Annotated in this window: 48 protein-coding genes and 1 tRNA gene (2 of these 49 cut by a window edge); 17 read left to right on the forward strand and 32 right to left on the reverse strand. The window is 54.9% G+C overall.

The annotated features are described in order from the left end of the window. Together rnpA and rpmH are read right to left on the reverse strand one after the other, a co-directional pair. Positions 1 to 234, reverse strand: the 5' portion of a protein-coding gene (rnpA, locus tag P1U45_RS00445) for a ribonuclease P protein component (RefSeq protein ID WP_301056974.1). The gene continues 114 nt to the left of window position 1, outside the view; only the first 234 of its 348 coding nucleotides appear in the window; the start codon lies at positions 232 to 234; its stop codon lies beyond the left edge, outside the window. 8 nt (positions 235 to 242) lie between these two features. Further along, positions 243 to 380 (reverse strand): 50S ribosomal protein L34, encoded by a 138-nt coding sequence (rpmH, locus tag P1U45_RS00450; protein ID WP_081648850.1) that lies wholly within the window; start codon positions 378 to 380, stop codon positions 243 to 245. Between the two features lie 210 nt (positions 381 to 590). Between rpmH and P1U45_RS00455 the strand changes: the two genes are divergently transcribed. The 4 genes from P1U45_RS00455 to P1U45_RS00470 are packed head-to-tail and all read left to right on the forward strand — an operon-like array spanning position 591 to position 5107. Continuing rightward, entirely contained in the window at positions 591 to 1406 is an 816-nt protein-coding gene (locus P1U45_RS00455; RefSeq protein ID WP_301056975.1) for a DUF547 domain-containing protein, read from the forward strand. A gap of 23 nt (positions 1407 to 1429) precedes the next feature. Continuing rightward, entirely contained in the window at positions 1430 to 2176 is a 747-nt protein-coding gene (locus P1U45_RS00460) for a VTT domain-containing protein (RefSeq protein ID WP_301056976.1), read from the forward strand. Positions 2177 to 2194: 18 nt separating this feature from the next. Further along, positions 2195 to 3628, forward strand: coding sequence for an FAD-dependent oxidoreductase (locus P1U45_RS00465; RefSeq protein WP_301056977.1), 1434 nt, complete (start codon positions 2195 to 2197; stop codon positions 3626 to 3628). Between the two features lie 30 nt (positions 3629 to 3658). Next, positions 3659 to 5107, forward strand: coding sequence for a HAMP domain-containing sensor histidine kinase (locus P1U45_RS00470; RefSeq protein ID WP_301056978.1), 1449 nt, complete (start codon positions 3659 to 3661; stop codon positions 5105 to 5107). A gap of 3 nt (positions 5108 to 5110) precedes the next feature. On the opposite strand, the gene ggt is transcribed toward P1U45_RS00470, so the two are convergent. Beyond that, a complete protein-coding gene (gene ggt / locus P1U45_RS00475; RefSeq protein ID WP_301056979.1) occupies positions 5111 to 6889 on the reverse strand; it encodes a gamma-glutamyltransferase in 1779 nt (592 codons plus the stop codon). A 65-nt stretch (positions 6890 to 6954) separates the two neighbouring features. Between ggt and P1U45_RS00480 the strand changes: the two genes are divergently transcribed. Next, positions 6955 to 7953 carry a P1 family peptidase gene (locus P1U45_RS00480; RefSeq protein WP_301056980.1) on the forward strand — a complete coding sequence of 333 codons (999 nt, stop codon included), beginning with the start codon at positions 6955 to 6957 and terminating at the stop codon, positions 7951 to 7953. Positions 7954 to 8051: 98 nt separating this feature from the next. Continuing rightward, positions 8052 to 8128 (forward strand) — tRNA-Arg (locus P1U45_RS00485). Between the two features lie 100 nt (positions 8129 to 8228). On the opposite strand, the gene P1U45_RS00490 is transcribed toward P1U45_RS00485, so the two are convergent. From P1U45_RS00490 to P1U45_RS00555, 15 genes are all read right to left on the reverse strand, one after another. Beyond that, entirely contained in the window at positions 8229 to 9260 is a 1032-nt protein-coding gene (locus tag P1U45_RS00490) for a tyrosine-type recombinase/integrase (RefSeq protein WP_301056981.1), read from the reverse strand. A gap of 120 nt (positions 9261 to 9380) precedes the next feature. Beyond that, positions 9381 to 9806, reverse strand: a complete 426-nt coding sequence (locus P1U45_RS16625; RefSeq protein WP_366144958.1) for a helix-turn-helix domain-containing protein — start codon at positions 9804 to 9806, stop codon at positions 9381 to 9383. Positions 9807 to 9812: 6 nt separating this feature from the next. Next, positions 9813 to 10022 (reverse strand): excisionase family DNA-binding protein, encoded by a 210-nt coding sequence (locus tag P1U45_RS00495; RefSeq protein WP_301056982.1) that lies wholly within the window; start codon positions 10020 to 10022, stop codon positions 9813 to 9815. An 81-nt stretch (positions 10023 to 10103) separates the two neighbouring features. Next, the gene (locus P1U45_RS00500) at positions 10104 to 10925 is read right to left on the reverse strand and encodes a hypothetical protein (protein WP_301056983.1); all 822 of its coding nucleotides are present in this window, start codon (positions 10923 to 10925) and stop codon (positions 10104 to 10106) included. Further along, positions 10926 to 12146, reverse strand: a complete 1221-nt coding sequence (locus tag P1U45_RS00505; protein WP_301056984.1) for a hypothetical protein — start codon at positions 12144 to 12146, stop codon at positions 10926 to 10928. Positions 12147 to 12216: 70 nt separating this feature from the next. Beyond that, on the reverse strand, positions 12217 to 14862 hold the full coding sequence (locus tag P1U45_RS00510; RefSeq protein WP_301056985.1) for a DEAD/DEAH box helicase family protein: 2646 nt from the start codon (positions 14860 to 14862) through the stop codon (positions 12217 to 12219). Positions 14863 to 14865: 3 nt separating this feature from the next. Then, a complete protein-coding gene (locus tag P1U45_RS00515) occupies positions 14866 to 16524 on the reverse strand; it encodes a site-specific DNA-methyltransferase (protein ID WP_301056986.1) in 1659 nt (552 codons plus the stop codon). 47 nt (positions 16525 to 16571) lie between these two features. Next, a complete protein-coding gene (locus tag P1U45_RS00520) occupies positions 16572 to 17747 on the reverse strand; it encodes an integrase arm-type DNA-binding domain-containing protein (protein ID WP_301056987.1) in 1176 nt (391 codons plus the stop codon). Positions 17748 to 18163: 416 nt separating this feature from the next. Then, positions 18164 to 19327, reverse strand: a complete 1164-nt coding sequence (locus P1U45_RS00525; protein ID WP_301056988.1) for a class I SAM-dependent methyltransferase — start codon at positions 19325 to 19327, stop codon at positions 18164 to 18166. Between the two features lie 196 nt (positions 19328 to 19523). Then, a complete protein-coding gene (locus tag P1U45_RS00530) occupies positions 19524 to 20003 on the reverse strand; it encodes a DUF4440 domain-containing protein (RefSeq protein ID WP_301056989.1) in 480 nt (159 codons plus the stop codon). Continuing rightward, positions 20003 to 20521, reverse strand: coding sequence for a nuclear transport factor 2 family protein (locus tag P1U45_RS00535; protein WP_301056990.1), 519 nt, complete (start codon positions 20519 to 20521; stop codon positions 20003 to 20005). The genes P1U45_RS00530 and P1U45_RS00535 overlap by 1 nt, the downstream gene beginning before the upstream one ends. Before the next feature lie 75 nt (positions 20522 to 20596). Beyond that, positions 20597 to 22930 carry a TonB-dependent receptor gene (locus P1U45_RS00540; protein ID WP_301056991.1) on the reverse strand — a complete coding sequence of 778 codons (2334 nt, stop codon included), beginning with the start codon at positions 22928 to 22930 and terminating at the stop codon, positions 20597 to 20599. Between the two features lie 304 nt (positions 22931 to 23234). Further along, complete coding sequence (locus P1U45_RS00545; RefSeq protein WP_301056992.1) at positions 23235 to 24938, reverse strand: carboxylesterase family protein; 1704 nt, start codon at positions 24936 to 24938, stop codon at positions 23235 to 23237. Beyond that, on the reverse strand, positions 24938 to 26566 hold the full coding sequence (locus P1U45_RS00550; RefSeq protein WP_301056993.1) for a carboxylesterase family protein: 1629 nt from the start codon (positions 26564 to 26566) through the stop codon (positions 24938 to 24940). Before P1U45_RS00550 ends, P1U45_RS00545 begins: the two co-directional genes overlap by 1 nt. A 90-nt stretch (positions 26567 to 26656) precedes the next feature. Beyond that, complete coding sequence (locus P1U45_RS00555; RefSeq protein WP_301056994.1) at positions 26657 to 27892, reverse strand: MFS transporter; 1236 nt, start codon at positions 27890 to 27892, stop codon at positions 26657 to 26659. A 276-nt stretch (positions 27893 to 28168) separates the two neighbouring features. Here P1U45_RS00555 and P1U45_RS00560 point away from each other — a divergent pair, with 276 nt between their 5' ends. The 3 genes from P1U45_RS00560 to P1U45_RS00570 all read left to right on the forward strand — a co-directional run bounded on the left by P1U45_RS00560 (position 28169) and on the right by P1U45_RS00570 (position 31137). Beyond that, positions 28169 to 29347, forward strand: coding sequence for a class I SAM-dependent methyltransferase (locus tag P1U45_RS00560; protein ID WP_301056996.1), 1179 nt, complete (start codon positions 28169 to 28171; stop codon positions 29345 to 29347). After that, positions 29347 to 29658, forward strand: coding sequence for a hypothetical protein (locus tag P1U45_RS00565; RefSeq protein ID WP_301056997.1), 312 nt, complete (start codon positions 29347 to 29349; stop codon positions 29656 to 29658). Before P1U45_RS00560 ends, P1U45_RS00565 begins: the two co-directional genes overlap by 1 nt. A gap of 102 nt (positions 29659 to 29760) precedes the next feature. Continuing rightward, positions 29761 to 31137, forward strand: coding sequence for an MFS transporter (locus tag P1U45_RS00570; protein ID WP_301056998.1), 1377 nt, complete (start codon positions 29761 to 29763; stop codon positions 31135 to 31137). A gap of 289 nt (positions 31138 to 31426) precedes the next feature. Here P1U45_RS00570 and P1U45_RS00575 read toward each other — a convergent pair whose 3' ends face one another. The 12 genes from P1U45_RS00575 to P1U45_RS00630 all read right to left on the reverse strand — a co-directional run bounded on the left by P1U45_RS00575 (position 31427) and on the right by P1U45_RS00630 (position 45262). Beyond that, positions 31427 to 32866, reverse strand: coding sequence for an MFS transporter (locus P1U45_RS00575; protein WP_301056999.1), 1440 nt, complete (start codon positions 32864 to 32866; stop codon positions 31427 to 31429). Between the two features lie 3 nt (positions 32867 to 32869). Further along, positions 32870 to 33952: a hypothetical protein gene (locus P1U45_RS00580; RefSeq protein WP_301057000.1), complete on the reverse strand. Its 1083-nt coding sequence runs from the start codon at positions 33950 to 33952 to the stop codon at positions 32870 to 32872. A 3-nt stretch (positions 33953 to 33955) separates the two neighbouring features. Continuing rightward, positions 33956 to 35317, reverse strand: coding sequence for a RidA family protein (locus tag P1U45_RS00585; protein ID WP_301057001.1), 1362 nt, complete (start codon positions 35315 to 35317; stop codon positions 33956 to 33958). A gap of 39 nt (positions 35318 to 35356) precedes the next feature. After that, positions 35357 to 36109, reverse strand: coding sequence for a 3-oxoacyl-ACP reductase family protein (locus P1U45_RS00590; protein ID WP_301057002.1), 753 nt, complete (start codon positions 36107 to 36109; stop codon positions 35357 to 35359). Between the two features lie 97 nt (positions 36110 to 36206). Next, positions 36207 to 37031, reverse strand: coding sequence for an SDR family oxidoreductase (locus P1U45_RS00595; protein WP_301057003.1), 825 nt, complete (start codon positions 37029 to 37031; stop codon positions 36207 to 36209). A 15-nt stretch (positions 37032 to 37046) separates the two neighbouring features. Then, positions 37047 to 38519, reverse strand: coding sequence for an amidohydrolase family protein (locus P1U45_RS00600; protein WP_301057004.1), 1473 nt, complete (start codon positions 38517 to 38519; stop codon positions 37047 to 37049). Continuing rightward, positions 38516 to 39721, reverse strand: coding sequence for a serine hydrolase (locus P1U45_RS00605; RefSeq protein WP_301057005.1), 1206 nt, complete (start codon positions 39719 to 39721; stop codon positions 38516 to 38518). The genes P1U45_RS00600 and P1U45_RS00605 overlap by 4 nt, the downstream gene beginning before the upstream one ends. A 16-nt stretch (positions 39722 to 39737) precedes the next feature. Continuing rightward, positions 39738 to 40952: an MFS transporter gene (locus P1U45_RS00610; RefSeq protein WP_301057006.1), complete on the reverse strand. Its 1215-nt coding sequence runs from the start codon at positions 40950 to 40952 to the stop codon at positions 39738 to 39740. Between the two features lie 103 nt (positions 40953 to 41055). Beyond that, complete coding sequence (locus tag P1U45_RS00615) at positions 41056 to 41982, reverse strand: NAD-dependent epimerase/dehydratase family protein (RefSeq protein ID WP_301057007.1); 927 nt, start codon at positions 41980 to 41982, stop codon at positions 41056 to 41058. A gap of 26 nt (positions 41983 to 42008) precedes the next feature. Then, positions 42009 to 43010: an MBL fold metallo-hydrolase gene (locus P1U45_RS00620; protein WP_301057008.1), complete on the reverse strand. Its 1002-nt coding sequence runs from the start codon at positions 43008 to 43010 to the stop codon at positions 42009 to 42011. 36 nt (positions 43011 to 43046) lie between these two features. Continuing rightward, positions 43047 to 44225, reverse strand: a complete 1179-nt coding sequence (locus P1U45_RS00625; protein WP_301057009.1) for an MFS transporter — start codon at positions 44223 to 44225, stop codon at positions 43047 to 43049. Positions 44226 to 44353: 128 nt separating this feature from the next. Further along, the gene (locus tag P1U45_RS00630) at positions 44354 to 45262 is read right to left on the reverse strand and encodes a LysR family transcriptional regulator (RefSeq protein ID WP_301057010.1); all 909 of its coding nucleotides are present in this window, start codon (positions 45260 to 45262) and stop codon (positions 44354 to 44356) included. Between the two features lie 362 nt (positions 45263 to 45624). Here P1U45_RS00630 and P1U45_RS00635 point away from each other — a divergent pair, with 362 nt between their 5' ends. The 6 genes from P1U45_RS00635 to P1U45_RS00660 all read left to right on the forward strand — a co-directional run bounded on the left by P1U45_RS00635 (position 45625) and on the right by P1U45_RS00660 (position 51768). Then, positions 45625 to 46527, forward strand: a complete 903-nt coding sequence (locus P1U45_RS00635) for a VOC family protein (RefSeq protein ID WP_301057011.1) — start codon at positions 45625 to 45627, stop codon at positions 46525 to 46527. 3 nt (positions 46528 to 46530) lie between these two features. Then, positions 46531 to 47691: an alpha/beta hydrolase gene (locus P1U45_RS00640; protein ID WP_301057012.1), complete on the forward strand. Its 1161-nt coding sequence runs from the start codon at positions 46531 to 46533 to the stop codon at positions 47689 to 47691. 20 nt (positions 47692 to 47711) lie between these two features. Beyond that, on the forward strand, positions 47712 to 48293 hold the full coding sequence (locus tag P1U45_RS00645) for a cupin domain-containing protein (protein ID WP_301057013.1): 582 nt from the start codon (positions 47712 to 47714) through the stop codon (positions 48291 to 48293). Next, complete coding sequence (locus P1U45_RS00650; protein ID WP_301057014.1) at positions 48290 to 49264, forward strand: fumarylacetoacetate hydrolase family protein; 975 nt, start codon at positions 48290 to 48292, stop codon at positions 49262 to 49264. The genes P1U45_RS00645 and P1U45_RS00650 overlap by 4 nt, the downstream gene beginning before the upstream one ends. A 62-nt stretch (positions 49265 to 49326) precedes the next feature. Further along, positions 49327 to 50460 (forward strand): FAD-dependent oxidoreductase, encoded by a 1134-nt coding sequence (locus P1U45_RS00655; RefSeq protein WP_301057015.1) that lies wholly within the window; start codon positions 49327 to 49329, stop codon positions 50458 to 50460. Between the two features lie 78 nt (positions 50461 to 50538). Next, the gene (locus P1U45_RS00660) at positions 50539 to 51768 is read left to right on the forward strand and encodes an FAD-dependent monooxygenase (protein WP_301057016.1); all 1230 of its coding nucleotides are present in this window, start codon (positions 50539 to 50541) and stop codon (positions 51766 to 51768) included. Positions 51769 to 51978: 210 nt separating this feature from the next. On the opposite strand, the gene P1U45_RS00665 is transcribed toward P1U45_RS00660, so the two are convergent. Then, positions 51979 to 54504: a TonB-dependent receptor gene (locus P1U45_RS00665; RefSeq protein WP_301057017.1), complete on the reverse strand. Its 2526-nt coding sequence runs from the start codon at positions 54502 to 54504 to the stop codon at positions 51979 to 51981. Positions 54505 to 54633: 129 nt separating this feature from the next. After that, on the reverse strand, positions 54634 to 55512 hold the full coding sequence (locus P1U45_RS00670; protein WP_301057018.1) for a LysR family transcriptional regulator: 879 nt from the start codon (positions 55510 to 55512) through the stop codon (positions 54634 to 54636). Between the two features lie 98 nt (positions 55513 to 55610). Between P1U45_RS00670 and P1U45_RS00675 the strand changes: the two genes are divergently transcribed. Both P1U45_RS00675 and P1U45_RS00680 read left to right on the forward strand, forming a co-directional pair. Next, complete coding sequence (locus tag P1U45_RS00675; protein ID WP_301057019.1) at positions 55611 to 57107, forward strand: CoA-acylating methylmalonate-semialdehyde dehydrogenase; 1497 nt, start codon at positions 55611 to 55613, stop codon at positions 57105 to 57107. Between the two features lie 9 nt (positions 57108 to 57116). After that, a protein-coding gene (locus P1U45_RS00680; RefSeq protein WP_301057020.1) for an enoyl-CoA hydratase crosses the window boundary here: on the forward strand, positions 57117 to 57671 show its 5' portion. The gene runs 219 nt beyond the window's last position; only the first 555 of its 774 coding nucleotides appear in the window; it begins with the start codon at positions 57117 to 57119; the stop codon falls past the right edge of the window.

The raw sequence follows: 57671 nt of genomic DNA on the forward strand, positions 1-57671 counted from the left end.
TCCGGGCTTTGCGTATTTTGGCAGCAGTTCGCGTGCCGCAACACGCAAACGGCGCCGAGCCCGGTTTCGGACAACAGCGCCGCCAATCTTTTTCGTCGTGGTAAAGCCTTCACCGACATGCTGATGACCGTCGCGACGATCAATACCCTGCACCACTACGAGATGGCGCCGGGCTGCGTGCCCTTTCGCCGCCTTCAGAAACTCCTTGCGGATTTTCAGACGGCGAATCTGCATCGTATCAATTAAGATACGCCCAGACGCTTACGGCCCTTGGCACGGCGGTTTGCAAGAACTTTACGACCGTTCTTGGTTGACATGCGGCTGCGGAACCCGTGGGTACGGGCACGCTTCAGTCGGCTTGGCTGGAATGTGCGTTTCACGGCTCACGCCCCTTTGTGTTAGAAAGCCCGCGCTGATACGGGCTTTAGCTGGCATCGTCAAGCACAATCGACAGAAAAATATCCCCTGAAACAGAGATAACATCTTCCGTGACTGGACCTCACGTGCGTTTGAAGCGCTGATACTCAACGTGAGGCGACATGGCTAGACCTCACACATATATAAATGTCTCAATTTTATGGAGAACCGGCGTGACATCCTCACCCGTTATAAGAAATGCCTTTATTGCGCTGATGCTTGCAGGAACAACTGCGACGCTGCCTGCACAAGCGCAATCTGCGCAGACAGAGACAATGAGTGCGCAGGACCATTCCGCATGGACCGCGATCCTCTCTGATTTCGTTGTGGAGTCAGATGATGGCGTGAACCGCGTTGACTATGCACGCCTTAAAGACGACGCCTCAGCGCGCGCCAGCTTGAACGCTTATATTGAAACCCTCGCCGCACAACCGATCTCGGCCCTGCCTGACGACGTTCAATTCGCAGCCTGGGCCAATCTTTATAACGCGCTCACGGTGCAGGTTGTGATCGAGAATTATCCGGTCGATTCGATTCGTGATATTTCCTCCGGCCTGTTCAGCCGAGGCCCCTGGAAACAGGACATGATCGCAGTAGAGGGCGAAACGCTGTCGCTCGATAATATAGAGCATGACATTATGCGTGTTCGCTTTGATGATCCGCGCGTCCACTATGCAGTGAACTGCGCCTCAATCGGCTGCCCGAACCTGCAAACACAAGCCTGGACGGCGGGAACACTGGACGAAGACCTGGACGCAGCGGCGCGTGACTACATCAATCATCCGCGCGGCGTGAGCTTTCGCCGGGACGGTCGCCTCGAAGTTTCCAGCATTTATCGCTGGTTCCGCGAAGACTTTGGCGGCTCTGAAGACGGCGTGATTGCGCATCTCCTGCAATTCGCAGACGATGACCTGGCTGAACGCATCAATGCCCGCCCCGATATTGCCGGTCACGAGTATGACTGGTCCCTCAATGACATTGCCTCATAACGGCCGAAACGAGACGTAAAATAATGACGCACACAGAGACGCCGACACAGGCAAAGAAAACCAATTGGGCGTTACGCCTTCTGCCAGTCGCCATCGTGATTGTCGGGCTCGTCGCGGCTTACATGGCCGGCCTGCACAAATACCTCTCGCTTGAAACGCTGGAGACCCAACGCGCCGCGCTCAACGAGTTCGTGACCGAGAATTTCGTGCTCGCTTTTGCAGCCTATATCGCTGTCTACGCGCTTGCGACGCTCTTCATGCTACCGGGCGCGCTCTGGATTACGATTGCAGGCGGCTTCCTGTTTGGGCTGATTGGCGGTTCCGCAGCCACGGTACTAGGCGCAACGCTTGGTGCGACAGCACTTTTCAGCGTTGCCCGCACATCGATTGGCGAACCGCTTCGCCAGCGCGCTGGCCCCTTCCTGAAAAAGCTGGAGGCAGGCTTCCGCGAAGATGCGCTCAGCTACATGTTCTTCCTACGCTTTATGCCGATGGTACCTTTCCCGGTGGCGAATATCGCCCCTGCCTTGCTCGGCGCTAAAGCGCGCGACTTTATCCTCTCAACCTTCTTCGGGATCATGCCTGGCGTGATCGCTTACACATGGGTCGGTGCCGGACTTGGCGGCGTATTCGACCGCGGTGAAGACCTGAACCTTGGCGGGTTTTTCTGGCAGGTTGCCCCACCAATGGCGGCACTCGCCGTGGTGAGTCTCATCCCTGTCATCCTGAAACGCTTCCGCAAAGTTCCGGCAGCACCTGCAGAAAACTAAGACGACCGAGAAAAACAAATGTCCAAAACGAAAATCAAAGCAGACCTCGTCGTCATTGGCGCCGGATCAGGCGGCCTCTCGGTTGCCTCCGGTGCAGCCCAGCTTGGCCTGAAAGTCGTTCTTTTTGAAAAAGGCGAAATGGGTGGCGACTGCCTCAATACGGGCTGTGTTCCGTCCAAAGCGCTTCTGGCGGCGGCCAAAACAGCCAAGACGATGCGTAATGCCGCCAAATTCGGTATTGCGCCCGCAGAACCGCAAATCGACTGGGACGCTGTCAAAGCTCATGTGAATGGCGTGATTGAGCAAATTGCTCCGGTCGACAGTCAGGAACGGTTTGAAGGTCTCGGCGTCAATGTCATCCGCGAATACGCGAGCTTCAAAGACGAAAACACCATCGTGTCCGAAACAACCGAAGTCAAAGCGCGCCGTATCGTTATCGCTGCCGGCTCACATGCCTTCGTGCCGCCGATCACGGGCATGAACACGCTGCCTTACGTGACAAATGAAACCCTGTTCAGCCTGCCCGAATTCCCGAGCCATCTGGTGATCTTGGGCGGCGGCCCGATCGGTGTTGAAATGGCGCAGGCCTTCCGTCGTCTTGGCGCGGAAGTGACCGTGATCGAGATGGCCAAAGCGCTCGGCAATGCAGATCCCGTTCATGCGGCTAAAGCCATCGAAGCGCTTCAGGCTGAAGGCGTCTCAATTCTGGAAGGTCACAAGGCCGTCGAAGTCTTTGGTCAGCCAGGCGATATTTCGGTCAAAGTCGAACATGACGGCGAGAAGAAAACCATTAGCGGCTCACACCTGCTGGTCGCCGTTGGACGCGTTTCTGCGCTGGATGGTCTGAACCTTGAGGCGGGCGGCGTAGAGCACACACGCGCGGGCATTACGACCAAGCCGAACCTGCGTTCTGTATCCAATTCTAAGGTTTGGGCCGTTGGCGATATCGCCGGACGTGGCCAGTTCACCCACCTTGCCGGCTGGCATGCGAGCATTTTCGTTCAGGCCGCGCTGATGAAACTGCCCGCCAAAGCCGTGAGCGAGCAGATCCCGGCTGTCACTTATATCGAGCCGGAGCTCGCACAGATCGGACTGTCAGAGGCAGAAGCCCGCGAACGTGATGGCGATAATGTTCAGGTAATCGAATTCCCATTCCACGAAAACGACCGGGCGATTGCCGAACGTGACACCGAAGGCGGCATCCGTCTCTTCGTTGGCAAGGGTGATAAGATTCTCGGCGCATCCATTCTGGGCTCGGGCGCAGGTGACATTCTCCAAATCCTGTCACTCGCCATGGCGAACAAGTTGAAGATGCGCGATCTGACAAAATATATCTCGCCTTATCCGACACGCGCAGAAGTCGTGAAACGGTCAGCAAGCGTTTATTTCCAGCCAAAAGTCTTCGGATCTATGGCGAAAACACTGGTCGGGATCACGCAACGAATTCCGTGATGACTTGTGTACTGCCGGGGGGCAACTTACATGCCATTCGATATGGGCACGCAAAGTGGGAATGCGGAGGGGCAGACCCTTAATAAGCCAGTCCGGCGTTGGGGCCTCGGACTGTCATCCCAGCTTTTTGCCTTAACCATCATTTTCATCCTCGTCGCCGAAATGCTTATCTTTTTGCCTTCGGCGGCAAAATTCCGCGATGACTGGATCAACGAACGCGTTGGCATGGCCCAGACGGCGGTGATGGCTCTGGAAGCCGCGCCGGAACGACGCGTGTCAGACCAGCTCTCGCGTGATCTTCTGGAACGCGCCCGTATTGTGGCCGTGGCAACTGGGTCTCCCACAGCACGCGAAGCCATTCTCACGCCAGCCATGGAAATGCGCGGCGAGTTCAAGATTATAGACGTGCGCACCGAAAGCTTCCTACAGCGCTTTGCAGAAACAATGGGCACGCTGATTACCCCCGAAGCGAGCTATTATCGCATCGTCGCCGAACCTGAATTCGAAGGCGACTTTGTCGAAGTGGTCGTGGAAGCCGCACCACTGCAGACAGAGCTTCGCGAATACAGCCGCAGTATCATTCTGCTGTCATTCTTCATCTCTGCCTTTGTCGGCTTCTTTATCTACCTGACACTGGTGTTTTTGGTCGTGCGCCCGATGCGCAATATTACACGCGCTATCGAACATATCCGCGACGCGCCACGCGACATGCAGCATTCTATTGAAGCGACAGACCGGACAGATGAAATCGGACGTACGCAAAGTGCGCTCGCCGATATGGAAACCACGGTAAAGAATGCCCTGCGCGAACGTGAACGCCTTGCCCAGCTGGGCGAAGCCATGGCCAAGATCAATCATGACCTGCGCAACTCTCTCGCAGCCGCACAAATCGTCTCTGACGGCCTCTCAATGAGCGACGACCCACGTGTCCAGCGAGCCGCGCCGCGCCTTGAACGCGCCATTGAGCGCGCCAGCAAGCTTGCAGAGGACACGCTCGCCTTTGGTCGCGCCGAAACACCTGCCCCGCACCTCGGCATTCACGCGCTGGCGGAAATCGTCCGTGAGGCAGCAAGTGAAGGGCTAGCGGTTTGCCCGGGCACCGGCTTCGAACAGGATGTCGATGGCAGGCTGACAGCCTCAATTGATCCGGACCATCTGCACCGCATCATCGTAAATCTGGTGCGTAACGCCGCACAGGCGCTTTCAACCCATTATGAAACAGCCGGTGAAGGCCGCGTGAGTGTGCGCGCAACCGTCACCGATAACTCGATCAATCTGAATATTGTCGATAACGGGCCCGGCATTCCCGAGCGCATGCGCGAAAGCCTGTTCAAGCCATTCTCGGGCACGCGCCGCGAAGGCCGTTCAGGGCTTGGCCTGGCGATTGCGCGCGAACTGGCAGATGGCATGAACGCCCGACTGGACCTGATCAGCACAGGCCCGGACGGCACAACATTTGAACTGGTGCTTAAGCGGTAGAGATTACTCTACCGCGACAGCCACACCTTCACGACGCGGGTCAGCCGCGCCTTCCAGACCATCTTCGCGCACGACAATCACGTGCAGACCGGAGTTCTCGCCCTCACGGTCCTGAACGCTATAGCCGGCTTCGCGCAGCATTGCGCTGAGCTGTGTGCCCGGCTCGTATGTAATCTCGACACCGACTGTGTCACCACGCGCAATCACATTCGGATAGTTCACCGCGTCCTGCGCACTCATGCCCCAGTCGAGAACGCCCACGAGCGTTTTAGAAACGTAAGCCACGATGGAGTTACCGCCCGGCGAACCAGTCACCATGAAGAGGTCACCCTCACCGTCGAAGACGAGTGTTGGAGACATGGAAGACCGCGGGCGCTTATTGCCTGCAGGCGCGTTCGCTACAGGTTGACCATTATATTCCGGATCACGGGAGAAGTCGGTCAGTTCATTGTTCAGAACAAAGCCTGACGCCCAGCGCGAAGACCCGAAACCGGCTTCGACGGTCGCGGTCATGGAAACTGCATTGCCATATCGGTCCACCACAGACACATGCGTCGTGCCCGGCTCGTGCTGTGTGCCGTCATGGCCCCACATGTCGATCATAGGCTCACCACGCAGAACTGCGCCCGGATCGCCCGGAGTGGCGTGACCATCCGGCGCAAACCGCTCGGTTGCACGGTGATCGAGATAGGCAGGATCAATCAGATCCGCCGTCGGCACGGTCACGAAATCTGCATCCGCAACATAATGGTCACGGTCAGCGTATGAGAGACGCTGCGCATCGACGTAAGCGCGGACATGCTCATCGGAATAGCCGTTTGGCAGGCCCTCTGTGAACCGCTCATACAGGCCAAGAATAGCGTTCTGCGTTACGCCGCCGGAAGACGGCGGAGGCGCCGAGCAGATTGTGAAGCCGAGTGCTTCGCCGCACACCGCCTCACGCGTAGTCACTTCATAATTGGCCAGATCTTCGAGTGTCATCACACTGCCCAGCGGCTCTGCTGTTGCCGCGGCAATAATCGATTCAGCGATCGGACCGGTGTAAAACGCGCTCGCACCCTCTTCGGAAACAGCGCGAAGTGTTTCTGCATAGTCAGGGTTAAGACGCAGCTCACCCGCCGCAAGCGGCTCACCTTCCGGATAGAAATATGCGGCCGTGTCAGGATTGTCGTCCAGAAGCGAGAAACTCCGGAAACGCTCGCTCGACAGCGAGCCATTCAGACGCGGTGAAACTTCAAAGCCGTCTTGGGCCAGCGTAATCGCCTCTTCGAAGAGTGAGCTCCATTCAGCCTGACCGAAACGCTCATGCGCCTCTTCGTACAGAGCAACCTGCCCCGGCACACCGATAGACAAACCAGACTGCCACGATGTGATGAAGTCGCGGACATTGCCTTCCTCATCCTTGAACCAGTCTTCGGTAATGCCAGACGGCGCACGCTCACGCCCGTCCAGCATGGTGATGGTGTCACTTTCATGCTCGTAGACCATCATGAAAGCACCACCGCCGAGACCGGAACTTTGTGGCTCAACAAGACCCAGAACGGAGTGAACGGCAATGGCTGCATCGACCGCTGTACCGCCAGCCTCAAGCACGCGAACACCAGCCGCTACGGCACGCGGGTCAGCCGCGGCAACCATGCCGCCATACGCCCAGTCGGTGGACGACGCCTCTATAGCCGCTTCCGGCGCGGGCGGTGCAGCTTCTGACGTTTCAGCAGTCTCTGGTGAACAAGCAGCGAGCAGAGCAAGAGCAGAAATGGATGAGAGAGCGGTGCGCAACATGAAAAGTTCCTTGGCGACAGTTTGAATGCACCATACACCCTGAATAAAAGAGAGAAAGGCAGGTCATGGCAAAACGTGGACAACTTAATCTGATCACCGATATTGCCGGTCTCATGGTCGGCAATGCTGAAGATGAAGGCGTCCGCACAGGCGTCACTGTGATCAGGCCACAAAAGCGCGCCATCTGCGCCGTTCACATTGCTGGCGGTGGCCCAGGCACCCGCGAAACCGACGCGCTTCAACTCGGAACGCTTGTCGATGATGTTGATGCCATCGTCCTGTCAGGCGGCTCTGTTTATGGTCTGGCCGCAGCTGACGGCGTGATCGCGGAGATCGGCGCATCCGGCAAAGGATTCGCCCTGATGGAGCTGCCGGGCGTTCCGAAAAGCCCGATTGTTCCGTCTGCTATTCTCTATGACCTTGCCAATGGGGGCGACAAAGACTGGGGCACGAAGCCGCCCTACCGCACGCTCGGCCAGAAAGCGTTCGACGCGCTCTCAAAAACATTCGACCTCGGCAATCACGGCGCAGGGCTGGGCGCACGCGCAGGCGCGATGGAAGGCGGCCTCGGTTCGGCCAGCATCGTCACCAATGACGGCTACACAGTGGGCGCCATTGTTGCGGTGAATTCATTCGGTTCGGTCAAAGTCCCGAACTCGGAGTCCTACTGGGCCGCGCCTTATGAGATCGAAGGTGAGTTCGGCGGCATGGGCATGCCGCAGACCTTCGATTTCGACGCAGAAGACTGGGGCGCTGCCAAAGCCAACCCATCGCCGCGCACCAACACCACAATCGCTACAATTGCAACTGATGCCGCCCTCACCCCCAGCGAAACCCAGCGCGTCGCCGATATGGCTGTCGCCGGCATGGCGCGCGCGATCCGTCCTGTATTTGCACCGTTCGACGGCGATGTCGTCTTCGCGCTCTCCACTGGCGAGAAAGAGATTTCAGAGCCGCGCCCGATGATGATTGCCCGCCTTGGCGAACTGGCCGCAAGCACACTGGCACGGGCAATTGCACGCGGCGTTCATGCAGCAAATGCAGCGCCTTCTGGCGGGGCTTAACAGGGCTTCGAAAAGAAAGTCAGAAAAACTGAATTTTTTCCGCTTCAGACGCTTGCCATGCTGGCCTGCTTTCTGTATTCACGCGTTCTTCTCGGCGCGGACTGGTAGCTCAGTTGGATAGAGTACTTGGCTACGAACCAAGGGGTCGGGGGTTCGAATCCTCCCCAGTCCGCCACTCCCCCTCTGCAAAACATTGATTTTAATAGGAAATTGTGGAGAAATTATTTCTCGCTCCCACATTTGTTCCCACACTTACTGCTCGGTGGACTAAATGCTCAGTCCAAGTCAGAAGTGTGTCCGGTAATGAGCTTACGCTGTTCATCGCGACTGATTTGGCCATAGCTTCGCAATGTCGTCAAAACATCGGTGTGGCCAAGGTTTTGGGACGCGGCCACGAGTTCGGCAACTGACGTGCAATGTTTGGCGGCATGTCGCGCAAGCATGTGGCGAAACGCGTGGGGGCCGTAATTTTGAATACCTGCCGCCTCAAAAGCAATGCGTACTATCGTGCGGACTGGTTCCGTCGTTTTCCAGTGACTACCTGTAAACCCACATGCCTCAAAGCCTTCGTTGGAACGCGCCGCTATCGCGGTTGCAGGGAACAAAGGATCATCAGGACCGTATAGGGCAACCTCGTCGCAATAGGAGATCCAATCGGCAAGGGCAATTTCAGCGTCCTCAAAACCTTTGGTAAAAAACGTATCAATCGTCTTGCCGAACTTCGTCGAAACTTCGCGAGGGTTTTGGGTTACAGACTGCTCTTGCAAATCAACGTGTTTGATCTTGAGCGAAACTAAAGCGGCCACACGAATGCCCGTAAGGCAAAGAAGAGCAAAGACGGCTTTGTCGCGCTTTTGCTGCGGCGTAGCGCTTGGCATTAGCCCCAAGGCGCGTTTCGCTTGATTTATGCTTGGTGCAGGGCGTGGCGGGGCCGCACGGGCTTCTGCTTCATCGCGTCGGGACAAGTTAAAATAGTCAGCATCCGCCGCTTTAATCCGACTACGAAACCCATCTTGTTGAGAAAGCCACAAAATAAACTCCCGCAATGTTGCCAAAACGGATCGCATTGTCGCTTTGCCCAGAGGTTTGCCAGTTTTTGTCTTGCATTGCTCCAAATAAGTACGGAACCCCATCGCTTGTGAAATGTGAAATTGTGCAAAGTCTTTGCGCCCATTCCAGACGTCGAAACGTTCAAGCGCTGCAATTTCGCGATCCAATGTTTTTTCAGAAAGTTGGCGGGCAAATTTGCGGTATTCCAGAAAGCGGCGTTTGAGACGTTCGTTTTTTTCGTTTGGTCGTTTTGTCATGGTCATTTCCCATCGTTTCGGTGTTTTAGAGGCGGTTTCTCATTGCCAAGAACTGGCCGGTCTTAAGGGACAGACGTCAAAGGTGCTGAAACGGAAATACAGGGGGGATTGTGTCCACCATTATAATGTCGACTCATCCCGCTTTATTGTGAGGTCCAGTTTGGCGTGAACTTCAGGCAGACGCATCAATGAGACAGGCTTACACATGAGAGCTTCGCATACGTTGCAAATGGCGGTTAGCATCGCTTTGTCGTCTTTGATTTTACAATCGGCCATCGCTCCGGCAGGGATACGAGGATTGCGACATCGCAAACAATAAAACTCGCAAAGTGCCGTGTTAACTTTCCGACTTAAGCGCTGGGCCTTGATGTATTCACGCAAATCATCCCCGCGTATTAATGGTGGATGTGACATGTCCAAAACATGCAATCCATCGTGGGTCCAGTTTCGGATCGTACGGGGACAAACACCGACAAGTTCCGCTGCCTCCTGAATAGTATAGCAGTAGTAAGACTTGATGCCGCTTAGGCGGGCTTGCTTTGGCACAGCAATTCACTCCACATCCACTTGGTGGGCGGCAAGCCAAATATGGATTTCTTCGATCTTAATAAGGCGACGGGTACCAATCTTTATGCTTTTTAATTCACCTTTTGCCAGCGCAGCATAAAGACTGGTTCGGCCAATACCCGCTAGCCGTGCGGCTTCGTCAGGAGAAACGGCGATAGGTGGTGTGGGTTGCATCGTTTTCGGTGAATGTATCATCGTTCATATTCCTTCGTTTGAGAATGAATGAACTTTGACAGACACATGGTGGATCAAAACAGACAGTACGTTTTGATCCAGTTATGATCCAGATCGAACGTCGGTGACAAATTTCCTGACTATCGATTTATGCGGCGTTTTTTTCTCTTCTGGAAAACGATCATTATATTCGTCGAGGATCGCATCCGCTTCTTGGTTGCGTCCTGAGAGCGAACGCCCGTCGGCTGCACGCTCATGGAAAAGTATGGTCAATGTTTCCTTGTATTCATTCGGACGACCTCCGGTTCGAGTTTCCGAAACACCCGCGATAGAAGACGGCTCAACATCAAAGAAAAAACAGCCCGTTTTGAGATCGAAGTTCAACACGTCCTGTATGGAAGTTGTGATGTAAGGCGGTACAGATAAAACGCCTGCGGATGTAAGGATTATCCCAAGTGATGTCCTTACGTCCCTCTTCAAAGAGCTTTCAAAGGAGCGTACATCTTTTACGTCCACCATCCTAGGCTGGAAAAATATCGTAACATCCCCCCCAGCAGTCTCAAGCCCCCCAATGCGCCATGTTTCGCCTTCTAACGGAGTTGGTTTCCGACGTTTGCAGTTTTCGCGGCCCGCGATTTGCGCGACGAATGTTTTGATGTTTGGCTTTACGCTAACAATTTCGGCTCGGCTCAATTTTATGAACCCCAAATCATAGCAAAAATAGCCATACTGCGAATCTTGATAAGTGATTGCAGACTCATGTGGTTGGTCGCATTCATCACAGATAATCGATGAAACAACCCCTGTTTCCTCAATTAAACCTGCTTTGATTAGATCATGAAAGGCTGCATGGTGCGAATATGAGCGCGCCAAAACCTTCTCGCGTTGAGAAACTAATTGCGCAAATATCGCAACCGCATCCATTTAGATCGTCTCGGCAACGTCGAATGGCTCTGGTCTCGCCGCGAGCAATTCCCATCGCTCCAACAGATTGATCGCAAACTGGCGTTCCAATTCAGTCTTGTTTGGGATGGTTGTCGTGTTGGGTGTGCGCAATGTGACCGTAAGCGTCTTGGCGCGTTTACCATGTTCAGGCGCGAGCGCAATTCGCAAGGTGGCGGCAATAATCGTCCACCCCTCCGAACATATAGGGGAATGTTCACCAAACTGACGTTCCAGAAAGTGATGGATGTCTTCATCATCTCCACGGCGTTCAAATCGCGCAAAACCGCCACCTACAGAGTAAAATTCGAGGGACGATATTTCGACACTGGTGATCTTGTCTGCAGGTTCGGTTGGAAAACTCGGGTTTGATCCAAGAGTGTTCAACAATACGTCACGGCGTGGCACCGCAATGGGTGGTGGGGATTCTGGAGCAAAATGTTTGCAAAAAGATGATGCATATTCGTCGCGTATCTTTTTACCGCCGCGAGCGCAAATTTCGACGATCCGCTCTTTGGCATTACAGGCGATCCCAACTTCCACCACTCTTTGCGTAACCTGACGTTCCAGCCCATCGGATGATCCGAAGGTGAGTTCGCTTTCTGCGTTGGCTTCGACGTAAACTGTCGCCTGTAGGATTTCTGTTTCTTCTCTAGTAATCGGGTGGACCCGAACTGAAGGAAACCAGTCAGCTTCGCGTTTGCGGTGTTTCGGCAATTCAAGAATGGCAATCGCGTCGGAGACAAAACCTGCGCGGGCCTCTTCATCATCCAGCGCCCAAGGCATGCCATCGTTTTCAAATTGGAACGCGGACCAGTTTTTTCCACCCGTGCGTTGCATCAAAGACGCCTGTGCGGAAACACGTTCTAGCGTCTTAGGATGATCTATAGCTAACATCAAAAGTACGTCCTGAACGCCTTGCAATCCCTCCAAATCAATGTCTTGAGCGCTGCAAATCTGTTCCGCCGCGATCATACCTTGCGGCGTAGACAAGCTGGCTAGGTGATCGAGTTCAGCTTGTACCCTATCTTGTTTTAGGTCGGGTAAGTCGGCAATCAGCGCGGTAATATCATTTACAAACGCCGTTCCGCGCCCTTGGCTCGTCCAATTAAAATCATCAGGGGCCTCCACCCCAAGAACGGTGAGGAAAGTTTCTAATCGTGCGTCAGGGGACTTACGGATAAAGCCGCTGAATGAAGCCATGGGTGGTGTCTTTTGTTTCGATCAGCACAACATGTGGTGTTCGTTGACGTGTGACACAAGTCATCTTTGTTCAATTCATACCGATTACATCGTCAATGATGGAAAAATTTCGCGCCGTCGGCATACAAAACAGACACTTTCCGTCGCTAGCTTCTGCCCAAACATCGCCAATTTGCCGTTTCGGAGCTTCTTGTTCGTAAAGATGTGCGCCTTTGTACTCAACAACCAGAATGCGTCCATCGTCCAGCATAGCTACAAAGTCAGGATAAAACTTGCCCGTGGGAAGTTGCAGCCAGAACGCCGTGCGCTTGTTTTCAACATTTCGTATCCAGTAGCGGACCTTCGCATGGCGATCTAAATAGACCGCGCAGTCAAACTCTTCGCCTTCGAACTTCAAATCCCCGATTAGACTTGTGTAATGCTTGTCGAACTTTGTGGCACCTGAATAGGGTTGATTGTAAGCATAGTTGGCCTCATCAAAGATCATTGCCATGTCTGAACTGGTCGCGAAGTTTTGGGCGTCACTGGCAAACAGGGCTTGATAGTTGCCATTTTCACGTTCGCCCCGCAAATCACGGATCAAACCCGCTAGGGCTTTGCGAAGATCGTACTTGTTACGCGCAAGCACATCCAATTCAAAGCCAGAGGCGATCAATGCTTCTATCGCGCCAGTGATGAACAGTATCGCAGCCGGTTTGGTGACATCAGGATGCTGAATGCCCATGTCGAGCCAGTTGGCCAAACGCGGTAACGTCCAAGCGGGCTCTTGGATAACAGCCCCCAGTTCCCCTTGCATGCGGCGAACGAACTGAATTTCGACTTTGCCTTTGTCAGACACGTCAATCTCGCCAGACTGGCTTTCATCTATGACCTTAAATCGCTCGAGTATTGTCTTTGGATCGCAGTCGTCCAACCGCCATGGCAGGTCTAAGAAATGCTCTGTGCCAAAAAGCTCTAACCGCCCCTGTTTCCAGAAACCTAAACGCGGAACGATGAATGGGGGTTTCGCTTCATAGGCCGCCGCAGACTCCTGAAAATTGTTAGACTTGGCATATAGACGATCAATGACCTTTTCGAATTGCGGTATCTTGGAAGTTGCCAGTTGCAGCAAGTTACGCCCTTCTCGCGTCATCTGGCCGGTAAAGGCCACAGTCTTGGTTTCAGGATTGAACGAAACCCGCGACTTTACAGATGGTGGCAGCCTTTTAAATATCTCTTCCACACTTTCCGCCGTTACGGCTTCATCTTCGATAGCGTCGGACTCATGTGAGGTTTCATCGGCCAGCTTGTCAAAGCCTAGGCCAGCTTGTGGAGATATAATTTCATCAGCTTCCAACCTATTAAAGCCAGCGCCTTCGACAAGCCCGTCCCTTAGCCGTTGCGCCGCATCGTCAAAGCTTTGAGACGCGACATAGGCATACGCACGGTTCAGCGCATCGCGGCGCTTGAGCCGCGCTTGAGGCATACGCAAAACACGGCCAAGGATTTGTTCAATTGCGGTCTTGGACGTTTGTTCGGCCACAGAACACAAGACATAAGCAAAGGGGCAATCCCATCCCTCTTTTAGCTTAGAAACCGTGATGATGTAGCGGATGGGGCAATCAGTATCCTTTAGGTCCACCCCGTCAATTTCGGTCTTGTTTCCCGTCACCACTGCAATCTGGTTTTCGGGCAGGCGCTTGTCTTCCAATAAGTACTTTTGCAATGCCTCTACCGTTATGCGGTGCGGGTCTGCTTGAGACTTTGACTGTGCCTGAAACAAAAGAATGGGGCGGATGTATTCACCGGTTTCGGCTTGTTCGGCCTTTGCAGCTTCTTCCAACTGGTTGCGACTGTCTAAAGCCCCGCCAACGGTCTTGCGCCAATCCCTATCCGTGGTTAGGCGGATTGGCAGTTTGATCATCTGTTCGGCTTTAAGTTCCGCGGCTGATACCGAATGCAGGATGTTGGACGCATATTTGTCCTTTGCGGGGGCATGATCCACGTTCGGAGTCGCTGTGAGTTCTAAGATCAGTGACGGGTCAAAGCGCGCCAAAGTATCGAAAGACAGCGAAGAACGCGCATTGTGTGCCTCGTCAACAATCACCATGGGACGGTGCAGCTTAAGAAGGTTCGCCAGTGACGCCACGGGGCGGTTTGTGCCCTCTACCGTGTCCAAACGAGCCACTTGATCCTCGGACAGACCAGAAAAATGGTCCATCAAGCTTCCTGCATCTTCATAGACCTTGCGGCCATCGGTTTCCTCAATGCGGAAAGCTTGGATAGTGGATACGATGATACAGGCCCCGCCTTCTGCATCGGCGCGGGACATGGCCAGCGCTTCGGATTTGGTCAGAACCGATATGTTGCGGCCAAAGTCCTTGGCCAATGCAGCGCGGTACGGGTGGTCTTGGTTTTTCAGCGCGGCAACGGTTTGTTCCAGAATAGGCGTGCTGGGGACGAGCCATAAAACCATAGGGTTTGCCACATGCAGAAACTCTTTTGCCGCGATCCCAACCGCATAGGCACCCATTATGGTTTTGCCGCCACCGGTGGGGACGCGCAAACAGACATAGGGCGTGCCATCGGCCACATAGGGCGCTTGATAGAACGGCAATTTGGTTTGCAGCACATAGGCGGTTTCGCCACCGTGCAGGTCCGCTTGTTTAAGGTACTGGCGAAAGGCCCCAAGCGATGCCTCTTGGTATTCCTTAAGCTCGAAGTTCACCGCAGCCATGTGTTACGCCCCATCGATCTGATAGGGGATTTGTTTGAAGGTGACGCCAGCCTCGGCTAGTCGTTCTTTGCCAACAGTGCAGCCTTCGCCATAAACGATCCAGCCGCCTTCAAAGTCATCGGGGGGCGTGGGCAATACGGCCAGCGTATCGGGGGTGAGAACATTGCCAGAGGCTTCGCGGGCAAAGCCAGCTTCGGCGGGGGAGAATAACAGATAGACCGCCTTATCCCGATACTGCCCCAAATAGGGAGAATTGCCATTGGCCTTGGCGGGAATGGGCACACCGCATTCGGCAAAGAATACATGGCCGGCCAAATCGGGAAAGCTCACACCGCCATCAATATCACCAAATTCATTGAACAAGGGGACGCCCAGACGGCAATAACGGAAGCCGCCGCCAAGCCCCTCGACGGGTTTCTCGGGATCGCCGCCTTTGTCATATCCATGGATCACGCGTTTGAGCCGTTCAGCGGTAATATCCGGCGCAATCTGTTCATCCATTTCCACAAGGATGAACTTGCGATTGCCCCCGTCTTGTTTGTTAAGGTCGAGGACGGCATGGCCGGTGGTGCCAGAGCCAGCAAAGGAATCAAGAAGCAGGTCATCTGGCCCGCACGCCATAGCGAAAAGGCGTTTGAGTAAGCGAGTCGGTTTAGGAGTATCAAAATCTTGACCGGTCCCTGCAAACAATGACCGAACTTCCCGGCGGGCTTCTTGGTTGTCTCCACATTCATCCCGAGTGAGCCAAGTCGCCGGGACGACCCCTTTAGTTTCGTCATTAAGGAACTTCTTAAGTCTCGGACGACCGGACCCGTCTGCGCCCCAATAGATCAAACGTTTCGAAAGATGCCGCGCGTGTTCTTCCTGCGAGTATCCCCAAACACGAGTTTTGCTTGGCCAAATCTCCTCGCCAGTATTTGGATTTAGTACTGGATAATAAAGATTTGGCCGCTCATTGACCGACTTCGCGCATGTGTAATCAGATGAGAACCAAACTCCCCGCTCATCATCGTCAGGATTTTTGAACCTGCTATCTTGCGTATCCGTTCGTTCTAGACGATTTGCTTTGAAGCCAATTCTGTCTTCGCGAGATATTGCAGCGTTCTTCGCATAAGCGAGGATGTAATCATGCATATCCGAAACGCTAATAGCGTCATTCTGCGGCGACTGCTTCTTTTGCCAGACAAAGCTGGCGACAAAATTCTTACTCCTAAATATCTCATCGAGTAGAATTCGGAGGCGATGATTTTCGTCGTCATCTATGGAAACGAAAATCACACCATCTTCCCGCAAAAACTCCCGCAACAAACGCAAGCGCGGATACATCATGCAGAGCCACTTGTCGTGGCGCGAAAGGTCTTCGGCTTCTTTGCCCACGACGTTGCCCAGCCAAGCCTTGATCTCGGGCGAGTTGACGTTGTCGTTGTAAACCCAGCCTTCGTTGCCGGTGTTATAGGGCGGGTCGATGTAGATGCATTTCACCTTGCCCGCGTAGTAGGGCAACAGGGCTTTAAGCGCCTCTAGGTTATCGCCTTGCACCAACAGATTTCCAGCGTCAGGATCGCCCGTCGACAACTCGCCATCACAATGCACCAACCGATACGGCACCTCGCGATGATGGTTTACTACGGCCTTTTTTCCGATCCAATCGAGTGTGGGCATAGTTAACCATCCTGCTACTGATTCTTGGTGAAAGTACTAAAGCAGCATCACCTCAGTGCAACAATATTCGTGGTTGTTTCATTGGGACTGGCTTTGTTCGTCCAAGCCTGCATAAGATCACGACGTTTGTCGAAAAGGTCGGATCGCGCATACGCCGCTTCGGCTTTATCTTTGATCCCGTGGGCCAAAGCCGCCTCTATAACTTCACGCGGAAAGCTTGTGGTTTCGCCAGCCCAATCTCTAAACGTCGAACGAAATCCATGAACGGTAATGTCATTATATCCCATTCGCCGCAAAAGTGCCGTCATAGCCATATCCGAAATTGGCTTGCCTTTTTTGCTTTCGCTTTCAAAAACTAACTGGTGATTATCGCGGCGGGGTCCAAGCAGATTGATGGCTTCCGATGATAAAGGAACGCGGTGTTCTTTTCCTGCTTTCATGCGCTCGGCGGGAATTGTCCACACGCCGTTTTCCAGATCAACCTCTGCCCACCTCATGCCACGGGTTTCACCGGATCGCGCCGCCGTGAGAATGGTGAACCTCAAGGCATGGGCGGAGACACCACTTCGTTTAGACAACATGTCCATAAAGTCAGCAATATCAGCATGAGGCAAAGCAGGATGGTGTTTTACAGCCCTTACTTTCTTCGGCTTGGGAAGGAGATTATCCAAATGCCCGCGCCAGCGTGCAGGATTGTCCCCTTCGCGAATGCCCAGCGCAGACGCATAGTCCAATACCGCTTCGATCCTTTGGCGCACGCGGTTTGCGGTTTCAGGCTTCTGTGACCAAATAGGCTTCAACACACCTATAACATCGGCGGTGGCAATCTTGGTGACTTGCATCGCACCAAGACTGGGGAAAACATACGCCTCTAATGTGGATGTCCATTGCGCGGCATGTTTCGCGTTTTTCCAGCCGGATCGTTTGTTTTCGATCAATTCTAGCGCTGCGTCCTTAAATGTTTTGGGCTGGGCTTGGCGGCGTTTTACAATCGGGTCATCCCCGCCCAAGATCAAACGTCTTGCTTCGGTCGCTTTTTCTCGTGCCATCGCCAAGGTAACATCAGGATAAGCGCCCAGTCCAAGATCATGGCGTTTGCCTTGGACTTGATATCTCAGAACCCATGACCGCGCCCCTGTCGGTTTCACATACAGGTAGAGGCCTCGCCCGTCGCCATGACGCCCCGTCTTTGCTGTTTCAACTTTTCGAGCGCTTAATTTCAAACCGTTCCCACGTTTGTTCCCACAATTGATTGAGATTTAAGACGGGCGGGCTTGAACGTCAATGACCTAATACGAATTTAGTATATTGAATTTAAATAACTAAAATGGATGTAGACGAATGCAGACGAACCCCTAAAAACAGAGGGTATACGGCTCCCCAGTCCGCCATTTTTCTTCCTGAAAATACTACTTGCTGATTGCCCCGTCGCATTGGGCGCCTGAGCGCGCTTGCGCGTGCATCAATCGTGCGAAATGAAAGAGCCCCGCTCGTTATCCGAACGGGGCCCGTGATTTGGTTGCCAAAGGAATGAGGCTTTTAACGGCGTCCCACACCCTCAAAAAATGGGGTGTGAAGTCGCTAGCAAGGGTGCCCTCGCTTCGTCAGCGAACACCGCTCACACCGTGCCTCAAAGCCTTTAGTCGAGTGCGGCTTCCGGTTTTCGCGCGCGCGTCACCCAAGGGTAGCTTCCCTGTGAGCCGATTGTGTAGGCTTCTGCATTCTCAAATCCGACTTCAGTGAGCATATCTTCGAGCACGGACTCGCCTGTCGCGCTGAAGAATGGCTCCTCGCGGTGATAGGTGTCCCAATCCAGAATGACGGCGTGGAATAAATCAACCGCGCGGAATGGTGGCGGATCGGAGATAACGATGTCGCCTCCCGGTTTCAGAATGCGAAACATCTCAGCAAAGAGCGCTTTGTTCTCTTTCGGAGGCATCTCGTGATGAAGCGCATAGGTAATGACCCCGTCAAAGCTGGAATCGGCCTCTCCTGTTTTGGTCGAATCGGTACGTTTCAAATGCACAGGAACGCCGAGAGCACCTGCCATTTTATAACAACCTTTCAGGAGGCTCGGGGATAAATCCGAGCCATGCAGTTCGGCTTCAGGAAACACGCGATGAACGGCGCCCAGCGTCGAGAAACCACCACAGCCCGGCTCATAAATGCGCCGATAGCTTTCCTTCGGGAATTGCAGAGCCACCTGATAACGCTGTTCCTGAATTTTATCGCCCACGCCGACCGCAGCATAGCCGCCCAGAGAGAAGACTTTCGGCCCGATTGTGAAGGCGAAAACCGCAGGATAGAGATCATAACCTTCCCAGCCGCCCGGCTCGAGGTGCCATTCAGTCGCTGACCAGTATTTGGGCTCGTTATATCCCGGATTCAGCTCGAGAGTCGCACCTTCTGCTGGTGTCGCCTCCGAATTAACAAACGGTTCGAACATCTCACGGCGCTCTTCGATGGCCGGGATGCCGCGATTGTAATTCTCTTCCGCGACATAGCGCTGAACCAGACGCTCAAGTCGGTAGATACTGTCTGACTCGCAGATCGCCTTCGCTTCAGCGATGCGTTCCCGCAGGACGGACTTTTCCGGTTTCTTGTCCGCTATGTGCGCCTTATTGAGCTCAGCGGCTCTCTCATTGGCAAAAAAGGTCTCAGCCGCGTGCTGGCGCAGAACGCCAGAAGCGAACTTCTGCATTGAGCCCAGTATCTCCATACCCGAACGTCCCCGCTGGCTCACGCTAAGCGGCTTTGGAGGTACTCGTGGCAACGGATCGCGTGGAAATGCTTGTGCGGTCATAGCGGGTCTCCTTGATCAGGCAAACTGACCCGGTCAGTGCGCGTCACCTCAAGACCGTCAGCGGCTTTCGGTCGGCACAAACCGAATTCAGAAGCCAGAAACTGTTGTCGTCTGACGTCTGAATATTAGCCGGAAATCGCCCGAAAACCACGAAATCGACAGGCGTTATTCGCCTGTCGAATAAAAACACTGCTATTTAGTCCCGATCTGGACGGCTGCGAGCCATACCACCAAGGACCATCCAGGCACCATCTTCATAAGCCCATGTGTGCGTCACTTCATAACGGTTGTCGACGACTTCACCGGCACCGTTTCGCGTCATGTGTGTCTGATAATAGATGATCGCGGTCGTGCCGTTGAGCGTGAAGCTGACGAACTCCATCTCGAGTTCTTCTTCCGTCTGCTCAGTCATGCGTTCCGCAGCTGCATACATGTCTTCAGCAGAATTTGGCGTCGACATGTGTGGCGGCCAGGCAGAGTAGCCCTCAGCCAGATTGCTGATGTACGGCCCCAGATCGCCATCACCGCGTCCGGAATAAATTGAGAGCTCTTTCTCCCAGATAATATCTCTGGCCGTCTCAAATTCGAGATCAGGATTCGGCGCATCATCTGCGAATGACGTCGGCGCGATCGCGAGTGTTGAAGCGATCATCAGGCTTGCGAAAGTCGTTTTCATTAATTGTCTCCACGCTCTGGCATTGCACGCGCCATGCCGCCGAGCACTTGCCACTCACCATCGACGTTCGCCCATGTATGGGTAACTTCGTAGCGGTAATCGACTGGCGTACCATCGGCTGAACGCGTCATATGCGTTTGATAATAAATGATGGCGCTGTCGCCATTCTGAGTGAAGCTGACCAACTCCATGGTCAGTTCTTCCTGATCGCCGCCGTTCGTGCCGCCTCCGATCGCTTCCAGAACGTCACGGCCATAAGGCGTGTCGGCGAAAGGCGGCCATGCGGAAAAGCCATCAGCTGTGTTCTCAAGATAAAGTGAAATGTCGCCTTCGCCGCGCGCTTCATAGATTGCGAGCTCCTTGGCCCAGATAATCTCTTCTGCCGTAATCGGAGCATCAGCAGACACCTCTTCAGCGACGGGATCAGACAGGACTTCCGGTTCAGCAACAGGTTGAGGTTCGGGTTGGCAGGCTGCGAGGCCAGCTGACAGGATGAGGGCAGACAACAAATGTTTCACGATAACCTCCGGTCGACTTTTCAGGGCAAATAAAAAAGCGCCCCGGTCGCGAGACCGGGGCGTTCTTCAGAAGTATTAGTAGCTGTAAGACAGTGTGATGCCTGCCGTACGGCGTTCGCCGAAGGATGGCGTGATCTGGAACAGCGATGGGATAGTGAATACACCATCGATGTACTCTTCGTCCGTCAGGTTCTTCACGAATACAAAGGCTTTCACGTCACCATAAGTGACACCCGCACGCAGGTTGAACAGGGTACGCCCCTCGATCTCGATCGTGTTGTCCGGCGTGACGTACTGATCGCTGTCATAGTTGGCGTCGAGAGCGAAGAAACCATCCAGTTCCTGCGTCAGCGGACGGTCATACTGGAAACCGAGAGACGCTGTGACAGGAGACGCACCAGGAATCGTGTTCCCGGAAACTTCGCCGTATGCCGGGTTGTTGGCACCTTCACCGTACTCAGTATCCGTGTAAGCGAAGTTCGCGAAGAAGCTCCAGTTCTCGTTTGGAACCCAGCTGGTTTCAAACTCGAGACCCCATGCAGTTGAGTCACCAACAGCACCGAAGATGCCAGGAACTGCACGGTCATCTGCACCAATTACAACAGTGTAGTTGCGTGGAACAACTGAGATCTGCTGGTTCGTCCAGTCCGTGTAGAACAGAGCAGCGTTTGTGAAGAGACGCCCATCGAGGAACTCGTTCTTCGCACCAATCTCATACGTCCAGTTAGATTCCGAACCGTAAGAACGCTCGTCTTCGTCGAGAGGAACTGTGCCTGTCACGTAGCCGTTAAAGCCACCAGATTTCACACCGCGACCTACGGAAGCGTAGATCATGTTTTCCGGAGTGACGAAGTAGTTCAGAGTCGCACGTGGTGTGAACTCTTTCCACTGGTCAGTCAGGTCTGGCGCTTGGACGTCCGGGTCGAGACCACCATTAACGGCAGCCTGACGTGCGAGGTTATCGCGTACAGCTACGTCTGTGATCGTGTAACGACCTTCAAGGCCCGCCACGAGTTGACCATCAAGGAACTCATACTCAGCGCGCGCAAACAGAGCTTCTGTTTCGAACGTTGTAGAGCGGTAGTTGAATGGCAGGAACATCGTGTCGAGTGACACCGGGTTGTCTGTTAGAGAGTCGATTTCGCCGTCCGCAGGCTGCAGGTTCAGACCGAATGCAAACTCATCGTCTGCTTCAGATGTGTAGTAGCCAAATTCACCAGTGAGTGGACCACCGCCATCAAATGCGAGACGCAATTCATGGCTCTGGAAGTCCAGAGTACCGCCTTCGTGCTGGTTGGTGTAGACGCCCAGGCCGCCGATTGGGTTATAGGAGTTCTGGTTGAACCAGAATTGCTCGAGAGCAGACGCTTCAGCTTTACCGAAGAGGTAGCTAAACGACCAATCTTCGTTGATGTCCCAGTCAGCGCTGAAACGATAGAGATCGGTTTCAGTAACCAGATTTGGCTGCGGCACCGAGAACAGGCCAGACGGACGATCCGGGTTTGCACCGGATAACAGGCTGTCAGGAGATGTCGGAAGTGTGCCAGCGAACCATGTGCCGCCGTCTGCATTACACGACCATTCCGCATTTGCGCAATTGATGGTGTAATAAGCGCGCTGCTCTTCGTCACGCTCATAGTGCTGATAGAAGCCTTCAAATGTCAGGTAATCGGTCGGCGTAAAGACGAGGATACCTGAGTAAGCTTCACGATCATAACCACCGAAATGGTCGAAATCGCCTGAAATGCCTGGGAAGGTATTCTCAATAGAACCGCCATACGCAGAGTTACCGTAGAATACACGGCCACCAAGAATGCCATCAATGATTGGACCACCAACAGCCAGTTTAACTTCCTGACGGTCGTAATCACCCAGCGTAACAGATGCATCGACTTCGAGCTCATCGCCCGGGCGCTGGGTTACAACGTTGATCGCACCAGAGAATGTGTTCTGACCGTAAAGAGCACTTTGTGGACCTTTAACGACCTCGATACGCTCCATATCAGCGAGCGCAAAGTTCACCATGTAACCACGTTGCAGGTAAAGACCATCAACAAACGTACCGACGTTGCCCGTAGAGTCCTGAACGTTTGCCTGAGCGAGACCACGCATGGTCGCAACGCCGTTAAAGCCGGTCACGAAGTCTTTAAAAGACAGACCTGGCGTGTACGCCGCAATATCGTCAAAGTCTGCGATCCCCTGGTCAAGGATAGCTTCCTCGCCAATCGCAGTAATGGAAATCGGAACGTCCTGCAGATTCTCTTCCGAACGACGTGTTGTAACCGTGACGGTGTTCATTCGAGCTTCGTCAGATGCCTCAGTTTCCTGTGCATGAGCCGCGAAAGTGCCCGAAGTTGCTGTAGCAAGAACGAGCACACCCGCGCTCGCACCGTGAAGTAGCTTTTTCATATTCGATGATAAGTCCATCAGTTCATTTCCCCTTGCAGTTAAGGTGCAAGGCCGAGGGCGCCGCACCGGGTCAGGGACAAAATTTCCCCTCCACCCGAGTATGGATAAAGACCTAGTTGCCGACAGGGTTTTCAGGTGAATGTTCGGTATGCGAATAATATTTGAAATATAAACTCAGGACTGAAAGTATTACGTTTTCGCCGTTCAATAATCGCGCAAGTTTTACTCAGCACACGTACAAAAATGGGGCGCTTGAAGAAAATCAAACGCCCCGCACTGTTCATTGTTGAAGATTGTTTTTGGGTCAGAGCCGCAGGTTGGCGACTGCCTCCAACAAACCCTCATCTCGTCCTGCTTCGAAACGCGCTGGTGCATCAAAAATCATGGTTGGCGCGCTGTGTGATTCTACTGATTCCCAATCCGGCAACGCGGCATTCGATGGATTTCCTGTTCTGGCAAAAGACGTCCAGGCAGACGCCACTTGCGCTTCGATAAGATCCGCCTCTGCCCCGCCTCCAGTTGCCTGAATTTCCTTCTGCGCATTTGCGAAGACGAAGGGCAGTTCAGCGCAGTGATATGCGCGAGGCAGACCATCCAATACCGGCGTTTCCCACGCAAACTGATAAAGATAAGCCGGTGCCCCGCCCAATGCTGCTTTCGCCTGACATTGATCGATCACATTGCGACGGTTGAAGCTGGCCGCACTGATAATGGAATAAACCGACGACGGAGACTGCTCCGGATATGCCATTTCCGCCTGCACAACCACCGCTTCCGGATCAGCATAAAGTGCAGCCAGCGCATCCTTCAGACCATCGCGGGTCATCGCTTCTGCTGCAGGATTGAAAAGCGACAGATTGAATTCTTGCAGCGTGGAGCCCGCCATGAGTGCAATATCACGGGAAATATGAGCCGCTTCGGCAGAATATGGGTGCCACGGAATCGTGCCCGCTTCGATGCGCGGCGCCCAGCCAACAGTTCTCCAGATATTTCCGAAACCGCTTGTCGCGCGCCATGCGCCGACGGAGGCGTGACCAGCCGCCTGCAGTTGATCAATCGAAATGCTCTGAAGCGCTTCAATATCAGTCGCTGCCAATGACAGTTCCGATAGCGCGTTTTCAGCGAGTTCTGACGTCATGCTTCCGTCAAAGACGTCTACCAGAGACCCGCTCTGTACAATTGCCTTATGGAACAGGCCGCGTGCGGAAGGCATGCCGCACAAATGAGTGATTTTCAGACCGCCACCAGACTGGCCAAACAGTGTGACGTTGGACGGATCGCCGCCAAAGCGCGCAATATTGTCCCGCACCCATTCGAGTGACTGGACGAGATCAAGAAGACCAACATTTACAGACGAGGCGAACTCGCTGCCTGCACCTGCTGCTTCCAGATCCATATGCCCGAGAATGTTTAGACGGTGATTGACGGACACGACTACAATATCATCGCGGCGCGCAAGCGCTTCGCCATCCTGTGAGCCAATAGCATAGCTGGACCCGGTGGAATAATTACCGCCGTGAATCCAGACCATAACTGGACGGCCACCAGTACCCGTTTCCGGAGTCCATACATTCAGATTAAGGCAGTCTTCGCTTGCATGCCCGTATTGCGGACGCAGGAGAAAATCCATACGGCCCGGAACACCTGGCGCCATTTGTGGGCATGTTGCTCCATAAACGAATGCATCCCGCACACCTGCCCATGGCTCCGGCGCGACGGGTGGACGAAAACGGTTCGCGCCAGACGTATCCGCACCATAAGGAATGCCCTTGAACGTGCGTACACCACCCGAAACATAGCCGCGTACTTTGCCGCTACCGGTCTCGACAATCAGATCGGAGGGCGTTCCAAAAACTTCGGTATCAAGAGAATGAATTGCGGGCGCCGGTTCAGAGCCCGCTTCTTGCGCAGAGGCACGCGCCGCGATCAGCGCTGGCGCTGCAATGCCGGCAGTTTTCAGAAACCATCGTCGGTCTACGCCCATGTCATTGTCTTTCGCATCAGCCATTACTGTTCACTCCGGATGTCAGAGTTACGGGAATAGTCCAGCTCCCCCATTGATCGCATAATCAGGTCAAACTCGGTAAGCTCAATTGCCTGCACCGGGTCAGCAAAAGACATGACCTCTGGTGTTTGGGGATCATAAGCCGGCCAGGCAGGCAGGCCTTCGCCGTTTGGATCGCCGGTCTTCGCAAAATTGGTCCAGAAATCGATCAGGGTTTCGCTCAGTTCATAGTCTGAAGAGCGCCACTCAACCGGCTCCGGGAAATAATTGAATGTATAGCCGACATCTACGCCGTGCACCGCGCCATAGGTAGCGCCATCTTCCGTTGGAGGCGCAGTGTCGAAGCGGAACACATATACGTTTGGCGTTTTCTCAAGCTGAACAGCGGCTTCAACGAGCGAGCCCTGACCAATACCGCCAGACGCCGCTGCAACCTGCGCCATATTTAGGTCGCCAGTATATTCGTACCAATCTTCGAACAGCGCCTCACCAGCGTCTCCGAAGTCTTCCACGAACCAGGCGCGAACCTCTTCTTCCGTCGTTTCACCTGCGAAGAAGCGTCCGGCCTCTTCGCGCGTCCAACCGATAATAATGTCCTGATCAGACTGTTGGCCGGTCAGGAAGGCATCCCCAGTCGTTTCGGGCGTCAGCACGCCGTCAGCAATTGGCTGTAGCGAATATGCATATTCCCATGGCAGTTGCGACAGCACATCCAGATCAAGCGCGCGTGCTTCTTCCAGAGTCTCTGCACCGAGACCAGAAAGGAAATCTTCGCCCCAGTTTTCAGCTTCTTCGAGCGTTTTCATGTAAGGCGTGAGGCCCCAGATACCGCCACTCTGCATGATGGCTTTATCGAACAGGTCTTGTGCGGACGGCGTCACCATCAGCACGTTATTGCTGATAGCGCCTGCCGACTCGCCGAACAAAGTGACGTTCTCCGGGTCGCCGCCGAACTGACCGATATTAGCTGCAACCCACTCAAGCGCAGCAATCTGGTCCATCGTTCCGTAATTGCCGGACACGCCGGATTCTGAATTGGCTGAAAAATCTGGATGCGCCAGATAGCCGAGCGCGCCCAGTCGATAATTCGGAATCACCAGAATGACATCACGCTCGGTGTAGGCTGAAGGGTCACGATAAACGGCCTGACTTGCGCTGCCAGCAGAGAAGCCGCCGCCATAAATCCAGAACATGACCGGCAAAGGCTCCGCGCCTTCGTCAAAGGCGTCAGCTGGAGCGTACACATTCAGATAGAGGCAATCCTCGCTGAAGACGGCATCTGCGTCGTAATTCCACGCGCCCGGTTGCGGCTCTGTCTGCGCACACGCCGGACCAAACGCGTCCGCTGCTCGAACACCTTCCCAGGCTTCTGGTGGCGCGGGCGGCGCCCACCGCAGGTCACCAACTGGCGGCGCTGCGAAAGGTACACCCTGAAAAGAGACGTAATCGCCATCTTCAGAAACGACGCCTTGCAAAGCACCAAATATGGTTTGAACGACACCCGGTTCGGCTGCTGCAGAAGTGGTTTCAGCTTCTTGCGCTGTCTCCGCTTCCGGTGAACACGCCGCCATGATCAGTGTGAGGGTCGCTACGGAGCTCCAACCGAGTAATTTCTTCATGTTCAGAGGCATCTGAAGGCTCCACTTCACTTTGCAAAAAAATGACCTGCAAAACACTAACCGTACTGCGGAGAGCCCGAAGCAGGGCTTGCTGACTAATCGCTATGCGAGAACTTCTTCTGTCTTCGCACTGATTTCGAAAGACGGATATTTACCGAGCGTGCCCAGAAGGATTGCACCGGCCAGAAACGTGCCAACTCCAGCCCAAAGTGCGAAAGCGTAATGACCCGCCGCATCGTAGGCCATACCGGTGAGAACCGGACCAAGCCCGCCCCCGAGAGCGAAAGCTGACAGCATGACCCCATAGATTTTGCCGTAGCTTTTCAGACCGAAATACCGGCCCACCAGATAAGCGAGCAGATCAACCTCAGCGCCAGCTGCAAGCCCCAGAAGAATGGCTGCCAGCAAGCCGAAATTTCCTGTCGAGGTGAAGATGAGTATGAGAAGCGCAAATACCGGCAACACAAGGCAAACGCGCGCCACATGCGGCGCGTGCAAGCGGTCAAGCGCCAGCCCGACCAGAACCCGACCGACGATCACAGAAAGGCCCAGTGCCACCATCATCTGCGTTGCGTCTGCAGCTTCAACGCCGCGTCCGCGCATAAGCGGAACGAAGTGAACCGTCGAACTGGACTGCCCAAGAATAACAAAGAAAATACCGACAAATATCAGCCAGAATGCCGGACGCTTCAGCGCATCCCGAAACTCCAGGCCAGTTGCGGGCATCGCATCCGAAACATGGTCCGACGCAGCACGCTTCGACTTCAGACCAATAAAGGCGAGCGGCACAGCAACGAGCAAAACAAAGACTGACATCGCCCTGAAACCCGCTTCCCAGCCACCGGCACTGATCGCGGCCTGAACCAGTCTCGGTCCAAACATGCTGGCAAGCCCGGTACCCATGAGCGTCAACCCCAGCGCCAGGCCGCGCATCTTGTTGAAAGATGCCGTGACAGCGCGCGTCCATGTCAGAGGCGTGGTTCCACTTCCCAGAACCGCCACCAGCATCCATGCCGCGTAGAAATGGAGGATGGACCCGCCGCTATAGGACAGCGCGAGCATGCCGATAGCCAGACCAATCAGCGACGGCACGGCGATGGCCTTCACACCAACGCGGTCCATCAATATGCCGAGAAGCGGACTGAGGAAAAGCGTGCCAGCGTTCAAAACCATCATACCGGCGGTTATGGAAGACCGGCTCCACCCGAAGGCATCCTCAAGCGGATTGATGAAAACACCAAATGTATAAAATGGCAGCCCGGTCAGGCCTACGCCCACCCCAATCGCACACGCCAGAATGACCAGCCATCCACGACGGAATTCTTCAAATCTGGTCATGGGAACGCCTCGACAGTCTATTGGAACACAGACGCTCTGAGGGATTTCATCTCCACACCAGTGGTTTGCCGGATTTCTTCACCACTCGAATAAAACTGCCTGTTTTACTTAGGTTTCAGGCTATGCGGCCCCGTGTTTACGGCCTCCATCTCATAGATTCTCACTATACGATTTTTCTATCTCTTTGTGTGGAAGCCGCGCGACCACGCCGCCTATCATCGGCAACTATAAAACAGGCGCGCACAAGCAAACGTCCGAACAATAAGAGGTGACAGCATGACTTTCATGACGAAACTGGAACGCAAAGGCGACGGTGGAGGATCGGTCCCTGACTTCTCACTCACGCAACGTGGCCGCTCTGGTCTTCAGATCCTCGGCTCTATTCAGCGCTATTCAGCGGGTAGTCTTCGTAAAGTAGCGGCGGACACCTTCGCTGAAAACGAGGAAGCTAAAGCGCTCTCAGCGGAGCACGAAGCAGACAAAAATCCGGATAAGAAAGCCCTGCGCCAGCGTATCGCCCGCGCACGTGAAATCTGCGAGTCTGATCCGAATTACCGCATGGAACGCTTCCTCCAGCGCTACGTCGCAGAAGAGAATTTCAACCGCGGCATCCCTGCGATTGAAGAGCGCCGCGAACAGTTCGAAAAGTTCGTGACCGAAAAAGTCGAGCCTGTAGAAGGTTCCGAGCTTACAATGGCTGCCGAGCCACCTGCTCCGAAGTACTGGACAGATGTCGACTGGCACCTGGAACCAGGCGGCTGGGATGGTTACGACCTTTACGGCCCACTGTTTGCTTTCGGCCTCGGCCCGCTCATCTTCAAATTCGGCGGCTATGCGGCTGTCGGGTATGGCGATGACATCATCGAACAACGCATGTCAGCGATCCGCCAGTTCCCGAAAGAGAGCTATGAGCGGATTTATGAGCCGGGATGCGGTGGCGTTTCCACGCTAGGCGCAATCAACAAAGTATTCCCGGGCGCAGAGCTTTACGGTTCTGATCTGTCACCGCTTCTTCTCAAGAATGGCTATATGCTGGCCAACAAGATGAACTTCCCTGTGCACCTAAAGCATGAGGATTCTACGCAAACGAGTGAGCCGGACAACAGCGTGGATGGCGTTATCACTTACGCTCTGCACCACGAAATGCCGCCAAAGGCCAACAAAGAACTTTTCAAAGAAATGTTCCGGATCATGAAGCCGGGCGCAGACATTGTTCTGTCCGACCCGCCTCCATTCCGCGCGGTCAGCCTGTTCCACTCAGTCATTCTCGACTGGGACACAGATCACCGCGCAGAACCATTCTTCAGCACAATCCTGGAATCCAGCCTGGAAGAGATGATGGAAGAAGCTGGCTTTGAAGCCGTTGAAGCTTACTCCATCGGCCAGGATGGCTACCCGTGGATCACCCGCGCCCGCAAGCCTGCGGAAACTACAGAACAAGGAGTGGCCGCGTAATGGCTTATCAATATCTCGACGAAAAAAGCGTCACAGATCTCGGGCGCATTATGATGGCGCTTCTGTCTGAAGTCTGGATCCTGAAAGATCGCACAATGCTACTCGAGCACATTCTGGAACAGCGCGGCGCGCTGGCACCGGAAGAGCTGGAAAATCTGGAAATACCAGAAGAACTCGCTGCAAAAATTGAAGCAGAACGCGATAAGTTCGCTACTCTGGTTCTCAGCGCACCAATCGCTGGAGAGAAGCGGTCGGTTCAGGAAATCCTCGAACGGGCGGGCATCAAAGAAAGCCCTGTCTTCGCCGACTGATTAGACCTTTCAAAAGCCGGTGGCACGTCACCGGCTTTCTTGTATTCGCGCTTCAAAAAATGAGTAGCGCGCCTCCTCACAAAATTATTCTCGGAGAGACCGATGACCGACGCAGTAACCGGGAACACCCCGATGGCTGACGCCCCATCTACGCCCCCCACGGACCGTCTGCCCCTTTGGACAGCATTTGGTTGGGGCATGGGCACACTCGGCGTTGCCGCCATGTACAACGCCGCCAACATTCTTCTGCTTCAATATCTGGTGGATTTCGTAGGGATCGGCGCCGCCGTTGCTGGCGGATTGATGGCTTTGTCCAAACTGTATGACGCCTTTACCGATCCAGTTATTGGCGCGATCAGCGATCGCAGCAAAAGCAAGATGGGCCGTCGTCGCCCATTTGTCCTTTATGGCTGTTTCCTGCTCGCCTTATCCGCCATTCTGCTGTTCAACGTCCCATCAGGACTGACCGGCAATCTTGCCGTTATCTATGCGGGCGGGGCGCTGATCCTCTATGCGACCGCTTATGGTCTGTTCGGCGTGCCATATATGGCCATGCCGGCGGAAATGACAACAAGTGCCAATGAGCGCTCCCGCCTGATATCATTCAGGGTTCTGGCTGTGTCCATTGCCAGCCTCATCGCAACCTTTGTTGGCCCTGTCGTCCTCCAAATGTTCAATAACAGCGCGACCGGCTACAGCATCTACAGCAGCATGCTGGCATCGCTCGCGATCATTGGAGGGCTCACAGCTTTCTTCGCGACACGTAATGCGCCTTTCCACTATCAGGACAGCCCGTACGATCTGAACATTTTCAAGATGGTCCAATCGGCCTGGCTGAACAAACCCTTCATGCTGCTGGTCGCTGTGAAGCTGATCTCACTAATGACAATGGCCGTGACGCAGGCGGTCATGCCATTCCTGTTTTTCCAGGTTCTGTCGCTCGATAGCGCGCAGCTCGGCTATTACTTCCTGCTTTTCTATCTCGGCATGATGTGTTCCCAGCCTATATGGCTGATGATTGCGAGAAAGCTCGGCAAGCGCTGGCTCTTTATCACCACGACCATTTTGAGCGCACTGGTCGCACTGACATGGGCACTTGCCAGCCCTGGTGACCCGTACATCTACGTGCTGGCACGTGGTCTCGCAGCAGGCATTATTGGCGGCGGCGGCCTGATGGTCGGACAATCCCTACTACCAGACGTCATGGCATACGACTTCAAGCTCACAGGCATGCGTCGGGAAGGCCTTTTATCTGCGATCTACACGTTGGTTGAGAAGTTCGCCTTCGCAATGGGCACCACCCTCACAGGCCTCGTGCTTGGCCTCACAGGTTACATCAAAGGTACGGGCGGTGCGCCGGTTCAGCAGCCTGAGTCGGTTGTAAATTCTCTCTACACGCTGATTGCGGTCTTTCCGATCTCAGTGGCCTGTATTTGTGCGGTGCTTATCTACTTCATCCGGATACCGGGTCAAAAATAAGACCAAAGCGATAATGGTAAAACACCTCGAAGCGGCAGTGGGTCCTCTCACTGCCGCTTTTTTATTGCCTCGAGCCCCCAGACAATCATCTCCACGCTAGCTTGCCTTCTCCCTTTAGGCCGCTAACTCGTCCAGCCGCCTACAGCCCCGCCCAATCAGCCAGCCTAAAGCGTGACCGAAGGGGCACACCCCGCAGTTCTGACCATCAGATAAAGAAAAAGCGTGCCACACAGAATGCGGCACGCTCATTGATACGGCAGAACGCCGGGATAGTAGTGGTATCGGCTGTTTAAGCTTCGGCTTCCGCTGCGTCTCTAAGCGCTTTCTCCGCCCGAGCCTCAGCCAGCGCCTTCTCATCCAGTTTGTAGAAACTGAGAATGCCTACCGAGACCAAAGCAAAAAAGGCAGGGATATAGGCAACGCCGAACAGCGTTGCCTGACGCACCGCCTCATAGTTGTCGATGTTGACTTCCGCGCTGCTGTCGAAACCGGCAAAGCTGAGCGCTGCACCGACAAGAGCCGGGCCCATCGCACCTGCAGACTTCTCAATGAAGCTGAACGCCGCCGTATACATACCCTCGCGGTTCATACCAGTGCGGATAGAATCCAGCTCGATGGCATCGGTGATCATGGACATGGCGAACATCACGTTACCCGCAAAGCCGACACCCAAAATCATACCACGGATCGCGAGCATATAGCCCGGCTCGTTCGGATCGGAGACAATCCAGGAGAGGTAAGACGCGCAGGTAAACAGAGCAGAGAGGATATAACCCCAACGCTTGCCGAACTTGCGGGAGAAACGGACCAGCAGAGGCGCAGACAGGATGGATACCGCAACCATTGGAAGCGAAATCAGCGCCATCTGATCACTGGTACGCTTCAGCACTTCGACAACCATGAAGAACTGAGCCGTCTGGCTCGCATAAACAGCGATCAGCTGAGATGCTTTCACGCCGATAATGGTCAGGAAGGATTTATTGCTGAAGAAGGACTTCATCTGCTCCTTGCCCGGAACAGGCTTGCTCGTATTGGTCGTCATCTTCGCCTTGCGTGTACCGTTCCACGCAATCACCATGCTGACGAGGATCAGCACCCCGAAGACCAGAGACAGAATGGCATAGTCGCCAGACGTGTTGAGCTGAACCCCATTTGCGTCCGTACGGCCATCTGCGAGCCAGTCCAGAAGGACACCCGAGCCAGCAAACGCGATCGCCATACCCATACCCGCAAAAATCACGCGCCAGCTATGGATGGACGATCGCTCATGATAGTTCGACGTCATTTCCGCTGGCATCGCAATGAAAGGCACGTTGAAAATCGTATAGCCAAGGCCGAAGAAGATCAGTGTGAACAGAACATAGATAATCGTTTCAACACCGCTTCCACGGAAAGGAACGTTGAAAATAAGCAGAATGGAAATCGCGGACAAAACTGCACCAATCAACAGGTAGGGACGTCTTCGCCCGCCCCATTTATTGGGTGTTTTGTCACTGATATACCCCATGAACGGGTCAGTACCGGCATCAAGGATGCGGCCCAAGGACAGAAGCAAGCCAGCAATCCAGCTTTCCATGCCAACAACACGCGCGAGATAATAAACGATCAGCGCGCTTACTGAGTTCATCAGAATTGCCGTGCCTAGTGCACCAATTCCCCAACTGACTTTGATCCCCGTACTGAGACGGTCCTCTTCGGCTTCTAAAGCCGGATTATCTGAACTCGACACTGGTCAGGCTCTCCTCGATTGAGTTTTGGTAAAATGTTCGGATTGTTTGGTCGGCTCCACACCTGCATAGCGCTTCAGCTTACGCAGGTCGCCGACCTGACAGGTCGCAAGACCAATCCCGCGCGCAGCATCATCTGCGCCAAGGGATTGGAACCCGTAATAATAGAAATAAAGTGTGTCGCCTGCCGCGACTAATCGGTTGGCAGCGACGCCGCCGGCATCCCAGGCGCCCGCCTCTCCCACCTGGAAAATCGGCTCGTCATAAAGATGGTTCCAGATCAGGCCGTCATCAGATTCGGCAGCAGCGACCGTGCGCCCGTGCTGTTTGTCAGTTGCCGTGTAGACCATAAGGAAACGGCGACCACCCGGAATCGGGTTCAGCAAAATCTGGCGGGTGACAATGCCGCCCTCATCATATGGACGTACGCCATCCGCCCAGCAAAGGTCATCAACTTTTGTCCAGTTCAGGCCATCCTCTGAAATGGCTGTGCGTGTGTAAAAATAGCTGAGGTCGAGCTTCGGCGCCGTATACTGCATGATGTAACGGCGACCATCGAAAACGACATTTGGCCATGCCGCGTACATATCGGTTTCGAAATAATCGAACAGCGCGCCGTTCGGCATCGGTCCGGGAATACGTTCCCAGTGTACGCCGTCTGTACTGCGCGCAACACCAGGCCGCATTCCGAGGCCGACCACCGCGTCTCCCAGAAACGCAGCTTCGGTTTTTCGGGGCTGACCGTCGCCGCCGAAATACCACATCAGCCACTCACCAGCGCCACGTGTGATGTCGGTCAGACCGACATGAACGCTATCGAATTCTGACCCATCCGGATTGGGCGCGAGAACTGATCCCAGTGCCTCGCTGCCATCAACCCGTGTCCAACTCACGCCATCATCAGAAATGGCGTGAGCGATATATCCTGTCCCAAGCGTGGGCGGACCATCAAAGCCTTTGTCCCGGCAGTAATACCACATGCGCCATTTGCTCGTCATGGCGTCGTAATCAACGATTGCGCCGCCCACACGATAGTTGTCGCACCGGTCACTGGTACTGGCTTTGAAAATCAGACCCAGCTCTGACATGGCTTAGTCAGGCACGTAAGCGATTAGGTCGAGCATGGTGTTCGCACCTTTGACCACCAGCGGACCACCAATCTTCATCGTAGTGGAGGCTGGCTTCACGCCCGGGAAGTATTTCGCCCATTCTTCAATGGAATCAGCGAAGTGGTCACCCTCATCGTGGAAACAAGCGCGGCGAACAATGTTCTCCACCTTGGTCCCACCAGCTTCACAGATCGAAGCGATGTTCTTCATCATGTACGCCATCTGGTTCTTGCCCGGCAGACCATACCAAGGGAAGTTCTCATGACGGATCATTCCGTCGGCGAGCACACCATTGGAGTCGCACGCCATTTGCTGGCTGAGGAAGAGGAAGTTTCCAACCTTCACAGCTTGTGGCTCATGGCTGAATGGCTCAGGCGCGTCAGTCGTGTGAACTGTTTCGATCTCGATCTCGGAATCATCCGCCAGAAGCGTGAGAGCGATTTCAATTTTACTGCCGCGTGTACCGAGGCCCATATATGGGATCACGACACGTGCTGGTGGGTTGTCCGGGAACCATTTCTTCCAGACTTTATCCATGCCTGCGTAATCGTTTGGATGTCCGATATAGACTTCAGCTTTAACGACACGCTTCAAAGATCCGCCTGCAGACTCTGCAATTTTCTGCAGCTTCCAGAGCGTATAATCAGTCTGAGCTTCAATTTCAGAGCCGTACCAGACGTGCGGGTTCACGCGGGCGTCTTTAGCCAGCGCGCTTTCAGGGCCCATATTGCGGGCCTCGCCATAGTCACCAACCCAGTCAGTCGGCACTTCACCAGCAAGGAAAATCCAGTCGCCGCGACGAAGGGCTGGAGAATATCCAGCCAGTGGCATTGGCACTTCCGGGCCGGGAGAGAAGCCCTCAGGCTCGAAGCCATCCGTAATCGCGATCATGTCGATTTCGATATGCGCGTCGCGTACTGGAAGCGCGCGGATGCTGACCGCTGTAGAGGCGGGCCGTGGCTCGAAAATGTACTCGTTCCGCGTATCAAGATATGGCGTGATGGACAGACCGTCAGGCCAGCTATTGTCGTTCAGAAAGTCATCATAGGTTGGCGTTTCCCAGGGAAGCCATTGCCAGATGCGCGCAACGTCTTTTGAAATATCCGCGCCGCCTGCTGCCAGCGTGCGTTTCAGCGTTTCCATCACGAATTTAGACTGAAGAGCCTGCTCGCTTTCCAGATGCGGGTTCGCCGGAATAGCTTCGGGTGCAATGCCCGTCTTGAAATCACTTGCAAGTTGACCTGATACAAAAATCCAGTCCGCTGCCTTTACCGCAGGAGAGTAAGGCATGAGCGGTTCCGGAATATCTGGCCAGATCGCTACAGGCGCTTTCGGGTCGGTCATTTTTATATGTCCTTATAAGTAATGATTTTTCGGGGAGGATCAGACGAGGCCGCCATCGACGACCACAGAGCGACCATTCACCCAGCGCGACGCTGGCGACGCGAGGAAAACAATCACGTCAGCGATGTCGTCCGGCATAGAAAGTCGGGACAACGGCGTCGCATCCGAGATGCTTTTCACCATGTCGTCCGGCAACCAGGCCGTCATTGGGGTATGAGTTGCGCCCGGCGACACTGCGTTGACGGAGATGCCCTTCTCTCCAAGCTCCTTGGCGAAACCGAGGGTGAGGCACGCCACGGCAGATTTAGCCGCGCAATAAGCTGTCATGCCTGGGATTGGCGCGTGAACGAGGTTTGAGCTGACATTCACGACGCGCCCACCGTTTTCCAGATACGGCGCAGCAGCCTGCGTCATCAAAATGACGCTCTTCACATTGACGGAGAATTCCTTGTCGATCGCCTCAGCAGTCATTTCGCCGAAAGGAATAAAGGACGAAATGCCCGCGTTATTGACGAGAATGTCGAGGCCACCGAACTCTGAAATGGTTGTCTCAACAATCGCCTTGCAGTCAGCTTCGTCGGTGACATCACCGCCGACCGCGATGGCCGTTCCACCCGCTGCAGTAATCTCTTCGACAAGCTTCGTCGCGCTGTCCGCATTCGAATTGTAATGGACCGCAACCTTCGCACCGGCTTTAGCCAGACGGCGGGCGGTTTCGCCGCCAATACCGCCAGACGCGCCGGTAATGAGCGCTGTCTTGCCACTTACGTCTGGTGTTTCAGTAACAGACATACGGGTCTCCATGAGCTGATTTCGAGTTCAGTCTGGAGCCGCCACCAATCGCTCTCCACCAAGCGTTCAGGCTTGATCGTTCTGCGATTAGCTAAAGTCAGTCAGTAATTATGAGATCATATTCTGAGAGAATATTCCGGGCTGGAATCATTGCGCGGCGCTCTGCAATCCGTTCCGGCGTCAGCCAGTTGAATAGCTCGCCATGGGCCTCATTGTTCAACATGGTCTCTGCGACCCAATCTGCGATCGTGTCGACATGATCACCGATGATATTCAGCACTGCGGTGCGTGCGGCAGGGATAGTTCCGCCGGACCGCTCCTGCTCACGCATGAAGCCTTCTGTGATCACCACGCCTGGCGCAAATGAGTTCACAAGCACATTGGAGCCTGCTGCCTCAGCGACGAATGATTTCGTCATGAAGGTCAGGCCTGCCTTTGAAGTTGCGTAACCGATCATGCCCGGCACAGGATTTCCATCCCAGCCTGCCCCTAACATATTGTAGATCGCGCCGCCGTTTGCCTTCATACCGTTGAATGCGGTTTTGCAGCCATTCATGGCGCCAAGCAGATTGATATTGAGCATGGTCTGGAAGTCATCACTCGGCAGATTGCTGAGTGTGGGACCGGTCAGGGCCATACCCGCATTGTTCAGCCAGATATCTACGCCGCCAAAGGCCTCAACAGCGGCATCCCAAAGCGCGACCACTTTGGATTCCGAGGTCACATCACACGCAATGGCCAGCGCTTTGGCCCCGCTATCATGCTTTGCATTGATCTTCTCAGCGGCCGCATCGCAAGCCTCCTGCCCCGGTCCTGAGAGCACCACATTGCAGCCTCGGGCCACGAGGCTATCTGCGATACCATATCCGATACCGCGCGTACTGCCTGTGACCACAGCCGTTTTTGCCTTTGCGTCACTCACCCGCATCTCTCCTGATTAAATATATGACCAACCGCGGAATTCAGATCCCGCAGTCCGGTTTGGCAGGTAGTCATAAAGACCGGTTTCCTCTGCGATTTCGCGCAGAACATCATTGGCTTCAGCCACAACAAGCTCTTCATCCCAGAGCGTAGACCGCCCGCCGTCAACGAGCTTCCGGCCCGCCACGAACACGGTATCCACCATGGAGGTCTGACCGCCCCAGACGAGTGCGCCCGGTCCGCGTCTTCCATCATAGCCCGGCTGGGCCTCCACTTTGCGCATGTCGACCATGACCAGATCAGCGGCCTTGCCCACTTCAAGTGAGCCGCATTTGTCTTCCATGAAGAGCGTACGCGCACCGCCCAGTGTTGCCATTTCGAGGCATTTTTCTGCCGTCAGCCAATGTTCTCGTGCCGGGCGCTCACCGCCAGCGGCGACACGTGCTTTCACATTCACATTCTGCGCAAGAATCATCAGACGCATGACTTCGAACGGATTCTGACTATCACTAACAAGCGGCGCATCTGTGCCAATGGCCGGGAGCATGTCGCGTTTCAGAAACTCATCAACCGAAATGCCCGTCGCGTCAAAGAAACGCAGCACAGGCACGGGCGAAACGCGGCAGTCATGCTCTTTGAGAATATCAAATTCATGAGGCTGAACGTTTACAGCCTTACCGGCGTAAATGGGCTCTTCGAGCAAATCAAAGCTGCGGTAATATTCAACCTGACCGCCTTCAAAGCCACGCGCTTTCAAAGCGGCCCCGCGACTATTGTCCGTCATGTCGATACCGAATGCCACGCCCAGCTGATCACAGCCCTGACGGATACGTCGCATGTCTTCCGGATCGGCCAGGAAATTGAAATTCAGGAAACCGCCTGCCACCGAGATACGATCGGAATTGAACTTCGCGCCGAGCCGTTCAATCTCAAGCAAACCGGCGTCTGATCTTTCGTGGCCTTCTTCAGGTACCGACTTGCTGTTCGCGATACAGCGGCAGAGATAGCCTCGCATGCCGGACTCTTCGATAGCCCGCCATGAGCCATCAACGCTGTCTTTGCGCACATTGGTGAAATGCTCGTCATGCGTCGCGGTGTAGCCAAGCTTCAGCATTTCCAGCGCGTGTAGACGGACAATTTTGTAGGTCCGCTCTTCGTCCATCGCACCGGCCATGAGGAAAAGTTGCTGGATCAGCGCGCGGACAGCTGCGGGGATATCAAGCACAGGCCAGCGGTCGTCATTGTATCCGCGAAAACAGCTCTGCACGAGATGGTTATGCGCATTGGCAAAGCCGGGCATGACCATCTGACCTTCCGCGGAGATCACTTCATCGGCTGTAAACTCGCATAAACGGTCTTCGCCCACTGCGAGAATGCTACCGTCCTTGATCGCAATAAAGCCGTCGGTAAATACCCGGCGTCCCTCATCCATCGTCAGGATAGTGCCATTGCGGATGAGTGTATCGACGTGCAGGGGAGCGTTCATCATTCACCTGCTTCCAGGCTATCGAGCGCGCGCATGACGCGGTTTGGCAATTGCGCATCATCCCAGACAACACTCGTGTTTCCGAGGCGCACAATAACAAGGTCTCGTTCTTCGCTGGTGATCACGCGCTGGCCGCCAAAGCCATCGAAATAGACAAGATCATCGGCCAGATAGGGCTCGCTCTGCGTTACAGCAAAGCCCGCCTTTTCGTCATTGTAAAAGCGCTGCTCTTGCCAGGTCGCGCCGCGCCAGATCTGCCAGCCGTAATTCTCTTCGGTTGCTGCAGGGCCCTTCAGCGCTTCCATAAGCTCGCTGGAAATCACCTGCTCGCCTGCGAACGCGCCATTGTCTTTCACCAAAAGGCCGAGACGCAGCCAGTCCAGAGGGCGCGCCAGAAACGACGCATAGCCGCGTGGGAAACCGTCTTCTTCGAAATAGTAGACATAGGCATCTTCTGCGCCGATAGGCTGCCAGATTTCGGAGGACAGATAATTTGCGTAAGACCCGCCAATGGCGTTCTCAACAACCATCATCAAAAGCTGGCTTACCGCATTGGCATAATGGAAGTGCGGGCCATCCACGCCCTCCTCCCTCTGCAGGCCCAGCACGGTCGCACGCGCATCAAGATTGCCCGCCATGAACTGACGCGCCTCAGAGTCATCACCGCCCACATAAGACAACGATGCCAGTCCAGAAGACATATTCAGAAGCTGTAGGACAGTAATCTCGCCGCGCTCATCATCCTGCCATTCCGGGATATAAAGCGAGATCGGATCATCAACACTGCCGATAAACCCATCCTCAATCGCTTTAGCCGTAACGAGGCCGAGCACAGATTTGTGCATGGAGGCAGGCTCTGAGCGAACGTCCGCGGAATAACCCGGATAGTAATGCTCAAGAACGAGGCTGCCCTGCCACCAGACAAGAAGCGCATAGCTTTCTGTCTCTGCGCCGTAAGCAAGAGCGTCGGCGAAGACCGCCTCAGGGTTATCAAAACCAACATCACCGGTTTCAGGCAATGGCATCGGATTACCCACCACAAGCCCGAGGGACTGATAGGTTTCCAACGCATCCGCATTGGTGAAGACCGGCGCTTCGCTTACCGCTTCAGTGGCTGGCGTCGGCTCTGGCACAGGCTGAGATGCAGGACTACAGGCGACGGCCAGACCGGTCAGTAACAGAAGAGAGAGTGATTGCAGTTTCATGCAGCTGTGGTCCTTCTTAACGCTTTGCCGACAGATATTCAGTTGCCCAATAAATCGTAGTGAGAGCCACCAGACCGGCCGCAATGGAGACCACCATCACCCAGCCGCCATAGTCATATGCGGCTGGTGCAATCAGCGATCCTGTACCAGCACCAATGAAAAGACTGGTCATATACATGGAGTTTGCGCGTGCCCGCGCCTCAGGAAGCTCGGCGTAGATTGTCGCCTGTCCCAGCACCTGATTGGCCTGTACCGCAGCATCAATAATGACAGCCGTCAGGGCAAAAACGATCAGATATTTGAAATGGACCAGCGGCACGGTAAGGCCCAGCGATATCAGCAGAATGATCAGCACTGATCCGGTCGCGATGCGCGTCAGCCCGCGATCGGCAAATCGACCCGCATAAGGTGCCGCCAATGCCCCACCAGCCCCGGCGATCGCAAACAAAGCGATCTCCTGATAATTCAGATTGAACTGGTCGGTCAGCACAAGCGAAGACGTGGTCCAGAACATATTAAACACGCCAAACGCAATGCCCTGATAGACGCAGCGTCGACGCAACGGGTCTGATCGCAACGGCAGAACCAGCATGGACTTTATCAGGTTGAAATAGCTGTAGCGTGTCTTCGGCGTGTAGCGCGGCGTATAGATGGTGAGCAGAATACCAATGCCCGTCATAAGGAACGCGAATACCAGAAACGGCGCGCGCCACCCCCAGAGACTGGCCATAAAGCTGGATGCCGGACGCGCAAGCATAATGCCCGTCAGCAGGCCTGCCATAATGGTGCCGATCTGTGCTCCACGCTTCTCATCATCTGCCAGATTGGCCGCGAGCGGAACGATGATCTGCGTTCCGATGGCCGAAATACCGACAAAGAAGGATGCGGCGAGAAACATCCATGGCGTCGTTGAGAAGGAAATTCCCAACATGCCAATCACAACACAGGTCACCGATATGAGAATGAGCCGCTTGTTCTCTGTGATGTCGGCCAGCGGTCCGGCAAAAAACATTCCCAGCGCGTAACCAACCTGCGTCAGCATCACGATCACGCCGAGTATCGCTGTGCTCATCTCAAGGTCCTGCCCGATCATTTCGATGAGAGGCTGGGCGAGATAGAGATTGCCAGCATAGGTACCTGTGGCGAGCGCGAAGACAAACGTCGTCACAGGGCGCAATTGGCCCTGAACCTTCTCAGCATTGTCGGCGGACGCTGGACTGGCAGCACTCATCGGGATCTCCATCGGGGCCGGAATTCGGTTGGAGAAACTTAAGATGAGTGGTTCTGGCTATCGCTGTCGCATTCCTGAATACTCGGTTGGCGATAATGGTGGACTAACAGGGCGCGAGTGCACGGTTCACTAGGCGCACCAGATCACCGTCATGACGGAAACCCGCCGCGTCAGCTGCGGGGGTCAAAAGCATAGGGTAATTGCCGAATGCCGCTTCAAGCATGGCATCCGGCGCATATGTCACGAGAGAAGTGTCCGCGCCCGTTTGCCTCGCAATTTCAGCGACCAGGTTACCCATCCGGACACGCAAAGCCGGTAGGGTCACAATTCGGTCTTCGGGCAGAACCACGCCATCCAGACTGACCGCACTGACCAGACAATCAACCGCGTTTGCGACTGTCATCATCCACATTTGCGCATCCTGCGAGACAGGTAGTTCGATAGTTTCATGACGTTGAAGCGCATGAAAGATATCGCTCATGAATGCCGATTTAAGCCCTGATGCCCCCGTAGGCCGTGCCACAATACCCGGCAGCCGCAGACTGACAGCATCCAGCTCGCCTCGCCGCGACATGGACGATACGGCGATCTCCACCATAGCTTTGTGCATGCCATAGATCATGCGCGGGTTTACCGGCGTGCTATCAGTCAGCCCATCTGTGGGAAGCGGTTCGCCAAAGACTGCAATCGTTGAGGCGTAAACGAAGCGAATGCCCGGCTTGATCCTCGCGGCGCGTCGTAAAAGCTTCCAGGCACCTTCCACATTCACTGAGAAGGATAGCTCAGGATCTGTTTCAGCCGCGCCTCCGGGCAGAGCCGCCAGATGGACGATCGCGGACACATTGTGAGCGAACGCCTCGCTGATCGTCGCGTCCTGCGTAAGATCACCTTCAACGGGGATGACCTGATCGCCCTTCGGACACATGTCCAGTGAACGGTCCAGGGCCACAACCTTGTGCCCCTGCCCGACCAGATATGACACGAGGCTAGCCCCCATAAAGCCTCCCGCACCCGTCACCAGAACAGACATCCCATTACCCCTTCTGAAAGCGTGCCTCAGAACGTGTCCATATCGCTTGCGATGACGGCATCACCAGAAAAGCGTTCAGCAATGCTGGACACATAACCCGTAAGCCCGTCTTCATCGCCACGTCCGACGAAATGCGTAACGATCACGCGGTCGACACCTGCATTTGCGGCCATCTCGCCGACCTGCTCTGCGGTGATATGGTGGGCGCGCAAATGTTGCTCCATGCCCTCCATCACGGGCGCAGGCAAAGGCTGGGCACGGTGCCGGTTCACCTCGGCCATGGTTTCGACGGTCCAGTCGATATCCATCATCTCAGCCAGCAGGATATCGGCGCCTTCAGCCAGCACTTCTACCGCCTCACTTGGCCCGGTATCACCGGTATAAACGATAGACCGTTGCGGCAGATCGAAACGAAAAGCGTAGGACTTGAACATGTCCGCCTGCGGTGTGCCCGGCATGAAGCTGTAATGGGTGTTTTCAGCTGTCGTGACCGCGAAATCTGCAACCTCTAAACTCCCCGCATGCGCCAGTTCCACAACACGGACCTGCTGGCTTGGGTGCGTCGGCTGGCGGGCGCCCGGAACGGCGTATCCGCTCTCTACGCCAGGCGCCATTGATGCAAGAATACCATCCACCAGAGCCTGCGTCCCCGGCGGCCCGTAGACCACCATCTCGTTTTGCGCGTCGGTCTGGAAACGCAGTCCCATCAGGGCAGCAAGACCACCTGTATGGTCATAGTGGAGGTGGCTGATAAAAATCGCTTCGACATGCTCTGTGCGAAGACCAATCTTTGCCAGCTGGCCCGACGTGCCGTCTCCTATATCCAGAAGGAAAACCGACTGCCCTCTGACCAGCGCGCTTGCAGGCTGGGACCGTACAGGCGACGGCACAGGCCCGCCGCTTGTGCCCAGAGTCACAAGGTCATAGCGAGCCTCAGCGCGAACGTCAGACCCCTCTGAACAGGCCGACCCGGTACACAGCGCGAACGCCAGCCCGCCAACTGCAGCAAAATTTCGAAAACCATTCATGACAGGCTCCTTTGGTCGCAATCTCGAAGAGAGGTGTTAGTTCGCACTGGCTTTGAGCGGAGGTGCGTTTCTGGCAGCGATGGCCGCAGCAAGCATCAAGACGAGCGCAATCCCCGCATAGATGTAGAGAACACTCCCGAGACCACCGGCGTTTGTAGCAATCGCGGAGGCCAGAATGGGCGCGATGAACTGACCCAGAAAGAACATGCCCGTCCACATCCCGGTGCCTCGCCCACGCGCGGCAGGCGGCAACAGTTTCAAAATCCACGTCAGCAGAGTTGGCAGCAGCAGCCCTGCGCCCAGGCAAATGAGAACTGCAAACAGCGTGACGGGCACGACACCGCTCGATACACCTGCGCCTAGATAGCCGAGCCCCATACAACACAGACCAAGCCCGAGCAGCAGCTGCCCCGAAGCCACTTTCACGCGACCGAACACGACGCTTCCTATGGCAACACCAACATTCACAGCAGCCCCTGCGATACCGATCACCGCGGGCGTCACCTCACTCGTTAGCGCGAGAAACGGGCCGAGATTGACGATTGTCGTGTAGAAAAGAATGGCAATACCAAGCGTCGTCAGCAGCAATGGCAGAATGGCTGTGAGCTTGAACCCTCCCGCCTCAGCCGCATCATGGTGGACGTGATCAGGCTCGAACAGAACCAGAGCTGCGACCAGCGCGATCGGGAACGCCAGCAAGTACAGAAGAAACGGTCCGCGCGATCCAAGTATCTCTCCCAGAGCGCCGCCGATAGCTATCAGCGCAATCGCGCTCAGGCTCGATACGGCAACTTGCGTCGCGACCCAGCGTTCACGCCGTTCGCCGTGGAAATAATCACCAATCATTGCAGTCGCGACAGTCATGATCGCCGCCTCTGCAATGCCAAGACCTATGCGCGCGAAAATGATGTGGAACAGGTCTGATAATACAAAGGGCAACACGCCCAAAGCGCCATAAATCAGGAAAGAAACGAGCAAAACCGGCTTCCGGCCGAGCTTGTCAGACAACCAGCCAGCGACCGGTGAAAACAGCGCCACGCATAAAGCAGGAATCGTCATGGCAATCGGAACGAGAAACTCCGATCCCTCAACGCCAGAGAACTCCTGCAAGAGGAGCGGCAGCACCGGTACCAGCGACACAATCGCCATGGTCGGCAGAATAGCCGCGAGCATCAGAACCGCGCCGTGTAACGTTTTTGCGCCAGTGTCTGTCATGGCCGCCTCCCTTTATCAGCTGATGATCTCAGCGTTTTTAGGGAAGCGTCACAAATCCCACTATATTAGTAAAATTTGTAGTTACGATTATTTTTAATCAGTCAGAATGATGGACATAATCACTCCAATTAGAGTGAAGGCACCGCTTCACGCACACGGTCACACAGCCATTGGATACTTGGATCTTCCGAGCGGGTTTCATGATGCATCAGAAATTGGGTCATTGGCGGCATTTCAAACGGCATTGGCACCGATTTGATGTCGATGCGCTGCTCGTACAGGCGCGCAAGTCGTTCGTGCATCACGGTCAGACGTTGCGTCCCGACAACAACTTCGGGCGCCGCAAGGAAAGACGGCACTTTCATCTCGATATTACGCTGCTCTCCACCCCTTTGGAGCTGGGTTTCGGAGAAGGAAGTCGGCCTCACGCGTCCCAGTTCGACCACGACATGCCCAGCCTTATAAAAGTCTTCGAGCGATATTCGCCCGCCTGCCAGGACCTGATTTTGCGACCAGCCAACCACAACATGGTTCTCTTCATAGAGGTGCTCATAAGGGTGGTTACGAGGCGCGAAATATTCCGGAATGATCACGATATCCAGCTCGCCCTGTTCGAAGCGCGTCATCATGGTCTCAGATGGCGACATAAACTCGAACGATATATGAGGCGCGATCTGTGCAAGTGTTGGCATGAGACGGGCAAAGATGACCGCGACAACATAATCGGATGTGCCAACCAGGAATTTGCGATCCGATGTTTCCGGCTCAAACTGGGAAAGCTGCGCAATCAGGGTGTCGATTTCGCCGAGGACACGCTTTAGCTTCGGACGCAAGCTCAATGCATGCGGTGTCGGGATCATCCGCTTGCCATGCTGCAGCAATAGCGGGTCACCGAAATATTGTCGAAGCCTGGTGAGCGCACCGCTCATAGCCGGCTGTGTGACGTGCATACGGTCGGCAGCACGTGAAACATGCTTTTCTTCCAGAAGAAGATCGAGCGCCTGCAGCAGATTGAGATCGAGGCCTTTGAACCGCATGGGTCACACCATCCATAAAACTTATCATTTCGACTGATGGTAAAAGGAATTACCTATCCGTCAATTGATTACTGCGAGTCCAGTACCCGTACGATCGGCTCCCGCCATCGCAAACCTATCATCTTCCAAAGTTATCATAACTCATAAAAACAATTATTTGGGCATATGAATAATGCACAGCTATCGTGGCTCCAATAATTATTCGGGAGGAGAACCCAGATCCACATGCCGCATGCGCCGTTTCATTAAAACGGCCCGCGCGGGCGGCATGCCTTTCGGGTTCATGCATTGAACTTTTCCACGTCCCTTAGCGGCGTGCGCACTGTCCGATGCCCTCAATCTGGCGCGAAAGGAGTGAGAGCATGGCTCGCGTGAATGATATTCGATTTGTCGGCTATGGCGTGAAGGACCTTGAAGCGGAGAAGCGCTTCTATCTGGATGCATGGAAGCTGGTTGAAATTCCGAGCGATGATGGCCTGATCTATCTGGCCGCCCCTGGCAACGATACCCAATACTGCGTTCGCCTGCGCCAGACGGATGAACCGCGCATTGATGTGGTCTCCTGGTCAGCGCCGGATCGTGCTGAAGTCGACGCACTATTCCAGCAGGTTAAAGCCGCCGGCGGCAAGCCGGTTACAGAACCGGGCCCGCTGACTAGCAAAGGTGGCGGATATGGCTTCCGCTTCTTCGATGTCAGTGGCTTCACAATTGAAGTCGCTACAGAATTCGAGCGTCGAACACCTGAAACCCTGAGCGAAGGTGAACCACGCCCGGAGAAAATCTCGCACGTGGTCTTCCACGCGCCAGACCATAAAGCCTGGGTAAAATTCTACGAAGCCGCACTTGGCTTCAAAGTCTCCGACTGGCTCGGCGACTTTATGTGCTTCCTGCGATGCAATGAATGGCACCACCGTATGGCCGTCGTCCCCGGCCCGCCAACATTCAACCACATCGCTTACGACGTTCCAGGCGTTGATGCGGTCATGAAAGGCCTGAAGCGTTTGCGCGACATGGACAATGATGTCGTCTGGGGCGTTGGTCGGCACACGGCAGGCAACAACATCTTCTCATACTATCTGACCCCGGGCGGTTGGGCTGTCGAATACACGTCTGATCTTGAGAAAGTCGATGACGCGACGTGGGTCGCCAAAGTTCACCAGCCAAGTCTGGAAACCATGGATCAATGGGGCACCGGTATCGGCGGACCGCAGACCATGCCGCACCCGAAACCAGACGCAGGCCTTTTCAAAGCTCCGGAGATTTAAAACGTGGCGCTATTTGAGTATTTCCCGAACTATATCTGGAACCTGTCGGTTTCTATCGCCATCCAATCCGGTGCGGAGATGGGCGAGATCATCGATATGTGCCAGCCAATCAAGGATGCAGCCGCAAACGGCGCAGATGCTGGCACGCCGCAATTCATGGCGGAATGGGCAAAGATGGCCGAGAAACTCGACGGCCTTGCGCAGGAAGATCTGGATAAAGGCCGCAAATTCTCTGCTGGCGACAAGCTGCGTCGCGCTGCCCTATATTACATAACCGCGGAGCGCATGCAGGGGCACGGTCATCCGGGCCGCGAAGAAACCTTCGCCAAGGGACTCAACGCCTTCAATAAATACGTCGAATTCAGCGGTGAAGACTGCCAGCGCGTTGAAATTCCGTATCAGGGCAAAGTCATTCCAGCCTATTACACCCGCGCGGAGGGCGTGGAAGGCGAAGCGCCATGTGTGATTTTCACCAATGGCCTCGACAGCTGTAAGGAACTTCTGTTCTGGACCTATCTACCGCACGAGCTTGCACGTCGCGGCATCTCAACGCTGTGCATTGACCAGCCGGGCACGGGCGAAGCTATCCGTCTTCAGGAGCTTTATGGCACACCGTTCAGTGAGCAATGGGCAACGCCAATCTATGAGTGGCTTGCCGCGCGCGATGACGTAGATGCGGAGCGGATCGGTATTTCAGGCATTTCGCTGGGCGGTCACTTTGTTGGCCGTGCCGCAGCGTTTGAACCACGCTTTGCCTCAGCTGCCGTTTGGGGCGCCAACCATAACTGGGCGGAAGTCCAGCAAGGACGCCTGAAGAGCGAAGGCGAAAACCCAGTTCCGCACTACTGGAAACACGTCATGTGGGTGTTTGGTGCTGCTGACATGGACGATTTCTTCGAGAAGATCGAAGGCACGAACCTGAATGGCGTGATGGAAAAAGTCACCATGCCTTTCCTCGTGACGCACGGCGCAAAAGACCGTCAGATCAGCATCGACTACGCCCATCAGGCTTACGATCAGCTAGTCAATTCACCGAAGCGCGAGCTGAAAATCTTCACCGAGCGTGAGGGCGGCGTGGAGCATGTCGGAGCGGACAATATGAATTTTGGCCGCCACTATATCGCAGACTGGTTTGCCGAGACGCTCGGCGGACACACAGCCTGATATCCGGGAGGAAATAAGAAATGGAATGGAAACCAGTTCGCCGTGTCGTGACCGGCCATGATGCTGACGGCAAGGCCATCATTCAGGAAGACGGTTTTGCGCCGCGCCAACTACTGCTGGGCGGTGAGCACGGCCCGATGTTCCACGAGATCTGGAACACGCGCGGTACGCCTGTCGAGATCGACCATGATAGCGGCGAACCGCATGAAGAGGGTATCATTCTGTCCCCTCCTGAGCGCGGTGTGCGCATCCGTGTGCTGGAAATTCGGCCCGACGACGAGCAGCGCCTTGACGAGATGTCACCGGAGGAGCGCAAAGCCCATTTTGCTGAAATTGGCGCCGAAGATGCCGTTGCTGAGGAAGGCAAAAGCACGCGCCATGCCTTCATGCACCGTACCGAAACTGTCGATTTCGGCATCGTTCTCGAAGGTGAGCTGGTGCTGATCATGGATGAAGGCGAAACGACCATTGGTCCGGGCGATATCGTCGTTCAGCGCGGCACAAATCATGGCTGGGCAAACCGCTCGGACAAAGTGTGCCGCATCGCATTTATCCTGATTGATGGAACATATACGCCAGAGCTGAAAGCGCAGCTGCCATGAAGCTAGCAACCCTCAAAGGCCTCAGCCCTGACGGCGAGCTGTTTGTTGTTTCCAGAGACCTGACGCGGGCTGCCAACGCTGCCCACATCGCGCCAACGCTTCAGTCCGCCATCGAACGCTGGAGCGAGGTTGAGGGGCAATTGCTGGAGCTGTCTTCTGCGGTAAACGACGGAACTGCCCGCGGCACCAGAACTCTGGACCTCAAAGATTGCCTCGCGCCAATGCCGCGTGCATGGCAATGGCTCGATGGTTCCGCGTTTGAGAAGCATGGCGAGCTGATGCAGCAAGCCTTCAACCTCCCGCCAATCGAGACTGACAAGCCGCTTATGTATCAGGGGCTGTCGGACCGGTTCATTGGCCCTTACGCCGACGTAAACCTGCCAAGTGAAGAAGATGGTATCGATTTCGAAGGCGAGTTTGGCGTCATCACTGACGCCGTACCAATGGGCACGTCAGCCGAAGACGCCCGCGCGCACATCCGTCTGATCGTTCAACTCAATGACTGGAGCCTTCGCGCTATCGCTCCGGCCGAAATGAAAACCGGCTTTGGTTGGGTTCAGGCGAAACCGGCCTGCAGCATGGCGCCGATCGCCGTCACACCGGATGAGCTTGGCGAGGCATGGCAGAATGCGCGCGTGCACCTGCCTCTCAAAATTGAGTGGAATGACAAACCGTTCGGACACGCAAACGGCTCGGAAATGGCCTATGGCTTTGATGACCTGATTGCGCATGCCGCGCACTCAAGAAGCCTCGTGGCAGGTACAATCATCGGCTCGGGCACCGTATCCAACGAGGATTATTCCAGCGTCGGGTCGTCATGCATTTCAGAGCGCCGCGCGATTGACATGATCGAATTCGGTGAAGTCCGGACGCCTTTCATGTCATTCGGCGACCGCATCCGTATGGAAGCCCAAACGCTGAACGGAGAGCCGTTATTCGGCCCGCTGGATCAGGTCATCGTCAGAAACTGACGCACAAACATCAGAGAGCAAACAAACAAGAAAAAACACTGCTCATATCAAAAGGTGATACCATGGAGGAAACACGGTCAGATCAGCGCCACGCACTCATTATTGGTGGTGGTATTGGCGGATTGTCAGCGGCTATCGCCCTTCGCAAGAAGGGGTTCAAATTGGACGTTATCGAACGTGACCCTGAATGGTCGGTCTATGGTGTTGGCATCATCCAGCAAACCAATGTCGTGAGAGCCGTTGCTGAGCTCGGCATTCTCGACGACTACATTTCGTCCGGCTACGGCTTTGACCACGTGAAGATTTTCGCGCCGAACGGCATGGAAGTCGCGCACGTGCCCCAGCCAACACTCGTCGAGGGGTATCCGGCCGGCGTTGGCATCGGTCGCCCTGCCCTTCAGAAAGTTCTTGGCGACGCGACAACGCGCGCAGGCGCTAACGTCAGGCTTGGCCTGACGGTCTCCGATATTGAAGACACCGGTACGCTGGTGAATGTAACCTTCAGCGATGGCACTAACAGCAGCTATGACTTTGTGATCGGAGCCGACGGCGTTTACTCGGATACACGTAAGCGGATTTTCCCAGACATTCCGGGTCCTCAATTCACCGGACAATCAGTCTGGCGTTACAATTTTGATCGCGTTGAGGATGTTCAGGGCCTCTGGGTTTATAATGGCGCTCCGGGCGTTGGTCTCGTGCCGATGGGGCCGGACATCATGTATATGTATGTGACAACGCCCGAACCGGATAACCCGCATTTTGCGCCATCCACGCTCGCCGCAGAAATGCGAAGCCGGATTGAAAACCACCCGTCTGAATCCATTCGTAATCTGGCCTCCAAGATCACGGATAACAGCGGCGTTGTGTATCGCCCGCTGGAAGGCATGATGCTGGAGGGCGACTGGGCGAAAGGACGGATTGCGCTGTTAGGTGATGCGGTTCACGCAACAACGCCGCATCTGGGTCAGGGCGCGGGTCTGGCAATCGAGGATGCACTCGTCATCGCTGACGAACTCAGCAAGTCTGATAACGTCGAAGAGGCATTCCGAAACTATCGAAACCGCCGCTTCGACCGCTGCAATTATGTCGTAAAGAACAGCCTTGCAATCTGCATGGGGCAGCTCGGCAAAGGGCCCGCCATAGATAATTCCAAAGCCACAGCGGAAATGTATCAGATTGTGGCTGAACCGATCTAGAGATCGACAAAAAAATACAGGTTCAGTTTCCGCCTTGCTCGCAAAGCAGGGCGAAACGAGAATTAAGGGAGATATTTCATGACGGCAGAGTCAGGCGCATGGCGCAAAGGTAAGCGCGTCGCGATTATCGGTGCAGGCCCTACGGGCGTGTCCGCCGCTATCGCGTTTCTCAAACAGGGTTTTGATGTCCGTTTGTTCGAGAAAAACCCCGAGCCACAACCTCTCGGCGGCGCGGTTCTTCTGAGCGTGCCTGTGCTTGCGGTCCTGCGTGAGTACGGCATTGATGTCGGACCGAGCTTCGGATCCAAAACCGGCGTCCAGTTCCGCAACAACAAGGGCAAAGTCCGCGCCGAACTGCCGTTTAACCCGAATATTGAAAAGTCATTTGGTATTCCGGGCTGGCACTATGGCGTTCTGCGCAAGTCTGCGTTCGGCAAGATGATGAATATCCTGCCTGACAATGTCATCGTCCCTGACCACGGTTTCTCCCACTACGAAGAGACCGGCGACGAGGTGATCGCCCATTTCGAAAATGGCGCCGCAGTTACTGCAGATATTCTGGTCGGCGCTGATGGCGTACGTTCAAAAGTATCAGAACAGGCGTTTGGCGATCCCGGCCTGTTCCATGTTGGCCTGCGTGTCTGGCTTGCCTGGTGCGATCACATTGAAGGCCTCGACCGCACCTATGGCGCGATCAGCCATGGCCGCAAAATTCAGGCAAGCTGGTTCCCGATGCTACACGATGGCAAGCCAGGCTTTGAATGGTGGATTGTTGAGCCTGTTACTGAAGACCAGCCTGTTCCGGAAAATCCGGAAGCCTATCTGCGCAATCTTTTGAAAGACTTTGCCGATCCGCTGCCACGCTTCCCGGATCACACAAATTTCGAAAGCCAGATATTCCCGTGGAACATCTACAACCGTCCATTACTGAAATCATGGTCGAAAGGTCGTGTGGTCTGTGTGGGTGACGCAGTTCATCCGGTGTCACCTTATGCGGCTTATGGCATGGGCATGGGCATTGAGGATGGCTATTTCCTTGCCCGCGAATTCAAAAACGCTTCTCTGGAAGATGCAGGCGCCGTGACCGCTGCATTCAATCGCTTCGAGGCAGAGCGCGTCGACTATGTAAACCATCAGGTAGAGTTTGCCCGCGAGCTGGGCCAGCGCTTCCACCACGCACCGGCGCCTGTCGCGATGATCCGTGACTTCGTTTTTGATAATACCTCGGTGCTCGGCAAGCTCATCCAGAAGGACTATCTGGCCGATCAGGAGAAGATGTCTCTGGCGCTGACCGAGCTTCACGTCTGATCTGAAAGACCACTCTGTTGGTTCTCCCCGGACCACAGAAGAAGGGCTCATGCTTTACCAGCATGAGCCCTTTTCTTTTGGCGGACACTCAACGGCTAAACCCTGCTCTCAGATAAAAAAGAGCCTCTGGCACAGGGCCAGAGGCTTTTGGAGTTCACACTCAGTAGGAAGGGCTACCGCATAAACAGCCCTTCCTGCCTCAGGAGAATGTTAGAAGTCGAGACCGAAGCGGACACCGAAGGTACGCGGTGGCTCATAGTTCGCCCCGGCGACATTGCCCGCGCCAACCTGATAAATCGTTGGAACAGCCTCATCCGTCACGTTGCGGACATAGGCCGTTGCTTGCCAGTTGCCCACATTCGGCAACAGGGTCAGCGACAGGTCTGCTGTTGTCACCGCATCTGCCTGGCTACCAGGAACATAGCTGAAGCCGATCTGGCGTTCACTACGATAGCGAGCGTCGAGATTGCCGATCAGTTCGAAGTTCTCAAGCTCCCAGATCTGCTGGATGCCAGCTGTAAGCGTAAGGTCTGGCGCATTCAGCGCGCTCTGCCCCGAACAGTCGACCGCAAATTCACGCGGAGTTGCCGGGTCTCCGTCAACGCCAAGCTGGGTGAAATCACAGCCCGTCACCGGCGTAAGGAAGTTAGGTGGGTCAGTGTCGTCAGAGAGGTCAACCTGCGTATACGAGAACTCGTCGTACGACGCATCGAGAACCTGCACCATGCCACGGATCAGCGTGTTCGCAGCCGCTGCGTACTGGAAGTCCAGCTCCAGACCCTGGATTGACGACGAACCGACATTACGCGTGTAGAATGAGTTATCACCGCGTGCGTCGAGGCCGAGAGCAGCAAGTTGCTGGTCTTCATACTCCCAGAAGAAGAGCTCAGCATTCAGCTCCAGCGTCTCGTCAAAGAAGCGGTTTTTGGAACCGATCGTGAAGGCATCAATGTATTCCGGATCATACTCTTCAAATCCGAAGCTCTGGTTGAAGCCACCTGCACGGAAGCCTGTCTCATAGCTTGCATAAAGCAGGTTATCCGGCGTGACGTCGTACTCAGCTGCGACGCGATAGGTCACTTCCTCGTCACTCGCAGAGCGGTCTATGACTGTTGGAGTGAAGGCGAGGATAGCCTGCGGCCCAAACATACCAAACGGACCATATGGTGTGAATGCCGGAACACCTGATGGATTGTTCTCGATCTGATCGAGAAGCACGGGCAGAGGTGGGCCAGTAAACAGCGCAGGATCAAGCTGCGACAGGGAATCAGCAGCGGTCAGACCGGTCGGAAGAGTCGGGACATGCGCACAGCTTGGCACAACACCCGGAGGCGGCTCGATCAGGCAAACCGCAGCTGCCGAGATTGCTCGCGTGTCATACGCACGCTGCTCGTCAGTATAGCGGATACCGCCGACCAAGCGGAATTCGTCCGTGACGTTATACGTCGCACGCGCAAAGAATGCCGTAGATTCAACATCGCTCTGGAAGTCGTTATACGTGACCGTAGAGAACTGGTTGAAAGAGTTCACGCCCTCGACGGACTCATCAAAATAATATGCGCCGAGAATATAGTCGATCGCACTGACCGAACCTGAAAGACGCGCTTCAATACTGGTCTGCTCAGCTTCATCCTGGTTGATCGCCGCGCGGAACGGAGGTCCATTGAACTGGTTGTCCAGCTCGGAGTGGCGATAAGCCGGAATGATCACCAGGTCGGCCCAGCCAAGATCATAATTAATCTCGGCGCTCACGCCCCAGTACGTGTCGTCACGGGACGGATAAGCAAAGTTATCAAGCGGTGAGAACAGTGGAGCAGCGGTCGCATTCTGAGTCACAAACTGCTGCGCAGCTGGATCATGAAGCCCCGTGAAAGCATCCAGACCAGACGGGATGAACGGCCAGTTCGGCACCGGAAGGTTACCCTGGAATGGCGCGAATGTGTAAACGCCTTCGACGTTCACGCCAGAACCTACACCGCCCTGCGTGGAATAGTCGGCTGCAATGCGAACATCGAGGTCGTCATTGATGACCGTAAAGAACTGAGCACGCAGCGCCAGATCTTCGGCATCGCCGGTACCATCGTCGTAATAGCCATCGCGACCAGACACAGAGCCTGCCAGACGCACAGCTGAATTCTCGCCCACAGCGATGTTTGCAACGCCCGTCAGCTCATAGCTGGAATAATTACCTGCCGCGACGGACAGGCTACCAGACGTCTCACCAAGTTCCGGTGTATTCGGGATGATGTTAATCGCACCACCGGTCGAGTTGCGACCGTATAGCGTGCCTTGAGGGCCTTTAAGAACCTCAACACGGTTCAGATCGAGGAAAGAAGACAGCGTAGAAGACGGGCGTCCGATATAAACGCCGTCAATATTGAACGCGATCGCCGGGGCCGTGTAGCCGTTATTCGTGAAGTTACCAACGCCGCGAACGAAGAAGGCGGTGTTGGCGCCACCACCGTTTGTGACGGACAGGGATGGCGCAACTTTATTCAGAAGCGTGACATCTGTCGCACCCGCTTGAAGCAGCTCGTCACCCGTCGCAGCATTGACTGGAATGGCCGCATTCTGAAGCGTTTCTTCAGTGCGCTGCGCAGTCACAGTTACCGTCGTCAGGCGGCGGTTGGATGCTTCTGTTTCTGAATTGTCAGCAGTGTCTTGTGCGGAGACTGGCAACGTCACAGCAAGCGCAAGCGCCAGCACGGAGACGCAGCCCGTTACTCGGTTTTTCATATAAACCTCCCTGATTATTTTATTGAGGCAAGGTTCTCAGAAGCCCATCTATTGGTAAAATTGTTTTATAGTATCACTTTTGATAATTCAAAATTATTAAACAAAGAACCCAGCCGCCCTCTCATCTCGCTAATCCAGTCGCTTCACGGTGCGTTCAATAAATGCCGCAGCGGCCTTAATGCGTGCAAGCGAGGCGACATCCTCATGCGTCACCAACCAGAATGAGCGCGTCACGGAGACGCTATCCGGCAGGACGCAGACCAGATCGTCGTGCTGATCGGCCATGAAACATGGCAGGATCGCGATGCCGGCGCCGGATCGCACCATCTCCAGCTGAGCCACAATACTCGGGCTACAGAGGGTCGGTTTCAGGTCTGCGGAGACTTCCGAATAATAGCGCAGCTGCGGCGAATAGATGAGCTCGTCCACATAGCCGATCAGCGGGTGATCGTTCAGATCCGCTTCTGTCTCAGGTGGGTTCACGCCCGCCAGATAGTCGGCTGAGGCATAAAGCTTGAGCGTATAATCAGAGAGCTTTCGCACGCGCAGACGCCCCGCCGTCGGGCGCGCGAGCAGAATGGCAAGGTCGGCCTCTCTGCGGGAGACATTTGCAAAGCCGGACATAGCGATCAGATCGAGTTCAACCGCCGGATATTCGCGCGAAAAGTCTGCGATGGCTGGCGCGAGCACCGCAGCGCCTAACCCTTCGGTCACGCCGATACGCACCCGACCGGATACGCGATTATCCGCCCGTTCTGACAGGGCGACGATATCCTGAATGTTTTGCTCGATGATTTCAGCCCGCTCGACGACTTTCTGCCCGTCCCGCGTGAGCACATGCCCCTGACGTGTCCGTTCGAACAGGAGCATACCCAGCTCGCTTTCCAGCCGCTTCAGACGTCGGCTCACCGTTGAGGTATCCTGCCCCATATGCTGGGCTGCTTTTGCCAGCTTTGAGAAACGGCTTACGTGGAGCAGAAAGCGGATGTCGTCCCAGTGGATATTCATTTGCAAAAATGCCAATTCAAATTGCGAAAGCGCATGTTTATTTGATTATTTACAGGCTTTAGACTGGCGCGCAAAGATCAGGTCATAGGGAAACAGCCATGCGTGAACTCAATCATTTCGTGAACGGACAGTCGGTCAGCGGCACATCAGGGCGCTTTGCCGATGTGTATGATCCGAATACCGGTGAGGTTCAGGCACGTGTGTCACTCGCAACGCCTTCGGAACTCGATAGCGCGGTGCAGGCAGCGGTGAACGCACAACCGGCATGGGCTGCCACAAATCCGCAAAAACGCGCCCGCGTCATGTTCGAGTTCAAACGCCTGCTCGAAGCCAATATGGACGAGCTGGCGCACATGCTCTCCGCAGAGCACGGCAAGGTGATCGCGGACTCAGTCGGCGATGTTCAGCGCGGCCTTGAGGTAATCGAGTTTGCGTGCGGCATCCCTCACCTACTGAAAGGCGAATATACTGAAGGCGCTGGCCCTGGCATCGACGTCTACTCTATGCGCCAGCCTCTGGGTGTGACGGCGGGCATCACCCCGTTCAACTTCCCGGCCATGATCCCTATGTGGATGTTCGGCGTATCGATCGCCTGCGGCAACACCTTCATCCTGAAGCCGTCTGAAAAAGACCCGTCCGTGCCGATGCGCCTCGCAGAGCTGTTCCTTGAAGCGGGTGCACCAGAGGGCGTTCTGAACGTCGTGAACGGCGATAAGGAAGTCGTTGATGCAATCCTAGACCATGCTGACATCAAAGCCGTCAGCTTTGTCGGCTCGTCTGACATTGCCCAATATGTCTATTCCCGCGGCACGGCCAACGGAAAGCGCGTTCAGGCGATGGGCGGGGCGAAAAACCACGGCATCATCCTGCCGGACGCAGATATGGATCAGGTCGTCAAAGATATTGTCGGCGCAGCCTACGGCTCTGCAGGCGAACGCTGCATGGCGCTGCCGGTGGCCGTTCCCGTTGGCAAGAAAACAGCCGACGAATTCGTTGAACGCATGATTGCCGAAGCACGCGCCCTGAAGGTTGGTGTATCGACGGACAAAGACGCCCATTACGGGCCGGTCGTTTCCGCTGCCCACAAGGAAAAGGTCGAAAACTACATCCAGATGGGCGTGGATGAAGGCGCAGACCTGCTGCTGGATGGACGCGGACACATGCTACAGGGCCATGAGAACGGTTATTTCATCGGACCGAGCCTGTTCGACAACGTGAAGCCGGGCATGAAGACTTACGAAGAAGAGATTTTCGGCCCTGTTCTGCAAGTCGTGCGCGCTGAAACGCTGGAAGAAGCCGCCGAGCTTCCAAACAAGCACCAGTATGGCAATGGCGTTGCGCTCTTCACACGAAACGGTCAGGCTGCACGCGAGTTTGCGTCTAAAGTAAATGTCGGCATGATCGGTATCAATGTGCCAATTCCCGTGCCAGTCGCCTATCACAGCTTCTCCGGCTGGAAGCGGTCTGCCTTTGGTGACCACAACCAATATGGCATGGATGGTGTTCGCTTCTGCACTAAGGTCAAAACCGTGACACAGCGCTGGCCGGAAGGCGATATTGGCGACCAGTCCTTCATTATTCCGACGATGCGATAGGTGACCGCAATGACCTACAACACGATCACATTTGAACAGCAGGGCCGCGTGGCAGTGGTTACACTGAACCGACCGGACAGCCTGAATGCGCTCAACGCTGAGGTCATGGCTGAAATCGCAGATTGCTTTGCCGCGATTGATCGGAATAAGGACATCGCTGTGTCTGTACTGACCGGGGCAGGCCGCGCGTTTGCCGCCGGTGCCGACATCAAGGAAATGCAGCCGCAAAGCTTCTCCGACATGTATGTCGAAGACTATTTTGCGGGTTGGGACAGGTTCGCAGCTTGCCGCAAACCCGTCATTGCGGCGGTGAACGGCTTTGCCCTCGGTGGCGGGTGTGAGCTCGCCATGATGTGCGACCTGATTATCGCGTCTGACAAAGCCAAATTCGGCCAGCCGGAAATCAAGCTCGGCGTAACGCCCGGTATGGGCGGCTCGATCCGCCTCACCAAAGCGGTAGGCAAAGCCAAGGCTATGGACCTCGTACTCACCGGTCGGATGATTGATGGCGAGGAAGCCGACAGGATTGGTCTTGTCTCTCGCGTCGTCCCGCATGATGAGCTG

The organism is Ponticaulis sp. (genome assembly GCF_029210165.1).
Taxonomy (GTDB): Bacteria; Pseudomonadota; Alphaproteobacteria; order Caulobacterales; family Hyphomonadaceae; genus Ponticaulis.

Coding starts and splice junctions, on each gene's coding strand:
- P1U45_RS00460 (WP_301056976.1), top strand. CDS start 1,430: ATGACGCACACAGAGACGCCGACACAGGCAAAGAAAACCAATTGGGCG.
- P1U45_RS00465 (WP_301056977.1), top strand. CDS start 2,195: ATGTCCAAAACGAAAATCAAAGCAGACCTCGTCGTCATTGGCGCCGGA.
- P1U45_RS00470 (WP_301056978.1), top strand. CDS start 3,659: ATGCCATTCGATATGGGCACGCAAAGTGGGAATGCGGAGGGGCAGACC.
- ggt (WP_301056979.1), bottom strand. CDS start 6,889: ATGTTGCGCACCGCTCTCTCATCCATTTCTGCTCTTGCTCTGCTCGCT.
- P1U45_RS00480 (WP_301056980.1), top strand. CDS start 6,955: ATGGCAAAACGTGGACAACTTAATCTGATCACCGATATTGCCGGTCTC.
- P1U45_RS00490 (WP_301056981.1), bottom strand. CDS start 9,260: ATGACAAAACGACCAAACGAAAAAAACGAACGTCTCAAACGCCGCTTT.
- P1U45_RS00495 (WP_301056982.1), bottom strand. CDS start 10,022: ATGATACATTCACCGAAAACGATGCAACCCACACCACCTATCGCCGTT.
- P1U45_RS00500 (WP_301056983.1), bottom strand. CDS start 10,925: ATGGATGCGGTTGCGATATTTGCGCAATTAGTTTCTCAACGCGAGAAG.
- P1U45_RS00505 (WP_301056984.1), bottom strand. CDS start 12,146: ATGGCTTCATTCAGCGGCTTTATCCGTAAGTCCCCTGACGCACGATTA.
- P1U45_RS00510 (WP_301056985.1), bottom strand. CDS start 14,862: ATGGCTGCGGTGAACTTCGAGCTTAAGGAATACCAAGAGGCATCGCTT.
- P1U45_RS00515 (WP_301056986.1), bottom strand. CDS start 16,524: ATGCCCACACTCGATTGGATCGGAAAAAAGGCCGTAGTAAACCATCAT.
- P1U45_RS00525 (WP_301056988.1), bottom strand. CDS start 19,327: ATGACCGCACAAGCATTTCCACGCGATCCGTTGCCACGAGTACCTCCA.
- P1U45_RS00530 (WP_301056989.1), bottom strand. CDS start 20,003: ATGAAAACGACTTTCGCAAGCCTGATGATCGCTTCAACACTCGCGATC.
- P1U45_RS00540 (WP_301056991.1), bottom strand. CDS start 22,930: ATGAAAAAGCTACTTCACGGTGCGAGCGCGGGTGTGCTCGTTCTTGCT.
- P1U45_RS00545 (WP_301056992.1), bottom strand. CDS start 24,938: ATGGCTGATGCGAAAGACAATGACATGGGCGTAGACCGACGATGGTTT.
- P1U45_RS00550 (WP_301056993.1), bottom strand. CDS start 26,566: ATGCCTCTGAACATGAAGAAATTACTCGGTTGGAGCTCCGTAGCGACC.
- P1U45_RS00555 (WP_301056994.1), bottom strand. CDS start 27,892: ATGACCAGATTTGAAGAATTCCGTCGTGGATGGCTGGTCATTCTGGCG.
- P1U45_RS00560 (WP_301056996.1), top strand. CDS start 28,169: ATGACTTTCATGACGAAACTGGAACGCAAAGGCGACGGTGGAGGATCG.
- P1U45_RS00565 (WP_301056997.1), top strand. CDS start 29,347: ATGGCTTATCAATATCTCGACGAAAAAAGCGTCACAGATCTCGGGCGC.
- P1U45_RS00570 (WP_301056998.1), top strand. CDS start 29,761: ATGACCGACGCAGTAACCGGGAACACCCCGATGGCTGACGCCCCATCT.
- P1U45_RS00580 (WP_301057000.1), bottom strand. CDS start 33,952: ATGTCAGAGCTGGGTCTGATTTTCAAAGCCAGTACCAGTGACCGGTGC.
- P1U45_RS00585 (WP_301057001.1), bottom strand. CDS start 35,317: ATGACCGACCCGAAAGCGCCTGTAGCGATCTGGCCAGATATTCCGGAA.
- P1U45_RS00590 (WP_301057002.1), bottom strand. CDS start 36,109: ATGTCTGTTACTGAAACACCAGACGTAAGTGGCAAGACAGCGCTCATT.
- P1U45_RS00600 (WP_301057004.1), bottom strand. CDS start 38,519: ATGATGAACGCTCCCCTGCACGTCGATACACTCATCCGCAATGGCACT.
- P1U45_RS00605 (WP_301057005.1), bottom strand. CDS start 39,721: ATGAAACTGCAATCACTCTCTCTTCTGTTACTGACCGGTCTGGCCGTC.
- P1U45_RS00610 (WP_301057006.1), bottom strand. CDS start 40,952: ATGAGTGCTGCCAGTCCAGCGTCCGCCGACAATGCTGAGAAGGTTCAG.
- P1U45_RS00615 (WP_301057007.1), bottom strand. CDS start 41,982: ATGTCTGTTCTGGTGACGGGTGCGGGAGGCTTTATGGGGGCTAGCCTC.
- P1U45_RS00620 (WP_301057008.1), bottom strand. CDS start 43,010: ATGAATGGTTTTCGAAATTTTGCTGCAGTTGGCGGGCTGGCGTTCGCG.
- P1U45_RS00625 (WP_301057009.1), bottom strand. CDS start 44,225: ATGACAGACACTGGCGCAAAAACGTTACACGGCGCGGTTCTGATGCTC.
- P1U45_RS00630 (WP_301057010.1), bottom strand. CDS start 45,262: ATGCGGTTCAAAGGCCTCGATCTCAATCTGCTGCAGGCGCTCGATCTT.
- P1U45_RS00635 (WP_301057011.1), top strand. CDS start 45,625: ATGGCTCGCGTGAATGATATTCGATTTGTCGGCTATGGCGTGAAGGAC.
- P1U45_RS00645 (WP_301057013.1), top strand. CDS start 47,712: ATGGAATGGAAACCAGTTCGCCGTGTCGTGACCGGCCATGATGCTGAC.
- P1U45_RS00650 (WP_301057014.1), top strand. CDS start 48,290: ATGAAGCTAGCAACCCTCAAAGGCCTCAGCCCTGACGGCGAGCTGTTT.
- P1U45_RS00655 (WP_301057015.1), top strand. CDS start 49,327: ATGGAGGAAACACGGTCAGATCAGCGCCACGCACTCATTATTGGTGGT.
- P1U45_RS00660 (WP_301057016.1), top strand. CDS start 50,539: ATGACGGCAGAGTCAGGCGCATGGCGCAAAGGTAAGCGCGTCGCGATT.
- P1U45_RS00665 (WP_301057017.1), bottom strand. CDS start 54,504: ATGAAAAACCGAGTAACGGGCTGCGTCTCCGTGCTGGCGCTTGCGCTT.
- P1U45_RS00670 (WP_301057018.1), bottom strand. CDS start 55,512: ATGAATATCCACTGGGACGACATCCGCTTTCTGCTCCACGTAAGCCGT.
- P1U45_RS00675 (WP_301057019.1), top strand. CDS start 55,611: ATGCGTGAACTCAATCATTTCGTGAACGGACAGTCGGTCAGCGGCACA.